Below are 57,671 nucleotides of genomic sequence, written 5' to 3' on the forward strand. Positions count from 1 at the left end.
CATTTTCTGCCTTGGATGCAAGCATGGATGATTTCCTTGTAGTTGATGCTAATGAGCTGGCCAAATATATCGACAGCTTGATCGAAGCACAGGAGCCAACCAATGACTGAATATAAAATCGCAAGCCTGAAAGACCTGCTAAACATCCCTGTGGATCGAGTTGATGATTGCTTGGATGAGTTAAAAGATGGCCTGAAGTTAATGCATGCTCAAATGGCAGCTTTTGAAATCCCTGTGGGTGACGCTGTATTTGATAGTTTCACTTGGAAAGATGATGGTGCGAAAGATATGACCAGCAATGCACATTTTTCTTGTGGTGGTGTTGTTCAAGTTAAGGTGGATCGAAATGACTGAAATTCAATTAACCAACGTGCAGTTCGCGCAGCTCCAGATCGACAACCTTGTGGCCAAGGACAAGCCATACAATGAAACATGGTCTGCCGGTGATGTTGGCTCATTCAATGCGATCTTAAACGCTGTGGATTTTGACAATGAGTTCACATACCACATGCGAGGTTGGTCACGTCAACGAGTTAAGTCTGGTACTGGTGGGATTATCACGGTTGATGAAAGCAATGCGGATAAGCTGTATCACCTATTCGCCTGCTATTTAAGCAAGTTGCCGAGTGGTGTGGTGAGGTCTTTGGGAGAGGTAAGCTAATGGATGTTGGCTCAAGCCGATGGATGCCTCAAATTTTTGAAATGTTTGAGGAGCTTAAATCTCAGAATCAATATCTGGTTGAGAAAGTCGAGCGCCTGGAAGAAATTGTAGACAAGAAACCTTTAACACTAAACACCGCTGAAGCAGCAAAAGTTTTGGGATATTCAGCGGAATATGTGAGAAAGCTTGATCGTGATGGTAAAATGCCAAAACGTGTGTCGAAAGATGGACAGCGCTCTCGATGGAATCGATCAGATATTGAAAAAATGGCTAAATCTAGAAAAACCGGAAGACCGAGAAGCAACTCTTAAAACTAAGGGTTGCACCAAATCTGCACCAAAGATTTATAAGTTATTGATTTTATATAATGTATGGTGGGGATAGAGAGACTCGAACTCTCACGCCCAGAAGGCGCTGCGACCTGAACACAGTGCGTCTACCAATTCCGCCATATCCCCATGGCTGTGTATATTATAGCGATCAGACCCGATTCACAAGCAATTCTGTAGCAGGAAAATACTTTTATATCAAAATTTAAGCAATTAATTCAGTATTGCGTAAATACTGACCTATTTGCACTGTTGTCGCCTAGTTTCATCGAGACAGATCAAATCAATACGCACCACAGGAGAATGACATATTCAAATTTAGACTTTAGCTGACTTGGATAATATCAATTATTGCATCTAATAAAACAAAGTTTCCTGAAGTTCTACCCTTTCCTGAGCATTGACCCGTTTTCTAACGTTCTTTAACAGACTAAACCTATGCGTAAAAGACAGCAAAATTTTACAGCTTAAAAAAGCTGGTATAAATTTCAGGCAATAAAAAAGCAAGGCATCAGCCTTGCTTTAATATGATGGTGGGGACGGAGAGACTCGAACTCTCACACCTCGCGGCGCTGGAACCTAAATCCAGTGCGTCTACCAATTTCGCCACGTCCCCATCAGGGTACCAACTTAGCGTTGGATTTTTCAAACTTTGGCAGAGGATCAAGGACTCGAACCTTGACGAACGGTTTTGGAGACCGTCATGCTACCATTACACCAATCCTCTACTCGGCCAGTTTACTCAATTACTCAAGTAAATTGGTGGGGACGGAGAGACTCGAACTCTCACACCTCGCGGCGCTGGAACCTAAATCCAGTGCGTCTACCAATTTCGCCACGTCCCCAATGGCTGTGTATAATATAGAGATCATTTCCAGCTGACAAGCCGTTTATAAGAAAAAAACACTCATTTGATTAAATAAGAAACAATCCCGATTTTATTGTATTTTTCTCATTCGATTTCAGTCACTAAGTAGTGTTTAACCGCTTTAAAATCTGCCAACCGATGCTGTTTTTGCTTGCCTAGCATCAGCGCTAACAACTTTTCAAAAATCTGAATTTGTTCAGGCAACTCAACTTTTAGGCGCTGACAATGTAAAAACGCCCAATCCAGATAGTCAGTTGCCTGCAAGCGCTGTCCACTCAGCCATTCATAAAAAATCACGCCCAAAGCATAAACTTCGCTCTGCAAGCTTTTGGCTTTTCCTTGGAATAATTCCGGTGCCATATAACGTGGTGTGGCATTCAGCTCATCCACTTTCTGATCCAGAGCTTGCACTTGTTCAAAATCAAGCAGACATACCCTGCCCTGAGCATCAACAAAATGCTCCCGCTTTAAATCCGCATGTAAATAGCCCAGCTGTTGCAGGCAGAGTAAAGGTTCTACCGCTTGCAGCAAATGTTGTCGAATCTGCGTTACAGAAAGTTGATCTGGCATGATCTGAAAATGTGCTGGTGCATCGACCAGAATCAAAGCCTGTTCAAATTGTTCATGTTGAATGGTGAATGGCTGTTGAATAATTTGATGGGGAAGGAAAAAGTTCAGATCACTCGAACGGCTATGCGTTTGATAAAAATTCAGCTCCTGCTGCCAGCCCAGCTCTGCATGCGGAGATGATATTGAGCTGTCAGATTTAGTCGACACTTGAGTTTTTAGCCAGAATGCGGGCTGACCCGCAGCATAATACAGGCGTCGGCCAAAACCCAGACTGCGGGTTTTGGTTCTTGGTTGAAAATCGAAAGTATCAAGATGATCTAAATTAAGTGGTTGCAATATATTCAGGCTTTGGATCAGCAGTATATTGATAATTTAGCAGTTCCAGACAATGCTGAATAGTTTTCCCCACCCGTTCCTGAGTCTCGATTAAGGAAATTTTTGGCCAAGTGGCCCGTTCGCCTTCGCGCTGCAAGATTTTAAAGAGATAGGGCCGTGGATTTTGCAGCATATAGCTATAGTGGCGCAGGCTATATTTACCGACAATATTCACATCGCCATAATAACGCTGATCGACCACCCCATAGCCGTGATCGAGTATGCGGCGTACAGGAGGCAAGCTTCCGGCATGTTCCCGGGCAAAATCCATCATTCCTTTGGTAATCACCGCACCCTGACGGCGTACAATCCGTTGTGGCCAGCTTAAGGTACCTTTGCGGAAACGTGCGACATCATCTTGCATAAATGGCACGATATGCGGATTGACCTGGCTGGCGATGGTGTAATTGATATTGTACAGCCGGGCCATTTTTTCCTGTGGAAAATCACTGCGTACACTGCCATCGACCCAACGTGTTGCTCCCATATAAGGGGTATATTCACCATCATAACGCTTACTGGTCAAACGTACTGGCGGAAACAGAATAGGGACTGCACAAGAGGCCAAGACCGCACTCCAGACCAGCACATCCGGAGAAGTATAGGCATTTAAAATACGGGCATCCTGTGCTGAATCATAAGGGGCAACAGCAATATTGATATGCAGACCTGAGGTTTTGAGTGCTTCTTCAAAGGTCAGATCGCCTAAATTTTCGACCAGAAATTTTTTCAGATATTTGACATCTGCCAGACCTCCATTGCCTTTCAGCAATTCACTCATGGTTCGGAAATGAAAAGCCTCATGAAAAAAATTATGCCCCTTCAAAAGATCGACATACTGCGAGGGTTTGGATACACCCAACATTGCCGTCATGATGGCACCTGCACTAGAACCTGACATGACCTTTGGCAATAAATCCTGCTCCATCAGAGCCTTACAAACGCCGGTATGAAACAGACCCAAGGTCGAGCCACCGGAAAACATCAGGGCCGGCTGACCATAGGCACGCTGACAGCCTTTAAAAAATTCAATTTTTTCTTCAATATTTAAACAGCTACAGTCTGTTGAAGCGATATGTGCCAGCCCCTGACTAACCTGCTCCACATAATCTTCAATAATTCTTTTGGTGCCGACATAGGCTTCGGTGAACAATAAAGGATGGGCAATATTGGCGATATCGTAACTTAGACCTTCGCGCAGAATATACATCAGGTCGTGGGTACGTTTCTGTTGTCTATAGCGTCTTAATTTACCCAAACGATGCGCAATAACTTCTGCATCAAAATAGGGAGAACTATTGTCGAATTTCCATTCTTGCGCCCCGGATTCTTCATCTATTTTTAGCGCAATATATTTCCATTCCTCATAGGACTCAGCTTGTTGCAGCTGCTGCTTGAGTTTTTTAATACGATAGGCCTGATGTGGATTAATGTCCTGAGTAAAATCTTTAAACAGCATCTGCCTTCTTCCCTATATTGTATTTTTCATTCATCTTGCACTGCGTAGAAAATATGCACCGATCTGTTCATAACAACAATAGCGAAAATTCTCTGCTTTAAGCAAATTATCACACTTTTCAGGCTTTGACTGTGAATTTTAGGGTGATAGTATCCTAGACATAATTTTAAATCTGTAATGCTGAGATCATGGCGAAAATTGAGTTACCTGACAATATCTTGAATACCCTTTCGACTGTTCTGCTGCAACTTCAGCAAAGCCTGCCCGAGCTGAAACATGCTCCTGATTTTTCTGCACATGCCTATAAATGGCAACAGGGTGAACTCAAGCCCATTCATCAGCTTAGACAGATGGAACTGGCCGATTTAAAAGGGATTGAGCGACAAAAAGAAAAAGTCATCCAGAATACTTTGCAGTTCTTAAATGGCTTGCCTGCCAATGATGTCTTGCTGACTGGTTCGCGTGGCACCGGTAAATCCTCTATCGTTCGTGCCCTGCTGACCGAATACGCAGCGCAAGGTTTACGCCTGATTGAGATTGAACGCGATGACTTGTCAGAACTTCCGGAAATTCAAAAACTGATTGCAGACCGTCCTGAAAAGTTTATTGTCTATTGTGATGATCTGGCCTTTAATGCAGAAGATGAAAATTATCGCAGTTTAAAAAGTGTATTAGATGGTTCATTGCAATCGGGTTCGAGTAATTTTGTGATTTATGCGACCAGTAACCGCCGCCATTTACTGCCAGAATTTATGCATGAAAATACGCCTGTCACCCGGGTCGATGTTCCGCAATATACTGAGCTACATCCTCAGGAAGCAATTGAAGAGAAGATTTCGCTATCTGACCGTTTCGGCTTATGGCTGTCTTTTTATCCAATGGATCAGAATTTATATCTGGAAATTGTAGAGCATTATCTTAAAAAGGCTGAGATGGAATTGACCCCGGAAACCCGAGCCGAAGCCTTGCGCTGGTGTCAGGCACGCGGTCAACGTTCGGGACGTGCCGCGTATCAGTTTTCCAAGCACTGGATTGGGTCGCAGCAGTTAAAAATCCTATAATCCCGTACAATTTCGCTATCAATTCACAACTATTGATAGCGTCTTTTCTTATTCTTAAAACAACTAAAACGATGACAACAATGTTCAATAAAATATTTATAAGCCTATTTTCTGATTTCAACTACCGCAATCTATGCGCAAACGAATGGGTCGGTTCAAAAAGCATCCGACTGTCAATCCGATCTTTTTAATGGAAACTTTTGCTCAAAAAAAAATATTGCCCAATATCGACATGCTTTAAAAACATCAAAAGCAAATTTTAATTATCAATATATTCTATTAAATGGTGGCATTAGACACTCGAACAGGTCTTGCATATCCACTCACTTATCAGTTTACTGGCTGGGACGATGATAAAGACAATATCATCAAAAAGCCTAGTTACACTTACTCATTGAAAGATTCAAAAGTATGTATCATGGGTTCACAGTACGATGGTGATGTTGGCACACATGAAACTTATAGCAATATACGTAATTGCTTCCATCTGATCAAAGAAGGCAAACACACCTCTTTCCAATCAACCTATATAAATAAAGTTCAGTATAAATATGATGTCAAAACAAAAACATGGCAGCCTGATCAACTCTGACCTCATCCGTAACTAAGCAAATAAAAAAAGAGGCCTAAGCCTCTTTCTGTCAAGCTGAATTTATACTTCCGCAGGATTGGTTAATTCCGTCATTGGCCAACGTGGTGTCGTCGTCACCGCCAAGCCATCCTGTTGGCCTGCTTTTAAACGCTGATAACCGGCAAAGGCAATCATCGCGCCATTATCAGTACAAAGTGCCGGTTCTGCATAATAAACAGTCGCTTTAATTTTGGCTAAATCTGCTTCTAAACGCTCACGTAAGCGCTTGTTGGCACTGACACCACCGGCAATCACTAAGCGCTTCAAGCCCGTCTGTTTCAATGCTTTGACTGACTTTTTCACCAAGGTATCGACAATGGCTTCCTGAAAACTTGCTGCAATATCTGCATCACGGTTTTCATCACCCAGTTTTTTCATTTGTACAGATACAGCAGTTTTTAAACCGCTAAATGAGAATTCCAGCCCTTGATGGAGCATTGGACGTGGGAAAGCAAAAGCAGCAGGATTGCCTTGTTCAGCCAGTTTGGAAATGTTTGGCCCACCTGGATAGGGCAGACCCATCATTTTCGCCACTTTATCGAATGCTTCTCCGGCTGCATCATCAATCGATTCACCCAGCAATTCATACTGGCCAATGCCATAGGCTGCCATCAGCTGTGAATGCCCACCAGAGACCAACAGCGCCACAAATGGAAATTCTGGCGCTATTTCAGACAACAATGGTGCGAGCATATGCCCCTCCATATGATGAACACCAATTGCCGGTTTGTTCAATGCAAAGGCCAAAGTTCGACCAAACAACGCACCTGTCATTAATGCGCCCATCAGACCTGGGCCACGGGTATATGCCACTGCATCAATTTCTGATTTGTTCACGCCGCTCTGCTCAAGCAGCTCATTGATGAGTGGAATCAGTTTACGCACATGATCACGTGACGCCAGCTCTGGAACTACACCGCCATATTCTGCATGCAGTTTAATCTGGCTATAAAGCACCTGTCCGCGCAAACCCAACTCGCTGTCATACAGCGCAAGTCCTGTTTCATCACACGACGTTTCCAAGCCTAAAACGATCATTAAACTGCCTATAACCTGTATCAATTCTATTGCAGCAACTATTATAGACTTGTGGTATGAGATGTAAATGAGTAAAATACTGACCTTCACTTGTGATTGAGGGCAATTCAGCCCGAGATCTTACCCTAACTGATATGAGGATTCTTCATGCCACAAGTTAAATTGAAAGAAGGCGAACCAGTAGACGTAGCTATCCGTCGTTTCAAACGTTCATGCGAAAAAGCGGGTGTTCTTGCTGACGTACGTAAGCGTGAATTCTACGAGAAACCAACTCAAGAACGTAAGCGCAAAAAAGCTGCTGCTGTTAAACGCTACCAAAAGAAATTGGCGCGTGAATCAGTACGTACGACTCGCCTTTACTAAGATTAATTTGTGATTGATTGCCTGGAATAAATAATGACGACTTTAAAAGACCAAATCACGGATGTTTTGAAAGCAACAATGCGTGCCAAAGAAATGTCCAAGCTGACGGTCATTCGTAGTCTACAGGCAGCAATTAAGCAAATCGAAGTCGATGAGCGCAAAGAACTTGACGACGCTCAGGTTCTTGCGGTCATTGAAAAACAAATTAAACAACGTAAAGAATCGGTTAAAGCCTTTGCAGGCGCTGGCCGAGATGATTTAGCTAGTAAGGAACAAGCCGAAATTGAGATTTTGTCTCAGTTTCTACCAGAAGCTATGACTGAGGAAGAACTTGATTCCATGATTGCGCAAGCTATTGCAGCGCAACAAGCTACTAGCATGAAAGATATGGGTAAGGTGATGAATTCTCTGCGTCCGCTCATAGCCGGGCGCGCCGATCCTGCACAAGTTTCCGCCAAAATCAAAGCGCAACTTGCTTAATCCCTACTTTCTAGTATTTCCTCTTTAACGTTGAACTGCCTTTAATCAAAGACAGTTCCTGACGTATTCTTATTGCAAATTACAATCGACCTGATAACGCTTAAGTAATTGCATCTCTTTAGACGATTTCACTTCTACAATTACATCCTGTTTACTCATATTTTGAAACTTACGATCCAGATAAGCACGATTCTGGTCAGCGGCTTGATATAAACGATCAACATAGCGTCCTACTATTCCACAAAATTTTGCATTCTGCTCAGGACTAAATCCCTGTTGCTGCGGATTTAAACCACTTAAAAATTGACGCGATTCCTTTTTATAATCCGCATTAATTCGTTCTACCGCTTCTACATATTCAACAGCACTCGCAGCAAAAACCCCATAATTCCACCCCAGTAGACACACGCCCAATAGTATTTTTTTCATATCATGCTTCGGATTTAATCACACTAATATTTAGAAAGATTGTAGCCTGATTGAATATATTCTTGCCATAACATCCTGATACAAAAACTTAAAACCCAGTTCAGCTTTAAATCTTATATTGATGTGCCTGCTGCATCTGTTTCAGACGTTGGCGAATGGCGGACGATAAAGATTGATTATTTTTCACGCTACGCTGTGCATGTAATAATGATTTGATCGCGGTTTCTTCATATCCGGACCAGTATTCTACTTCTGCACGATAACGCAGCACATTGGCGGCCTTGATTGCCGATGCAGGCTCTGCATTGGTCGCCAGTTGCATCAGTCGCCAGCCGCTCACATCGCGGGAATTGGCATTCAAAAACTTTTGTACAATCTGTTTAGCTTGATCAGGTTGCTGGGCACGAATCAAGACTTCTGCATATTTATAATTGAGTGCGCGGTTTTCCGGCATGATCCGCGCTGCCGAAGCCACACTTTTCAACGCTGCATTCAACTGGTTCTGACCTAAGTAAATATCAGTCTGAAACAAGACCAATAAAGGATGCATCTGGTTATGCTTTTTCGCCTGATCTAAAGCAGCCTGTGCGGCCTGAAAATCACTTTGCTGTATCTGGTAGGCAGCCAAAGCAAGCTGACCGGCAAAATTATTCTGCCGATTCATCAAACTGAGCTGCTCCTCACTGGTCTGGCGAGACAGCACCCTGCTATACCATTTGATAATCTCAAAGTCCTGACCATTCAGCTTAGGTTTGACCGCAGGCAGCTGATTGGCACGCAAACGTGCTTCACTCATACGCTCAGTCGTCAGTGGATGGGTGAACCAGAAATCCGGCAGGAAGCTTAAGCGACTGGTCGAGCGATGCATGACTTCGAAGAAGTCAGCCATACTATGCGGGTTATAGCCCGAACGATACATATATTGCATGCCAATTCGGTCTGCTTCACGCTCCTGATTACGACTATAAGTCAGCTGTTTATCCATCAACGCGGCTTGCGAACCCATCATCACCGCAGCACCCGCATCACCATCCGCCTGAGAGGCCACCAATGCCCCGACCAGAATTCCGGCCAATGCCAGCAAACCCTGCCCCTTAAAAGCATCTTGAGAGCGACTGTAATGACGTTGTGTGACATGTGCAATTTCATGCGCCATCACCCCCGCCACTTCATCCATATTTCGGGCTGAATTGATTAAACCAGCATTAAGAGCAAACAGCCCTCCCGGCACAGCAAAAGCATTAATTTGTGGATCATTAATCACCAGCAAACCAATGGGCTGTTGTAACTGAGTCTGACTGAGAATATGAGAAAATACCGACAGCAGCTGGTCTTCCAGCCATGGATTCTGCATGACTGGCATTTGCTTATGCACTTCGCGATAGACTTTTTCACCGATCATTCTTTCTTTTTGCTGATCGAGTAAACCCACGCCTGTACCAATATCAGGCACAGAAAAGTGTGCAGTCGCTTGATTAAAATCATGGCTAGAGCTATGCCCTGTCACCATGCACATCGTTAAGCCACACGCCAACGCCAATCGTTTCAATGAAAAATCTCTAAATCTATTGTTCTAAGCTGCCTTGAATATAGCATTGAAAAATGGGCATATACGCAAGAAAATGTTATTTAATATTATTGAAACTCAGGATTAACCACATAGCGTGGCACTCGCCCTTCTAAAGCATCCACCAGATTCTGATAGGCCAATTCGGCCATTTTTTTACGGGTGGCGGCGGTAGCCGAACCCACATGCGGTAAGGTAACGACATTATCCAAATGGAATAATTCTGATTCTTTTAGCGGTTCTTTCTGATAGACATCGAGACCGGCAGCAAAAATCTGCTTGGCTTTTAAAGCGTCAATTAAAGCCTGCTCATCAATGACTGAGCCACGTGAAATATTCACCAATACCGCATGTGGTTGCATTTTTTCCAACTCAGCCGCTGCAATCAGCGCTTTAGAATCAGCATTTAAGTCAACCGCAATAACGACAAAGTCGGAACGCTGTAATAGTTCATCTAAGTCAGAATACTGTGCATTCAGGCCTTGGGCCAATTCTGGTTTTTCACGGCGGTTATGGTACAAAATATTCATATTGAAACCATAAAAACCACGACGTGCAACTGCAGCTCCAATATGACCCAGACCGATAATACCTAAAGTTTTTCCAAAAATATCCAGACCAAATTGTGCTTCACCAACAGTACGCTGCCATTGTCCTTGTTTGGTCCAGTGATCCAGATAGGCCACTTTACGTGCCGCAGACATCAGCAATGTAAAAGCCAGATCTGCCGTGGTTTCAGTCAGTACATGCGGGGTATGGCTGAGATAGATATTTTTTTCATTTAAATAATCAAGTTCATAGTTGTCATAACCGACACTGACACTGGAAATGACTTTAAGCCGGGTGGCAGTCGCCAGATTGTTACGATTCAGCAATCGACCTGCTCCAATCATGCCATCGGCATCCTGAACCTGCTGCAAAAGCTGCTGGTTCACATCGCCTAACTTGGGTTGTATATAGGCGACATCATAAGTTTGTTCAAGTTTATTTTGAATATCAGCATCGATCTGACTAAATACAACCACTTTTTGTTTCATATTTTTTATTCCAAACTCATATTATTTCAAGCTGGCAGACCTATTTTGCATAAACTGCCATAAACGTTTTTTCAAAATTGGCTGATCCAGCATTTCCTGTAAAGAAGCCAACTGGATTATTTTACTATTTGAAATATAAGGTACAGTTCCCAAGAAAATAATATTTTTCTCGGCACTCATCCCATCGAGAAAACCCTGAATATAAGAGTCCACACCGCGCCCATCCTGAACATTGGCCCAAGGAAATGGCCAGTTCAGCTCACAAAACTCGCTGACCACTGCACGCTGGATATTCGTCCATAAATTCTGGGTTTCTTCAGTCATTGCAGTCGCATCAATCACAATACTGCAATAGGCCAGACTTAAAATCTGCAAACTAAATGGCGGAATTTGTATGATTTCACGCTGTTCCTGAACCAGTACTGGCGTGGGCACTGATACCACAGGCATGACTTCAGCTTCGGGTTGAATAACCGGCTCAGGAATTGATAGATCTGTAAATACCTCGGGCTGCTTGGACTGAGGCAAGACAATGTCACTGTGAAATTCTGGTGCGGCCTGATCACGCCAGATCGAGACCTGATGTGGCTGACATGCGCTGTCCCTAGGAATCCAGAGATCAATTCCTAATGTTGCCAGTATGTCACGCTGATGCCCTATCATCTTTTCATCATCACCAATTTCAGGCTGAACATTTTAGCCGGATTGCCTCTACTTTGCCGAACTTTTTCCGCTTTTCTTTTTTATCCTGATGGATTCTAATACAAAGTCGATCTGCCTGCTAAAAACTGTATTTTTAATACGCAATTAAATCACTGCCTCTGTTATAACAGATGCAGTCTCAAACTGTGAATTGTTATCTTCTTTTTTACATAATGGTTAAACTGTTTTTCTTCAACATTTGTTGAATAATCTGCTCTGCCTCAAAACCCAAGCGCCAATAAAGCAGTTCCATCACATCCAGTTCGTCCTGAGTCACAATACGGTCGCTCCACAAACAGGCTTCTGCGATCCCCAAAATCCCGAGACGTTCACGCAGTAAAAGTCCCGCAATATCATTCAGAATTTCCGCCAGATCAATCGGCTCATCAGAAATTTCATTGTATAAGTCCAATTCTCGAGCCGACAAAATCCGGTTTAAAATGCGTTCGCGAACCTCAAGCTGGTTTCCGCTATTAATCTGCTGCACATGCAACAAGGCATCAATCAGACGCACAATCTGGGGCTTAACTTCATCCAAAGCTGTTGGAATATGTGCGGGCAATAGATTCAGTTCATATTTGACACATTCCAGCAATAAGGCATCGAGCAAGCCAATTTCACCATCTTCCTGAATAATTCGTGCCAGTTTCATCAAAAACTGACGTGCAACTGTGGTGGGCATCCCGCCAATATTCTTACAAGCTTGCTGGAAAATCGAAATATGCACCCGCCCATCCAGATTCAGCAGTGAATCTACAATGGCGCGGCTCACCTCAGCCTCAGTCGGAATAAATTCACGATATTGACGAATCATCAAAATGGCAACCATGACTTCACGCGAGCCGGTCGCCGTCTGCAATGCACGTTCAAGCAACTCCGGACGCGGCATACTCAGCCGCAGCTCTGGATTCAGTGGCTTGATCGCATCTTTAATTGCAAAGCTGATTGGAGATAGACGCAACAACGGCAGAGGCTGTGGCGAACTCCAGCTCATCGCAGTCTCGGGCACCACTTCTTCCAGAGAACGAAATAAACTGAATAAAGGCTGATTCTTGAGTTTCTTCAAGTTCTCGAGCTGCAAATCCTGAATCAGGGCAGGATTTAATTCATAAATTCGTTGATTAATATTTGGGTGAATATTCAACCAGTTTTGCGGACTCAAGGAATTGGCAAAACACATATGGGAAATGGATTCGGCATATTCACTATAGATTTGCGAACCGGAATGATGCACATGAATTCTGAGTAAAGTCTGGATATTGGCATCATTTTGAATCAGGCGGCGAGTTTTCTGGTCATTCTTAAAAGTGCGTCCACCCAGTGAAATATATTTAATAAAGCGTGTGATCAATACCCCCAAACTGCCAATCAGCCAGATTACTGCGCCAATTGCGACATAAAAGGTTTCAAACTTATTTTCACGTCGAATACCAGTTCGATAGAAACCAGATTTGGCAATTTTGCTGCCCCACTGGCTAAAGGTGGTTAAACTGCTATACAAAATTTTTAAGCGGGTATTTTCCGCAGTTTCACCCGACAGAATTTTATTAAATTCGTGACTGAGTAAACCATACAGCTCGACTTTATCCAGAGTTTGTACCGCACCCCAAGTCAGAATAATCGCGGTATCTCGCGGGCTAAAACCCGCCGTCAGCGTATTAACTCCAACTTCATCGGGCAGTACATACACCGCCGGAGGTTCAATTAAAAAGGTATCGGCCAGCTGCTGGGTAATTTGCAGTGCCACACTTTCCTCAGGAATACTTTCCATCGGGCTGAGACGGCGCGCACCCATCTGTTTTGCCAGCGAATAACCGCCATTCCGGAAAAGATAAAATTCATAGATGACCGAGATCATCATGGCACATAACAGCAAAGCAATCAGATAAGGACTGAGCATATGCCAGAAAATAGACTGGGTAGAATCAACATAAAAAACGAATAGACCAACAACGGTATTGATAATAAAAATAGTTAACAGCACAGCAATCAAGCAGAAGCTTACAGGCAATACGATATTCTTGTTTTTTATAAAATCATATCCTACGTTGCGCAATGTAGAACCCTAGTTAAGATTATTTTCAATGGGTTCATCATAAAACAAAAAAGCGGGAAATTCCCGCTTTTTCATGATGATTTTAAGCGCTTAGACTTCACGTACGCCAGTTAAATCCACAGAAGCTGCATCGATATTCACATCGATGTAATTCCCTTCTTTCATGGCACTGTCACTACGTTTTTGCTGTAGATCATCCAGATACTGCGCATCAATACCACCCGCGACATAAACGCCGTCAAATACCGAACAGTCAAAATCTTTCAGATCTGGCACTTTGGTGGTTCGAACTGCATCTTTTAAATCTTCCAGATCCTGGAACACCAAACGGTCTGCACCAATAATTTCACGAATTTCTTCAACGCTACGATCTGAGGCAATTAGCTCTGATTTTGCCGGCATATCGATACCGTACACGTTTGGATATTTCACCATCGGTGCTGCGGAAGCAAAGAAGACTTTTTTCGCACCAGAATCACGTGCCATCTGGATAATTTCATTACAGGTCGTACCACGCACAATCGAGTCATCGACCAATAGTACGTTTTTACCCTTAAATTCAAGCTCAACCGGGTTCAGTTTTTGACGTACCGATTTTTTACGTAGTTGCTGACCTGGCATAATAAAAGTACGACCGATATAACGGTTTTTCATGAAACCTTCACGGAATTTCACACCCAGCATATTGGCAAGTTCCAATGCAGAAGTACGTGAAGTATCCGGAATCGGAATCACCACATCGATATCATGCTCTTCACCCCACTCGCGCAGAATTTTTTGCGCCAGCTTCTCACCCATTTTCAGACGTGCTTTATACACCGAGATTCCATCAATAATGGCATCCGGACGGGCAAAATACACATATTCAAAAATACATGGACGATATTCAGGATTGCTCGCACATTGCTTGGTAAAGAAATTACCTTGTAAATCGATAAATACCGCTTCACCTGGCTGAATATCACGCTCAACTTTGAAGCCCAGCGCAGTAATCGCAACCGATTCAGAAGCTATGATATATTCCATGCCCTGTTCAGTTTCACGTGAACCGTAAATCAGTGGACGGATACCATTCGGATCACGGAAGCCCACCAGACCTTGTCCGGTAATCATTGCTACCACACCATAAGCGCCTTTACAACGCTCATGCACACGTGTTACCGCGTGGAAAATATCTTCCGAAGTCGGCACCAATTTGCCATGTTTTTGCAATTCATGCGCCAACACATTTAGCAGTACTTCTGAATCAGAATCCGTGTTCATATGACGCAAGTCAGTTTTGAACAGATCATCATGAATTTCTTCGGCATTGGTCAGGTTACCGTTATGCGCCAAGGTAATTCCATACGGCGAGTTCACATAAAATGGCTGTGCTTCTGCACTGCTCGATGAACCGGCTGTTGGATAACGCACGTGGCCAATACCGTAATTTCCTTTCAAGGCACGCATATGACGGGTATGAAATACATCACGCACCATCCCATTGTCTTTGCGCAGGAATAAACGTCCTTCATCACATGTCACGATCCCAGCTGCATCTTGTCCACGATGTTGTAACATCGTTAATGCATCAAACAACATTTGGTTAACGGGTGATTTACCAGCTATACCAACTACTCCACACATAGCAACCTCGCAGACAAGCTAGGATTAATAAAAAGGATTATTTGTAGACTCATCTGCAGCTCCAGATTTGGAAGATGTTTCAGATGATGAAGCTGAAGGTTTCGATGTCCCTTCAGGTTTGATATGTTGTAGTGCGCCATTCGCGGCTTCTTTCGACATTTGAGTCGCCCAAGGCGCATAAGGCAATAAGGCTTGAATAAACTTGGACTGTTTCCAGTGCGGTGAGCTTTCTACCCACGGGCCAATCCCCTGCATGGTAATCAGGACAATCAGCAAACCTTTCAGGCTACCAAAGACACCACCCGCCAGACGGTTGAGAGGACCCAGTTTAAAACTCTTTAAAATACGGTTCAACAGTGCAGTAACGATCCAGGTCAGAACTACAATCAGCAGGACGATAAAGGCGAAGGCCGCAATCTTTTGTACGACTGGATCTGTACTCAGAGCAACCATAGACGGCGCAAGTAGCGTTGAATATTTTGCCGCAACAATCAGGGCAAAGATCCATCCCACTAAGTTCGCAAAGGCTTTAATAAATCCTTGACGCAAACCGTTGAGCCCTCCAATGAGCAAGATAATCAGTAGAAAGATATCAATGGCATTCATAGGATTTAAAGTGCGTCTACACAATCTTTTACAAGTTTAGGTCCGGTATAGATGAGGCCACTATAAACTTGTACAAGGCTGGCGCCTGCCTGTTTCTTGGCAGCAGCATCTACACCTGAAAGAATACCACCCACACCAATCAATGGAATTTGTCCTTTTAATACCGCAGCAAATGCAGCCAGACATGCGGTACTTTTCTCAAAGACTGGCGCGCCAGATAGACCACCTGCCTCCTCTGCATGCGCCAGACCTTCCACCCCTTCACGTGACAGTGTGGTATTAGTCACGATCAGGCCATCGATCTTGAATTGCAATAACTGTTTGGCAATAAAGGCAATATCGCTGTTATCCAGATCAGGCGCCACTTTGAGTACCAAAGGTACATAATGCTGGTATTCCTGAGCCAATTCAAGCTGACGCTTCTTCAGTGTTTCCAGCAGTTCGGTCAGTGCATCACCACTTTGCAGGCTGCGCAGGTTTTTGGTATTGGGAGAAGAAATGTTGACGGTAATATAAGAAGCATAATTATAGACTTTTTCTAAACAGATGAGGTAATCATCTACTGCTTTTTCTACCGGAGTATCAGCGTTTTTACCGATATTGATACCGAGAATGCCTTTAAATTTGGCCGCTTTGACATTTTCAACCAGCTGATCCACGCCATCATTGTTAAAGCCCATACGGTTAATAATAGCTTTGGCCTGCGGCAGACGGAACAAACGCGGATGAGGGTTGCCTGCTTGCGGTCGCGGCGTAATGGTACCAATTTCAATAAAACCAAAACCTTGACCAGCAAGGGCATCAATATAAGCACCATTTTTGTCTAAACCTGCCGCAAGCCCTACTGGATTGGGAAATTCGATTCCCATACAGGTTACAGGTTTTGCAGTAACATTTTGACGCATCAAGCCCATTTTATGGGATGATTTTAATAGTGATAGTGTCAGCTCATGTGCACGCTCTGGTGCTAAAGAAAACAACAAAGGGCGGGCTAGAGAATACAACATATCTAGAAAAGTCTACTGCTTTTTAAGTCGGCATATTATAGGCATAGGCTGACAAAAAAACCATGCTTTGCAAATCTTTATTTTTACCGTTTATTGCACGGTCGCGGTTAATTTAATCTGTCCTGCTTCATTATTTAGTTCCATTTTCTCAACACTTAGACCCATTTGTGCCAGTTGAGTCAGGAAGTTTGCCAAAACTGCATAATTTTCATGCATGACCGCCAATTGAATTTTTCCATCTATTTGCTGGGATGCAACCGAAAGACCTTGTTGCTGTGCCACCCGCTGTACTTTCTCTGCGGCATCCAGCTGCATGTCTCCAGCAGGCTTTATGGTGACTGCATTACTTTGCATCCAGACAATGGTATCTTTCAGCTGATTTAAACGTTTCTGCTGGGTGTCTGCTGCCTGATGCATATACCAGAGTGCTGAACTGACCGCAGCCACAACTACAAAAATAGTGGTAAAAATCACCAATACCCGTTCACGTGCCGAGAGACTGTCCAGATAATCCCTCAGTTTTTCAAAAGACTGATCCATGCGATTTTGTAGCGCTTCGATGGCTTTCATTATTGCACCCTCACCAGCCCAATGGCACCTGTTCCGCTGGCCTGAATATTCCCCAGCTCCACTTTAAAGCCTTGCTGACCCAATTGCTTGGTCAATGCATTTAGCGTATCTGATGAATTGGCCTTGAGCTCCATACTCAACACAGACGCATCATAATTGATCCGTTGTGCCACAATCTGGTTCTGCATCAAGACTGGTCCAATCCGACTAATCAGCTGTAATGCCTGTGTATCGGCGATCTGGCTTTGACGCAACTGCCCTTCAAACTGGCTTTTGATATTCTGCTCAGTGACCGGATAATTTTGCCCAAACCAGTACTTGAACTGATCAACGGCCTGTGCAGCGGTCTGATTTGCCACTTTTTTATATTGATACCAGCGCACCGCATCATAACTAAACTGTAAGACTAATATGCCCAGAAATACAGCTGCACATGCTTTCCAGTAACCGGAAATGGCACCTTCAGATTTAGCTTTGGGCAATACATTAAACGCATGTTGTTTGGGTTTTTTCAATACAGGAAGGACATACTGAAAAGATTCTAACTGCTCCTGTGTGACCAGTGCTTCTAGGCTACTTAACTGATCCTGATTCAGATTACTAACTTTATAATGCAAATCTTTGGGCTGATAATCCAGATACAGACTCAGATCATCCAGCGACTGGCCGATATATTCTGCCTCTCGTACCAACAAGCGCCCACCAATTTGGGTAATCACCCGCTGATTGGCTTCAGGAACTGGCAGTACCAAAAAGTCTGGCAGCAAAGCCGCCAGCTTGACGGGAATCAGGTTGAGAGAATACTGCAAGGTCTCGAGGGTCGAATTCGCAATCCCCATAATACTGACCTGATCAGGCTGCTGAAAATGATGCAGCACTTTCATGGCATCGACGGGCAGCACCACATATTCTTCAAGCAGATACTTGATGCCCTCATTGCCCATTTTTTTATATTGGCTCTTGGGCAAAGTCTGCTGCAAAATTTGCACATGACGGCTCGGGAAAAACACTACTGCTTCTTCGCCATGATGAGCCTGGATCTCCTGAATCAACTGCTCAAGTGTTTCCGCAGTATTCCAGAATTCCCCAGTTGACCATTGCCAAACCCCATTGGCCTCAGGCATCCATAAATACAACATCGATTGTGTACTACCGTTTTAATTGGTTTTATAATGTAGGAATAAAACTTTTAACTGTTGTCGACAAACCCGCGGCAATGACTGGCTGCGCATAGATACGTGCTTCTGCCAATGCATAGGGATGAAAAGACTCCGCCAGCAAAATAGAAGAAATGTGTGCCACCACATTCATATGACACACCACGGCAATCGATTCATAAGGCAGTTGCGACAACCATTCAACCGCGACCTTGGCATCATCATCGGGTTTAATCGCATTACAGATCACCACGGGTACATCTTGAAAATACTGCTGCAGATGAGCCAGGGTCTCTTGTGCACGCAATAAGGGACTGACCACAAACACTTCAGGTTTAATCATATTTTTTAAGAACTGTGCAGTTTGCTCAGCCTGCTGATGACCACGCTCCGTCAATGGACGCTTGCTATCATTGCCATTGACTGGTGGAGCAGCCTCACCATGTCGCACTAAAGTCAGTTGCATTGGATTTCCTTATTTTCTTTTGCCTGCATGATAACTGGCCAATATGACAATTCACATACAGTCCCTTTGTGTTATAGATCAGACTTGATGATGTGGCAAGACAAATTCCACATCACTGCGATGACCATTTTTCATCAATGACAAGGCAATATTGAGTGGTGGTGCACCTTCAAAAATCACATCATACAAGGCAGAAGTAATTGGCATATAGACATCCAGTTCTTCGGAACGCGCCTTGACCTGTACGATGGTATTGATCCCTTCTGCAGTTTGACCCAGTTCAGTAGTAGCCTGCTCCAAAGTCTTGCCTTTGCCCAAGGCAAAACCAACCTGATAATTACGACTCAGCGGACTGCTACAAGTCGCAAATAAATCACCCACACCGGAAAGCCCGAGGAAAGTCAGCGGATTCGCGCCCAATTTTACCGCAAAACGGCTCATTTCGGCCAGTGCACGGGTCAGGATCATACTCTTGGTATTTTCACCCACGTTATACGCGGCTGCCATCCCCATCGCGACGGCATAAATATTTTTTAAGGCACCACCGAGTTCTACACCATGTACATCATCACTGGCAAAAACACGGAACAAGGCACTATGTAAGGCTTGCTGTACGGCATAACGTACCAGCTCAGATTCGCTGGCAATCACGGTTCCTGCCGGCTGACCTGCCACAATTTCCTTGGCGAGATTCGGCCCGGACAACACTCCATAAGGCACTTCTGGCAATACTTCCCGAATAATATCACTCATGAAGCTAAAAGTTTTGGCTTCAATCCCTTTGGTGAGTGAAATCACGGCTTGTGAGGTGATAAAAGGCTTGATTTGTTGCAGGACATCCCGAAAAGAATGACTTGGAATCGCGACTAAAATAATATCACGATCACGCACAGCCAGTTCCAGATCCGACACAGCCAGTAAGTTTTCTTCCAGCTGGAAATCGGGCAAATAACGTTTATTGATATGCGTGGCATTAATATCTGCCGCAACGGCTTCGTCACGAATCCAGATCATGGTATTACAACCATTACGCACTGCAGTATTGGCCATTGCGGTACCAAAACTGCCCCCACCCAACACCGTGACTCTTAAAGCGGTCTTATGATCGACTGCAACCGGCTCGACCAGTGCTGAAAAATTTAATTCTGACATGTTATTTTTTAATACCCTGTTATACCGTGCAAATTAACCGTTCTGATTCCAATAACTTACAAAATTACTGGTCTGAATCTCTGCGCGTGCTGGAATTGCTTTTGCTGCAGTGCCAATATAAATAATACCCGAGACCAAATCATCTTTTGAAATTCCTAATGCCTGCTTAAACAGGCCAGACTCGACTACAGCACCACTGCGCCACATGGTCGAGAAACCCTGAATCTGGAGTGATAACAGAAAATTCTGTATGGCGGCGCCTGAACTGAGAATCTGTTCAAAATGTGGAACTTTAGGATGATCTTGCAAACGCGTTAAAGCCAGCACCAATAGTGGCGCACGGAATGGATGATTCTTGACCCGTTCAATCTGTGCCGTTTCAGTTTCACCCAGATCGACCAGTGCCTGAGACAACAGCTCCCCAAATGCTTCACGCTGTGCATCAGGTATCACCACAAAGGTGGTGGGTTTCAACCGATGATGATCTGGTGCTGTCAATGCCGCCTGAAAAGCCAGCTCCAGCTGTTCTGCATTCGGTGCCGGTGCCAGCAAATGTCCTATTGATTGACGTTGGTGAATATTTTGATGAACGATGTCGACCACGGATTCCGTCATTGCTTTGTAGATCTATACTTAAAAACTGTTTTCAAGATTAGCATATTCCAGCTGTAATACTCTATAAACTTCACCGCGACTTAGCCGCAAAAATTACTCAAGAACATTACAATATTTTTATTTTAATCAATGAAATACTCAGTTGAATTACTTTTTTAGCATAGAGTCACACTAAAAATTTCCAAACTTATACAACAGCTCCAAATTCTGTGCGCTTTACTATGCTCAAATAAGCTTAATTCTGTTTTCACCCGAGATTTTATCATGAAAAAAACAATTGCGATCAGCGGATTAGCAGCTTCAGTTCTACTTTTAACTGCCTGCGCTTCTAACCCAACCTCACTGGCAATTCAGAAAGAAAACAATCAGTTTGAGGTTACCGGATTAGGTAAAAATCAACTAACTGCTAAAAATAATGCCATTAATGCTGCCAGCAAAACCTGTGGTTCGAAAGCTACTGCGATTATTATCGATGAAAAGACGGGTTATAACGGGGCATTAAAAGGTGTCGTTGATGATCAGACTGGACAAATGATTCAGGCAGCAGCGACTGTTTTAGGTAATATCGCAGGCACCAATACCGGTTTAAACCAGAATGATGACTATCAAACCATTTTGACTTTCCGTTGTCAGGCCAAATAAGTCCAGATCACATGGTCATAAAAAAAACCGCTCTTCAAGAGCGGTTTTTTTAATCTGGATTAGCAATAACCTTCCAGACGGGTCAAAGGCAATTTCTGTCCAATCGCCTTCTCAATTTCTGGTAGATAGAACGCATCATCTTCGGCAAGGAAACTAATACTCACACCACGTGTTCCCGCACGGCCAGTACGTCCAATACGATGTACATAATCATCTGACTGTTCAGGTAAAGTGAAGTTCACCACATGTGAAACACCATCCACATGAATACCACGACCCGCAACATCTGTTGCAATCATAATGTTGTGCTTACCATTTTTGAACTGGTCTAGCATTTTTAGACGCTTGTCTTGAGCAATCTCACCAGACAGCATGACCACCTTATAACCATCACGTTTTAAATGATCATAAAGCTTACGCACCTGATCACGACGGTTGGCGAAAATCATCACCTTTTCAATCGGCTCATCACGCAAGATTTCTTGCAACAGTTTATATTTATCGGCCTTAGCCACCATATACACCCGTTGCTCGACATCGGCATTGGTTTTCTTTTCCGGTTCAATTTCAACTGTGACCGGTTCAAATAACCATTGCTGGGCCAAATTTAGTACATCATAGCTGAATGTTGCAGAGAACATTAAAGTCTGACGTTGCTCCTTACGCGGCGAAAAACGCACAATGCGTTTCACTGAAGGAATAAAGCCCATATCGAGTAGACGATCCGCTTCATCAATGACCAGAAATTCAATCTGATCCAGCCAGACTTCTTTTTGCTCGACAAAATCGATCAAACGACCGGGTGTCGCGACCATAATATCGACAGGTGCTTTATTTAGTTGATTCTTTTGCTTGTCAAAATCTACACCACCCAGCAAAGTCACGACATTGAGACCGGCATATTTGGCCAGATCCTGTGCATCGCTTTCAATTTGCAGTGCCAGTTCACGGGTCGGTGCCAAAATCAGGGCGCGCGGTTCACCACGATAACGCTGTTCCTGAATCGGATTATTTAATAGATCATTCATGATACTAATTAAAAAGGCCGCAGTTTTACCGGTACCTGTCTGTGCACGGCCAATGGCATCATGTCCTGCCAGCGTGAATTTTAAAACCTTCTGCTGGATAGGCGTCATGGTGGTAAAGCCTAAAGCATCAATCGCTTTTTTTAGATTGGGATGTAAATTTAAGGTTTCAAAACCAGATGACATAAAGCGGTGCTCTACTTGGGTAATCACTAAGATGGGGATAGTATAAACAAAAAACGCCCCAAGTTATATTGGAGCGTTTTCTTTTTAGCTTAATCCGAAGATTAGTCTAATGGTTGAACTTCTTCAGCTTGAAAGCCTTTTTGACCTTTAACAACACTGAATTCAACGCGTTGACCATCACGAAGTGAACGGTGGCCGTCACCTTGGATAGCACGGAAATGAACAAATACGTCATCACCGCCGTTACGTTGAATAAAGCCGAAGCCTTTAGTATCGTTAAACCACTTAACTACGCCTTGTTCGCGAGCAGCTGTCATAAGTTAATCCTCATTGAAACTAAAAGAAGGACCACCCGGTGTTGCAAACAGCAGAGCAAACAAGTTTGAAAATATTATTTTTAAGCTTGTAATCATTCTGTAAAACTATCAACAAAATCCCGGTTACATCCATTTATGTAATAGGGTGAAAAACAATCACTTTGTTTATTCAAAGTCCCAAATACGCAACGAGCTTAACATGGGTTTATCACAATTAATAGATTTTTTTTAGCATGTTCTGTTTGATTTAGTTATTTTTTTCATGAAAATTGTCAAAAGACTTTATATCTTCTTTTAGATCCTGATTTTTATTAAAGCAGTTTGGTTCTATACGCTTCTTTGTTACTATTTATTGTCATTTTTTTGCTATATGAATGAAACCCTAATGTCGCAAAATCCAGAGCAGTATTGTCTTATCGATGCCATGGGAAAACCCTGCCCGATGCCGCTTTTAATGTTAAAACGGGCACTAAAGGCCGGTAATCAGAAAACTTTCTTGCTCAAATCCTCTGATCCACATAGTCAGACGGATGTCAGCCGTTATTGCCAGATTCATCAACTCAAGCTTGAATCAAGAAAAGTTTCTGATTCAGAATTTCACTACTTGATTGAATCTTAAAAATTTTCAATTAAACTGTTTATCTTAGTTTCGTATACTTTTTTACATTTCTCTACCCAAATATCCATTATTTGCGGAGAGATTGGATTAAGATAAAACCTATGTTTAGGGTTATCCCGCACTTCAAGGAGAACACATGAGTGACAGCCGCAATCAGTTGATGCCCCTGTCATTATCGGCGCCAGGGGTCAACCTCGGTGCTTATATCAGCACTGTCAATCAGATTCCGATTTTAACGGCCGAACAAGAAAAAGAGTTGGCTGAACGCTATTACTATGACCAGGATTTAGATGCAGCAAAAATGCTGGTCATGTCACATTTGCGTTTTGTGGTGCATATTGCACGCAGTTATGCAGGTTATGGTCTGCCACAAGGCGACCTGATTCAGGAAGGCAACCTGGGTCTGATGAAAGCTGTAAAACGTTTTGACCCGAATATGGGCGTACGTTTGGTGTCATTTGCTGTGCACTGGATTAAGGCGGAAATTCATGAATATGTGATCCGTAACTGGCGTATTGTTAAAATCGCCACCACCAAAGCGCAACGTAAACTGTTTTTTAATCTGCGTAGCCTGAAAAAATCATCGAAAAAGTTGACCCTCGCAGAAGCACAGTCGATTGCCAATGATTTAAATGTCACACCAGAACAAGTTCTGGAGATGGAAGGCCGTTTGACGGCATATGATGCTGCTTTTGATGCTTCCGGCGATGACGATGATGAAGGTTCAACTTATGTTGCACCGGCTTTATATCTTGAAGATAACCGTTATGATCCGGCCCGTCTGATTGAAAATGAGGATTATGAGGAACAAAGTACTTCTGCTCTGCACGAAGCCATGGATCAGCTCGATGATCGTTCACGTAATATCTTGCAGCGCCGCTGGCTAGATGACGAGAAATCAACCCTGCATGAGCTGGCCGCCGAATATAACGTTTCCGCGGAACGTATTCGTCAGCTGGAAAAAAATGCCATGGAAAAAATTAAAGTGGCGATGTCCTCCAATTAATACCAAATTCTGTTATTGATTTAATCTGAAAAAGCCTTCTTTGATGAAGGCTTTTTTATGTCCGAATTTTGAATTTATGCTAAGGTTGAGCGCAAACTTTATCAGGAAGATCAATTCAAATGTGGATTGCGATTTCAGCACTCAACTTGGCGCTTGCCGTGATGCTCGGTGCCTTTGGTGCACATGGTTTAAAAGCGCGCGCGACTGAAGCCCAGCTCGGCTGGTGGCAAACGGCAACGGATTATTTTTTCTATCATGCCTTAGGTTTGCTTATTCTGGCCTTGCTCGCGAAAGTCATTCCGACACTCCCGATTCAATGGAGTTTTTGGCTAATTCAGGTCGGTATTTTATTATTTTCTGGTTCACTGTATATCATGGCCTTGGGGTTACCACGTGGATTAGGCGCAATTACGCCAATTGGTGGTGCTTTAATGATTGCAGGATGGTTAATTCTGGCTTGGAATGCTTTAAAATACGCCAGATAAGTCTGAAAATCACTTAATCATGGAGGGTAGCTAGAATGATGATTTATATCAATGGCGAACAACAGGAAACTCACTGCAAGAATCTGCTGGAACTGATTCAGAGTATGGCGCTTGAGGGTAAGCGTTTTGCAGTTGAAGTCAATGAAATGATTATTCCTAAAAGCAAATTAGGCGATACGCCGATTTGCGATACAGACAAAATAGAAATTATTCACGCGGTCGGTGGCGGCTAATACTCGGGACAATTATGCAAGATTTATTACAGATTGGTTCACGCCAATTCCAGTCTCGCCTTTTGGTAGGCACAGGCAAATATAAAGATTTAAATGAAACTCAGCAAGCCATTCAAACCAGTGGCGCAGAGATTGTTACTGTCGCGATTCGTCGGGTCAATATTGGACAGCATCCAGATCAGCCGAATCTGCTGTCAGTCATTCCTCCGGAAAAATATACCATTTTGCCAAATACCGCAGGTTGTTTCGATGCCAATAGTGCCGTTCGCACCTGTATGCTGGCACGCGAACTCCTTGATGGCCATAATCTGGTCAAGCTTGAAGTTTTAGGCGATGAAAAGACCTTATATCCGAATGTGACCGAAACCCTGAAAGCTGCACGTACCTTGATTGACGATGGCTTTGAGATCATGGTCTATACTTCGGATGATCCAATCGTGGCGCAAGAACTGGAAAGCATGGGCTGTGTCGCGATTATGCCTTTGGGCAGTCTGATCGGTTCAGGTCTGGGAATTCTCAATCCACATACCCTGTCGATTATTAAAGAAAATGCTAAAGTGCCTGTACTGGTCGATGCCGGTGTTGGTACTGCAAGTGATGCCGCAATTGCGATGGAACTGGGCTGTGATGGTGTACTGATGAATACGGCGATTGCGGCTGCACAGAATCCGGTACTCATGGCCTCAGCCATGAAAAAAGCAGTCGAAGCTGGCCGTGAAGCTTTTCTGGCCGGCCGTATGCCGCGTAAACGTATGGCCAATGCCAGCTCGCCGGAAACTGGTTATTTCTTTAAATAAATCTCATCGTAGTCAAAGGATTGTATGATTCTTTGACTATCATTTAGCTTTTACTCATCCTAAATTATCTATTTTTATAAATCAGCTCGACGGATTCAAGCTTTAATAAAGCATCAGGAAAAAGCAGCTCCCCCTGCAAGCCTGGCAATTCAATCTTGCTCCAGACCAGTTTATTACGTAAAGACAATGGAAGTTTCTCTGCAATAATCGTAGTGCAATAACGATGCGTCTCACCTCTTGATCCTAAAATAAATTGCTCTCCTACCTGCCTTGTCACGGCCCTAGCAATATCTTTTCTTTTATATGGCTCTAAACTGCTTTCTCTATAAACTGCCCACTTTTTTGCTCGTTTTGAGTCAATAAAATCACTGATATCTGATTGAATCACTTGATTTACATGTGAGGGATCATCATCTGTGGTCGCATGCACCACCAAAATATTCGGTTGAGTTTCTGCAATCACGCCAATATGTGAGTATTCACTCCCACTCAGTTTTTTGATTAAAAAACTTTCGTAACCCACCCCTTCCCGAACAATCCAATCACCCACTTGAAATGCGTGCTCGGGCATATAAATCTGTTTATCTTGCTTTATAGTATCTTGGGGGGGAAACCCAATAAAAAGGCAGATTAGAATAACTAATCTGCCCAAAATCAAACTAAACCGATTATAAATCAACTTTCCATTTATCTTCATTTTTGATAAGTTTTACTCGATCTGTTACAGAATTAGAGCCTTCATTTTTAAAGCTGACTCCGATAGTCACCCGTCCTTTTCCATTTGCTTCATCGATATTTTTGTCTACCACACTAATTTCTTTGACTCCGCCTTTACGTTCAGCTTGCTCTTTAGCCTTTGCCGCGCCAGCTTTTATTTTGCCTTGAATCATTTCTTCAGAACCTGCTTGGGCTTTAACATTTTCAGGTATATAAATATAAGAGAGCATTTTTTCTGAATCGCCTTTATAGGCTGCTGTAACATATTCTTGAGCTACATTTTCTGGATTTTTAACACTACTACATGCAACCAGCATTCCCGTTAAACCGAAACTTAATACTAAATTCAGTATTCTCTTCATCTTATTTATTCCAATAGCAATTATTAAATGAAAGTCAAAAAAAAAGCATAATAATTATGCTTTTTTTTAAATTTTATGGAATTAGACCTTCATCTCGCATTGCAATCTGTACAGACTGACGCTCTGCGACTTTATTGCGGATATGAATAATATTCTTATACGGACTTAAATCATGCTCAATATGATTCGACCAATTGGTCAACACAAACAGATAAGCATCGGCTGGGCCAAAGTTATCATCAACCAGATAGTCATTGTCTGATTCAGTAATCGCTTTGTCGATATAACTTAATAGACGATCGACTTCTGCATAGGCTTTTTTCTTTTCATCATCGGATAACTTGCCACCAAAGAACACCGCATAAGCATCATGCAATTCTGAATTGAGATAACCCAGCCATTCCAGAACTTTGGCACGCCCCATTCCAGATGGTGGAATCAGATCTTGTTTTGGATCGTGTTGAGCCAGAAAAGGTAAAATGGCTACGTTTTCTGTCAGGATCAGACCAGGATTAATTTCTAAGGCTGGTACATAGCCTTTAGGATTAATTTCGTAATAATCCGTACCTTTCTCTGTTTTATGTGTTTTTAAATCAACACGTTCCAAATCAAAATCGACATTAATTTCATTTAAAATAATATGAGCTGCCAGTGAGCATGCACCCGGCGAATAGTAAAGCTTCATTTCTGATCCTTGTTATACACTTCTCTATGTTTTAAATCGCTTCTATCAAACTTTCAAGTGATCAAACCTGTAAATTGCAAAAAAGCGTAACTGCCCCTCAGGACATTTACTCATTCAATATTCAGGAAATTAACGGCTTTTTCAAGCCCATCTCTGTAGATTTTTGACCGCATCTGTTTAAGATACCCAGGTTTTCCAAATTTAGATGATATTTCGTGATTAGCCTTAAAAAAGAAGAATGGTTTTCCAATGTCCGGACTGATGTACTCGCAGGTTTGGTGGTTGGACTGGCCTTAATTCCCGAGTCGATTGCCTTCTCTGCAATTGCTGGCGTCGATCCGCAGGTCGGTCTCTATGCTTCGTTTTGTATTGCTGTGACGATTGCTTTTTTTGGCGGCCGCCCTGCCATGATCTCAGCGGCTACGGGTGCGATGGCACTGCTGATGATTACGCTGGTAAAAGACCATGGACTGCAATATCTGCTGGTAGCGACTATTCTGACCGGAATTATTCAGGTCATTGCCGGTTATTTTAAAGTGGCCAAGTTGATGCGCTTTGTTTCGCAAGCTGTGGTGTATGGATTTTTGAATGCATTGGCAATTCTGATTTTTGTCGCACAGCTTCCCGAGATGCAAAAAATGGATGGGATGGGCTATCTGTTTATTGCCATGGGTCTGGCGATTATCTATCTATTTCCTTATCTGCCTAAAATTGGTAAAGCCATTCCTTCTCCGCTAATTTGTATCATCGTGCTGAGTGGACTGGCGCTGTTCTTGGGTGCAGATATGCGAACCGTGAGTGATCTGGGGCAATTTCCGGACACCTTACCAGTGTTCCTGCTGCCGGAGATTCCGCTCAACCTGGAAACCCTACAAATTGTACTGCCTTATTCATTGACGCTGGCGACTGTCGGTTTGCTGGAAAGCATGATGACCACGACTGTAATTGATGAAGTCACCGGAACTGAAGGTGACCGCCATCAGGAATGTCGTGGTCAGGGTATGGCCAATATTGTCAGTGGTTTTATGGGTGGCATGGCCGGTTGTGCCATGATCGGTCAATCGATTATTAATGTGTCTTCCGGTGCACGAACCCGTTTATCAACGCTGATTGCCGGTGTATTTTTGCTGTGCCTGGTGGTGTTTCTGAAAGACTGGCTGGCTTATATTCCGATGGCGGCTTTGGTGGCAATTATGGTGATGGTCGCCTTTACCACTTTCCAGTGGGGTTCAGTCAAACAATTCAATAAACATCCGCTGGAATTTAATGTGGTTATGATTGTGGTGGTGCTGGTGGTTTTAGCCACCCATAATCTGGCACTGGGTGTATTTGTTGGCGTGCTGCTTTCTGCCCTGTTCTTTATCAATAAACTGGAAAGAACCGTACATGTCTATACGCATTTGAATTCGGCTCATTCACGCAGCTATATTATTTCCGGACAGATTTTCTTTAGCAGTTCAGAGAAGTTCTATCAGTTCTTTGATTTTAAAGAAAAGCTTGAACATGTTGAACTAGATCTGACCCATGCGCATATTTGGGATGTGACCTCAGTGAATATGCTGAATAACGTGATTCAGAAATTTAAAGCCCAAGGTATAGATGTAACGGTGATTGGTTTAAATGAAGCCAGCAGCACCTTGATTGACCGTTTTAGTAGCTGATGAACAATGATGGATAAAAGAGCTTCAATTGGCTCTTTTATTTTATCTGGAAGATCTTGCCGATTTTTATGGAGAAATACCGAGAAAAGTTTGACTTGCTCGGCTCAGGACTTAAAATACCGCATTCTGAATTTTTAGATTTGCCAAAGTTATGTCGAACGATCAATTAGACCAGCAAGTCGTGGAGCTGGACAATTTAAGCGAGCACCGTGAAATCGTGACGTTTATGCGCCGCTCAATGCCGCTGAACACCTCTCAACGTACTGCGCTTGAACAATATGGTCACTTAATTTTGGAATATCCGGTGGGCGATTTACGTCAACACTTTGAACATCCTGAGCGTCCTTTAACGGTAGAAATCGGTTTTGGTATGGGCCGTTCTCTGGTGCTGATGGCCAAGGCCAATCCCGAGCGTAATTTTGTCGGGATTGAAGTTCATGTACCAGGCATTGCGCAGTGTGTCTATGAAGCAGGTATGGCCGGCGTAACCAACTTACGCGTACTGGATGCCGATGCGATTCAAGTGCTGCGTGAAATGCCGGACAATAGTATCAATACGGTTCAGCTTTACTTCCCTGATCCATGGCAGAAAAAACGTCATTTTAAACGCCGTTTTGTTTCACATGAACGTATGCCACTGGTTGAGCAAAAGCTGGAGCTGGGCGGCACCTTCCATGCTGCAACGGATTGGGAACCATATGCAGAATGGATGCTTGAAGTTCTGGAAGAACGTCCACGTCTGGAAAACCTCGCAGGTAAAGGCAACAGCTACCCTCGTCCTGACTGGCGTCCACAAACCAAGTTTGAGCGTCGCGGCATTGAAGCCGGTCACAAGATTAATGACTTTATCTTTAAAAAAATTTCTTAATCTAGGTCTAAAAAAGCGCTGACATCTCAGCGCTTTTTTATAAAAAAACTTTATCTTTCAATCAAAGATATACTAACGAGCACTGTACCTCTAATCGAACTTAAAAAGAAAAACAGCCCTTCATCTTTATGCCATGTCCATTTTTTATCCAGATTGAAAAATTTAGCGCATTTATTATTGATGACGTTCTAAAATTTGCTGGCTCAACAACTGATAGACATTTTGTAAATCTGCTCGCTGCCGATTCGCCAGCATCTGCTGATGCATATTCAGGATATTTTGATCACCACGCATGGCGGGACCAGTCTGCATCTGCCTTGGATTATTTTCTGTGGCTTTATGGGCAGTTTCTAGTATTAAGGGATACAGCAGACTGAAATCCACCTGCTCGGCATCTACAATCTGTTTGGCCATATCATAACAATAATTACTGAAATTACAGGCAAAGACTGCGGCCAGATGCAAACTTAAGCGTTGTTCAGAGCTATAGTGATAGACTCTATTGCTTAGGCTATTCGCTAGATCATGCAGTTTTTCTTGATCTTCAGCATTATCCGCTTCAATAAATAAAGGCGTATTCGACCAGTCGATGTCACGTTCCAGACTAAAAGTCTGTAAAGGGTAAAATACACCTGAACGTGGGTGAACATCCTGCAAAACGTTTAAGTGGGTACTGCCAGAAGTATGTACGATCAACACATCAGGAAGATAGGCATGTACCTGCTCGATGACAGATCGAATGAATTGGTCACTGACGGCAATGATTAAAAGATCAATTTCGGAATGCAGTAATTCAGGAGCGTTGATCGCCTGAGCCTTAAATTTAGATGCCAGCTGTTCTGCCTTGGCAAAACTGCGGCTATAGATTTGTACAAGCTCATGCTGTCCATTTAAGCCTTGGGCAAGATGAAAGGCAACTCGACCTGCCCCAATAATACTAATCCGCATCTGCTGATCTTCCTGAATAATTGCGCACAGCATGCCAATAAAAAAAGGACGAAGCAATTCGTCCTTTTGTGTAAATCAGATTTTAAAATTTACGTAAGGTTAAAATCTGCTCACTGCGACCAAAAGGCCCATGAAGATCATGTAAAATTCCACTGGTTAAACCAATGCCATCTTCACCATATTGCTGTAGCACTTCTAGTCCTAGCCATGTGCCTTTAGGTAAACGATGCAAATGAATCTGCAAGTCCAGATTTGGAAAGCCCCATCCCGCATTTGGATCCTGACGCGGCACCACGCCATTGGCTGTATCCACCATTCCCATCAAACGGCTAAAGTCGCTGGTCGTCTGACCTTCTACCATTTCCAGGGCATTGGATAACCAGACAATACCTTTGCCAGCACGATGATCGACATGGGCACGGGTATTAATACTTTGAATATAACCACCTGGCCAGCAGCGCATCCCTTCCCACACCGGCAGGTCTTCAGGGTGCTGAACCGGAAAATCCTCCAGACCGGCGATCGTACGGGTATCCGAAGTCATCATTTTCCAGGCACGTGCCACAATACAGGTTTTCCCGTTGGCACACATTTCTGCTTCAATGAGTTCGATGGTTTTACCCGGACGAATCATGCGCGTAGTAATGGAAAATTCACCAAAAGCAATCAGTCCAAAGATATCCAGACTCACCCGGCCAATGCGCATCTCTGCACGTGGCTGAAACTGTTCCAGTTCTGCACAAATAATACCAGTCGCGGGCGCCATATGCTGCTCATGCGGATTCCATGCACCTTGCGCATGAATATTAGATTCATAATAAGCAGTGCTGCTGCCATCGGCATGCTGTTCGCGGTTGATGAAACGATAGTAGGCTGACATTGTTTTTACACTTCCTTGAATCTTATATTTAAATTTCTAGTTAACTGTTTCAGTTAGCTATGCTTATTTCTGTATAAAAAAACCATAATAATTCATGATTTGACAGTAAATTTTGCTATGTTTAAATCCGACTTTGGTTAAAAGCGCTGCTAAATCTTGGGCAGAGATTAAATGAAAATCCTGCTGTAACCGTTCAAGCATTTTTTCGCTTTGTTGAATACTGAGTCCTGTCTGCTGTGCCATTTTTTGCAAGATTTTTAATTCAGTTTTATTTTCAGGTTGCATCAAGTCATAGGTTAACAGGATTCCATCGGTCTTAAGACTATCGGATATATCCTGAAAAAATTCAGTTTTATTTTCTGATGGAATAAAATGTGCCACCAAAATTGCTAGAGCCGCATCGAACTGATTATCTTGATTTAAGCTTTGTGTATCTGTCTGAATAAAACGAATCCGCTGCGATCCCAGGTCTAACCCAATATTTTTCTGCGCCTGTTCCAGCATAGTCGCCGATGGATCAATTGCAGTAAATGTCCAGTTTGGGTGGCGTTGCAACAGATAAGATAGCTCATAGCCTGTCCCGCAACCAACGACCAATATATGGGCAATTTCGGGTAAATGAGTGGTTAGGATGGCATCAATTTGCTGATGTACCAGTTCATAGCCGGGAATCAATTTACGGATGTGCTCATCATAATTAGCGACGACGAGTTCACTATGGAAGTTTTTTGCCATATTTTCACTTTACCTCACACCATTCAACAGACTAAAGAGCATTAGGTTTATCAGTTATTACAATATTGATAAAGATTCCATCTAAAGGTTTTAAATTTTCGACCATTATCCTAAATCTAATCACATGACAGGCGACATGAATGTCGCCATTTTGCTGAAGGGACATGGATGTCCCTTCAGCAAAATAAAGGGCTTTTGTTTACTTTTGGCCCGTCAAAAGTCAAAGCATAGCCTACACGTTAAAATTAAAATCTTCCTTCTTAAGTGAGGCTGTGCAGATCTTTCGCTTTTTCTTAATAGTTTCTCTTCAACTTTTTTTTAATGATAAAAAAGTGAAGAATTCACCAATCTCAAAAACTAAACAATACTTAAAGACTTAGGCTATTTCCTTTAAGTTCAACTCTTCACGCATAAATTCACGTAATTTAAACTTCTGCGCCTTACCGGAAGCTGTCATCGGGAACTCATGGAAGAAACGCACATAGCGCGGCACTTTATTGTGTGAGATATGCTCGGCACAATACTGGCGAATAGTTTCTTCAGTACACGGATCGTTTTCATGCAAAATGATGCAGGCACAGAGTTCTTCACCATACTTATGATCTGGCACACCAATCACCTGAACATCTGAAACCGCAGGATGGGTATAAAGGAAGTCTTCAATTTCTTTGGGGAACAGGTTTTCACCGCCACGAATGACGACATCCTTGATTCTCCCCTTGATTTTGACAAAGCCTTCATCATCCATTTCAGCAATATCACCCGTATGCATCCAGCGCGCATTATCAATTACTTCTGCAGTTTTATCCTGATCTTCCCAATAACCGAGCATCACCGAATAACCACGCACACAGAGTTCACCGAGTTGTCCGCGCGGCACCACCTTGCCATCTTCATCGACAATTTTCACTTCCAGATGCGGATGTACCCGGCCGACTGTCGTAACACGCTGTTCAATGGAGTCTGCGGTAGAGCTTTGCGCACTGACCGGTGCGGTTTCAGTCATGCCATAGCAAATGGTGATATCTGACATATGCATCCGCTCAATCACACGCTGCATGATTTCCTGTGGACATGGACTGCCGGCCATAATGCCGGTACGTAAACTGCTCAGATCAAATTCATCAAACTGTTCATGCTCAAGAATGGCAATAAACATGGTCGGCACCCCATAAGCCGCCGTACATTTTTCTTGTTGAATGGCTTTGAGGGTTTCCAGAGGATTGAAAACGGCAGATGGATAAATCATGGCTGAACCATGGGTAATACAGGCCAGATTTCCCATCACCATACCAAAGCAGTGGAACAGTGGTACCGAAATACAAACCCGATCTTCTGGACTTAAATGAATGGCTTCACCGACAAAATAGCCATTATTTAAAATATTGTTATGGGTCAACATAGTACCTTTCGGATTCCCCGTTGTACCCGAGGTGAACTGAATATTGATGGTTTCATCAAACTGCAATTCACTCGAAATTTGCTGCAATTTTTCTAAGGCGTTTGCGCTCGGTTCCACCAATAAGTCCTGAAAACGATGTAGACCCGCATGTTCCTGTTCATCAATTTTAATCACATGCTTCAAATGCGGCAGACGCTCTGCATTGAGTAATTTACTTTCAGTCTGCATTAGCTCAGGAGCAATTTTAGTCAGAATTTCCTGATAGTCAGTGGTTTTAAACTGCGCTGCAATCACCAGTCCCTTACAGGAGACCTTGTTTAAGACATATTCCAGTTCATTACTTTTATAAGCTGGATTCAAATTCACCAGAATAATCCCGGCCTTAAATGCAGCAAACTGGGTAATGGTCCATTCCACACAGTTCGGCGACCAGATGGCCAGACGGTCACCTTTTTCCAGGCCCAGTTTCTGCAAACTACAGGCAAAAGCATTCACTTGCTGCTGCAACTGCTGATAGCTCAGACGCACATTCTGGTGCAAGCTGACGATTGCATCAGAATATGCATACTGTTCGCATGCCTGATCAAATTTTTCGCCAATCGTCATGCCCAATAAGGGTTGGCTGCTTGTTCCGTAGGCATAGCTTAACCGTACTTGTGTCATTGAATCGATCTCCTTGATTCTTTGTAATTCTGATTTTCAACTCTATTAATTGTTTTTGACCACGACAACCCTGTCTTCCTGCCTGTTTTTTTGTGTTTTATGCTCCTGCTACTCCCTCCTGTCGACGTACTGCGTTGACACAAAAATCGGCAATCTGTTTGACAAAGTGATCCTTATAATTTTGATCAAACCTGATATTCCGAGATGGATTCAAAGGTTCAATTACCACAAAGGTCATGGAACCAACCACACCCAGCGCTGCGGTATTTAAATCTTCAAATTCAAACTCGCCATTGACTTTTCCTTCAGCCAAAATTTCCTTAATGCTTTGCTTGATTAGCTGTTTACTGTGAAAACGCTCATGTTCCATTTCCGGATCGACCGGTTCGAACATCAGCGAATACGCCAACTGGGGGCTGTTCATGGCTCGCTTCACAAAAGTTGTAACAGATTTTTGCAATTTCTGTTTTGGCGATAAATCCGAGGCAGCAATGTGATTTAAAATCTCAATCTCAAGCCGAATTGCTTCTGACAAAACCTGAATCAAAATCTGATTCTTGTTTTCGAAATATCGATATACCAAGCCTGTAGAAACGCCTGCACGTTCTGCAATCGCCTGAATCGACGCCTCTTTAAAGCCCCCTTGAGTAATCAGCTCACGAGCAGATTGCAAGATCGCCAAGCGATTTTGCTCCATTCGTTCCTGCATCAATGATGATCTTTTATAACTCATAAAATTAATCTCAACAAGATAAAATGAATTGTAAATCATTTTGTGAATATTGATTCACTTTTTTAAATTTTCGATGTATGTTAAATAACAAGCACAACAAAAATGCTTTTTTGGATACAACAAATAGAACCACAGGATGGATGAACAATGAATTTACAAAGCTTGGATTTCGGTTTGGACGAAACACTTATTGCACTTCGTGATTCAGTGGCTGCATTTTGCGCCAAGGAAATTGCTCCAATTGCTCAACAAGTGGACCGTGACAATGAATTCCCTGCTCACCTTTGGAAAAAATTTGGCGAGATGGGCCTGCTCGGTCTGACGGTCAGTGAGGAATATGGCGGTTCAAATTTCGGTTATCTGGCGCACATCATTGCCATGCAGGAAATTTCCCGCGCTTCAGCATCGATTGGTTTGTCCTATGGCGCACATTCTAACCTATGTGTAAACCAGATTAAGCGTAATGGCAGTGAAGAACAGAAACAGCGTTATCTGCCTAAACTGGTATCTGGTGATTATGTCGGTGCATTGGCCATGTCCGAACCCAATGCCGGATCCGATGTGGTCAGCATGAAACTCAAAGCTGAAGACAAAGGTGATCATTACCTGCTGAATGGTTCGAAAATGTGGATCACCAATGGCGGCGATGCCGATGTACTGGTGGTCTACGCAAAAACCGATTTACAGGCCGGGGCCAAAGGCATGACCGCTTTTCTGGTTGAAAAAAATATGCCGGGGTTTAGTCACGGTACGCACCTAGACAAACTCGGCATGCGTGGCTCAAACACTTATCCACTATTTTTTGACAATGTCGCAGTGCCCAAAGAAAACGTGCTCGGCGGTGTCGGCAATGGCACCAAAGTGCTGATGAGTGGTCTGGACTATGAACGTGCTGTTTTAAGTGCAGGTCCACTGGGTATTATGGATGCCTGTATGGATACCGTGATTCCGTATATTCATGACCGTAAACAGTTTGGTCAGGCGCTGGGTGAATTCCAGTTGATGCAGGGCAAAATTGCTGACATGTATTCAACCTGGCTGGCCTGTAAAGCCCTAGTCTATGCAGTTGGCGCAGAATGTGACAAGGCAGAGCATAGCCGTAGCCTTCGTAAAGATGCCGCCAGTGCGATTTTATATGCAGCTGAAAAAGCCACCTGGATGGCGGGCGAAACCATTCAAACCTTGGGTGGCAACGGTTATATCAACGAGTTTGCTGCGGGACGTCTATGGCGTGATGCCAAACTGTATGAAATTGGCGCAGGCACTTCAGAAATTCGCCGCATGCTGATTGGCCGCGAACTGTTTAATGAAACTGCCTAAAAAATAAATCACAAGAATAGACAAGGATGTTCGGCATGAATCAATTAAAGAGCAAAATTAATATTCGCAGCGACGAATTTAAAAACAACCAGGCGGCGATGCAAAATCTGGTCGGAGACCTGAAACAGAAAGTCCAAAAAATTGCCTTGGGTGGGGGTGAAACTGCCCGTCAAAAACATTTGGATCGCGGTAAATTATTGGCCAGAGAACGTATTGATCATCTGATTGATCCTGGTACGGCATTTATTGAAATTGGACAACTGGCTGCCTATCAGGTCTATCAGGACGATGTGCCTGCTGCGGGTGTGGTCGCTGGCGTTGGTCAGGTCAATGGCGTAACCTGCATGATTATTGCCAATGATGCGACTGTTAAAGGGGGCACTTATTATCCACTGACCGTAAAAAAACATTTACGTGCTCAGGAAATTGCCGAGCAGAATCATTTGACTTGTATTTATCTGGTCGATTCTGGCGGTGCCTATTTGCCGCTACAAGATGAAGTCTTCCCGGATCGTGATCACTTCGGACGTATTTTCTATAATCAGGCACGTATGTCGAGCCAAGGCATTGCCCAGATTGCTGTGGTGATGGGCAGTTGTACGGCGGGTGGTGCCTATGTGCCTGCCATGTCGGATGAAACTATTATTGTGCGCAATCAGGGAACCATTTTCCTCGGTGGCCCGCCACTGGTCAAAGCAGCAACCGGTGAAGTGGTTTCCAGTGAAGATCTTGGCGGTGGTGATGTGCATACCCGCCTCTCCGGTGTAGCCGATCATCTGGCTGAAAATGACCAGCATGCCCTGGAAATTGCCCGTAATATTGTGGCCAATTTAAATAAAAAACCAAATCCGTTGCCTGAGCAGGTGGAAGCACCTTTGTTTGATGCTTCAGAGTTGTACGGTATCGTGCCAACAGATTCGCGTAAACCTTTTGATGTCCGTGAAGTGATTGCCCGGATTGTCGATGGTTCGCGTTTTGATGAATTTAAGGCTCGATTTGGTACCACTCTGATTACCGGATTTGCCAGCCTATACGGTATGCCAGTCGGGATTATTGCCAATAACGGCATTCTGTTTTCCGAGTCAGCACAAAAAGGTGCGCATTTTATTGAGCTGTGCTGTCAGCGCAATATTCCGCTGCTGTTTATTCAGAATATCACTGGCTTTATGGTTGGCCGCCAGTATGAAAATGAAGGCATTGCCAAAAATGGCGCCAAACTGGTGATGGCTGTGGCCAATGCCAATGTGCCTAAACTGACCATGGTGATTGGCGGCTCATTTGGTGCCGGCAACTATGGTATGTGTGGCCGTGCGTATTCACCACGCTTTATGTGGACTTGGCCAAACTCACGTATTTCAGTGATGGGCGGTGAACAGGCCTCCAGCGTATTGTCGACCTTAAAACGTGATCAGATTGAAGCCAAAGGCGCTAACTGGTCTGCGGAAGAAGAAGATCAGTTTAAACAGCCAATTCGTGATCAGTACGAACGCCAAGGTCATCCCTATTATGCCTCTGCACGTTTATGGGATGACGGTGTCATTGACCCTGCCCAGTCTCGTGAAGTGTTAGGTCTTAGTTTAGCTGCAGCACTGAATGCGCCAATCCAGCCGACCAAGTTTGGCGTGTTCCGCATGTAAGAGGTGAAAAAAATGACATATCAATTTTTACAGCTCGAACAGCAAAATCAAGTGGCAACTGTCTGGATTAATCGCGCTGAACTGCACAATGCCTTTAATACTCAGGTCATTGAAGAATTGTATCGCTGCTTCCAGTCTTTAAATAGCCGTGATGATGTACGTGTGGTGATTCTGGCAGGGCGCGGCAAAAGCTTTTCGGCTGGTGCCGATCTGAACTGGATGAAACAGGCCGGTCAGGCTTCTCAAGCAGACAACGAAGCAGATGCATTAAAACTGGCGAAAATGCTGCAAAGCCTAGCGACTTTAAAGCAGCCAACCATCGCCCGGGTGCATGGCATTGCTTTTGGCGGTGGTATGGGTCTGGCATCAGCTTGTGATATTTGCGTGGCCAGTACCGATGCCAAGTTTGCCACCTCTGAAGTACGCTTGGGTCTGGCACCTTCGACCATCAGCCCGTATGTGATTCGTGCGATTGGTGCGCGTCAGGCTTCACGTTATTTCCTGACCGCCGAGCGAATTTCTGCGGAACAAGCCAAAACCATTGGACTGGCGCATGAAGTCACTCCACCGGAACAGCTCGACAGCAAAATTGATGAAATTGTGGAAGCCCTGTTACTCGGCGGCCCTGCTGCACAAAATTCCTCAAAACAACTGATTCAACTGGTTGACCAACAGGTTCTGACCGAAGATTTACTGCTCAAGACTGCACAGCATATTGCCTATATTCGCCAGGGAGATGAGGCGAAAAATGGACTGAATGCATTTTTAAACAAACAAAGCCCGGCCTGGATCAAGACCACGGCATAACAACAAGAAGGATGCTACGATGTTTGAAAAGATTTTAATTGCCAACCGTGGTGAAATTGCCTGCCGGGTGATTCGTACAGCAAAAAAACTCGGTATTGCCACCGTTGCCGTATACTCCGATGCCGATGCACAGGCACAGCATGTCAAACTGGCGGATGAAGCGATCTATATTGGTGAATCGCCAGCAGCACAAAGCTATTTACAGATCGAACGTATTATTCAGGCGGCCAAAAACACCGGTGCGCAAGCAATTCACCCAGGTTATGGCTTTTTGTCGGAAAATGACCAGTTTGCCCTGGCCTGTCAGGACAATAATATTGTCTTTATTGGCCCGCCTGTCGATGCCATTTTGGCGATGGGTCTCAAAGCCACCTCTAAAGCGTTGATGGAAAAAGCTGGTGTGCCTTTAACCCCGGGCTATCACGGTAGCAATCAGGATGCCAACTTCCTGAAACAGCAGGCTGACAGCATCGGCTATCCGGTGCTGATCAAAGCCAGTGCTGGCGGTGGTGGTAAAGGCATGCGTCTGGTCGAGCGCAGTGAAGATTTTCTGAGTTCGCTGGCTTCATGTAAAAGCGAAGCGCGTTCCAGTTTTGGCAATGAAGATGTGCTAATTGAACGCTATGTGATTCAGCCACGTCATATTGAAGTACAGGTTTTTGGCGATACCCACGGCAATTATGTGCATTTATTTGAGCGTGATTGCTCGGTACAACGTCGTCATCAAAAAGTGCTTGAAGAAGCGCCTGCACCAAAAATGCCAGAAGACAAACTTGAAGCGATGCGCCAGGCCGCGATTGATGCCGCACGTGCGGTCGATTATGTCGGTGCCGGTACAGTAGAGTTTATCGTCGAGCAAGATGGTACTGCCTATTTCATGGAAATGAATACCCGTTTGCAGGTTGAGCACCCGGTCACTGAAATGATTACAGGTCAGGATCTGGTGGAATGGCAACTGCGCGTAGCTTTTGGTGAGCCTTTACCTAAACAGCAGCATGAATTACAGATCCACGGGCATGCATTAGAAGCACGTGTCTATGCCGAAGAACCAGAGAAAGGCTTTATTCCTGCGATTGGCCAGATCAGCTATTTACACTATCCAGAGCAAAATGACTGTGTACGTGTGGATAGTGGCATTGTCGAAGGTGATGAAATCAGCACCTATTATGATCCAATGATTGCCAAACTGATTGTCTGGGGCAAAAACCGCGAAGCTGCTTTAACGCAAATGCATCATGCCCTGGGCCATTTCCATGTGGATGGCTTGGGCAATAATATTGCATTCCTCGACCGTTTGGTGCTATGTGATTCGTTTAAAAATGCCCATCTGGATACCGGCCTGATTCAACGTGAAGAAGAGTTCTTATTAAAGCCTTCTACTGAGATCAATGCTGAACTGATCGTTAGTGCTGCATTCATCGAATTATTATCACGCCAAGCTCAAAACCCAGTTGCGAATAACTCAGTCTGGCAACAGCACACTTTCTGGCGCCTGAATCAGCAAAATGCATATACAGTGCAATTACAACGCAATGGCATTATGCTTAAAGTTCAGTTCAGTACGCAAGATCAAGGTTTTATCGCCACTTATAACGGTCAGCAGATTCAGCTACAAGGTCAGTTGATTGATACACATACTTTAGCGCTACAACTGGCAGGCAAACAGCAAAAACTGGCCTTTAGCCAGACTGAACATGGCATTACCCTGTTCCAGAATGGTCAGACACATAAATTCGAGTCTATCCAGCCGGATTATGATCAGCATGATGATCAAGGGACAGAAAACAACCTCACTGCACCCATGCCAGGTGTGATCACGCAAGTACTGGTCGCTGCCAATGACAAGGTCAAAAAAGACGATGTCTTGATGACGCTGGAAGCGATGAAAATTGAATACTCGATTCGTGCACCACATGACGGCATCATCGCCAGTTCATATTTCCAGAAAGGTGATCAGGTCAAAGCCGGTGATGAACTGCTTGAGTTCCAGCCACTGACGGAGGATGTTGCATGACCGAATTTGTCAAAATTGTAGAAGTCGGGCCACGCGATGGCCTGCAAAATGAAAAAACGCCATTAACGCTGGATGATCGGAAAAATCTGATTCTGGATCTGATGAAAACCGGTTTACAGGCGATTGAAGTCGGTTCCTGTGTTTCAGCCAAATGGGTGCCACAAATGGCAGACAGCGATCAGCTGTTTGCCGGCTTGCCCAAAGACCCAAATATTCAGTTCAGTTTACTCACCCCAAACCTGAAGGGCTTTGAAGCAGCGCTGGCGGTGGGTTGCAAGGAAGTTGCGGTCTTTACCGCAGCGTCCGAAAGCTTTACCCGCAAAAATATCAATTGCTCGATTGATGAAAGCTTGGAGAAGTTTGCCGATGTGATGGCGACCGCCAAAGCCAATGATATTCGGGTACGCGGTTATGTGTCCTGTATGGTGGACTGCCCTTATGAAGGTGCGATTGATCCGAAACAGGTGGTCAAAGTCACCCAACGTTTGCTGGATATGGGCTGCTATGAAGTGTCGTTGGGTGAAACCATTGGTACAGCCACACCGGATCGGGTGCAAAAAGTCTGGGATGCTTGCCTGGCTCAGATCGATACCAAGGTTTTGGCAGGTCATTTCCATAATACCTATGGCATGGCCATCGCCAATATTTACCAGTCGCTGTTACAAGGCATCCGGGTATTTGATTCATCCATTGCCGGTCTGGGTGGCTGTCCTTATGCCAAGGGTGCTTCAGGCAATGTTTCAACTGAAGACCTGTATTACCTGCTCTCGAATATGGGCTTTGAAACCGGTATTCAACTGGATGCTCTGATGCAGGCCAGCCGTAATATCAGTGAGGTGTTGCAGCGCAATAATCCCTCCAATTATGCCAATGCCTATTGGCAAAAAGCCTGTGCCTAACAATAGCAATACCCGGACACGATACAAGTCCTCAAGGATATACATCAGTAGTTTCCTGACCAAAAAGGAATCTGCAAGACAAGAATAAATCGAGGTAAAAAATGTCAAATAAAGTTTATGACAGTGCAGAGGCCGCTTTAGACGGCGTGGTTCAGAATGGACATACACTGGCAGTCGGCGGTTTTGGTTTATGCGGTATTCCGGAAGCATTAATTGCCGCATTGAAACAGACCGGTGCCAAAAATCTGACCTGTATTTCCAACAATGCCGGAGTCGATGGTTTTGGTTTGGGCGTTTTACTGGAAACCAAACAGATTCAAAAAATGATTTCATCTTATGTCGGCGAGAATAAAGAATTCGAACGTCAATACCTGAGTGGCGAACTGGAAGTCGAACTGACCCCACAAGGCACCTTGGCGGAGAAATTACGTGCTGGCGGTGCCGGTATTCCGGCTTTTTATACCGCCACCGGTGTCGGAACCGTGATTGCTGAAGGCAAGGATGTACGTGAGTTTAATGGCAAGTCTTATATTCTGGAAGAATCCTTGACTGCCGATGTCGCCTTGGTCAAAGCCTATAAGGCCGATAAAGCCGGTAATCTGATTTTCCGTAAAACTGCACAAAACTTTAATCCAGTCTGCGCTATGGCCGGCAAAGTCACCGTGGCTGAAGTTGAAAAAATTGTCGAGATTGGTGCGCTGGATCCGGACGAAATCCATCTGCCCGGTATTTATGTGAACCGGATAGTCCTAAATACCCAACCGGAAAAACGTATTGAACAGATGACCTTAAAGGCGGAGGCTTGATCATGGCTTGGACACGTAATCAAATGGCGCAGCGCGCTGCACAAGAGCTGGAAGATGGTTTCTACGTTAACCTGGGGATTGGTTTACCAACGCTGGTTGCTAACTACATTCCAGAAAATATCAACGTCTGGCTGCAATCGGAAAATGGCTTGCTCGGTATTGGCGAATTTCCAACGGCTGAAACCGTCGATGCCGACCTGATTAATGCTGGTAAACAGACCGTGACTGCCCGTAAGGGCGCTTCTTTCTTTTCCAGTGCCGATTCCTTTGCCATGATCCGTGGCGGTCATGTCAATATCGCCATTTTAGGTGCCATGGAAGTGTCCGAAACTGGCGATCTGGCCAACTGGATGATTCCGGGCAAAAAAGTCAAAGGTATGGGCGGTGCCATGGATCTGGTCGCAGGGGTACAAAAAGTCGTGGTGTTGATGGAACACTGCGCCAAAGATGGCACGCCTAAAATTGTTGCGCAATGCAGTCTGCCCCTTACCGGACAGGCTGTGGTCAACCGGATCATTACCGATTTAGGTGTGCTGGATGTCACTCCAGATGGTATTCAACTTGTTGAGCTGGCACCAGAGGTCAGTTTTGAGGAGATTCAGAAAGTCACGGGTGTGGCTTTACAAAAAATAGCAGCTTGATTTTCCCGGCCCTTAAAATGAAAAATTTTAAGGGTTTCTTTTCGACCAAAGAAAACTCTAATTTTAAAAATGAATGCAGAATAAATGAATTTTAATCATGCAAACAGAACAAAATATCTTACAACGCTTCGCCCTGCGCGTCAGTGACTGGTCAGAAAAATGGTTTCCCGATTCTTATATTTTTGCCCTGCTCGGTGTCATCATTGTCGCAATTGCCGCTATCGGAATTGGCGCGCCGGCACAGGACGTTGCCATTTCCTTTGGTGACGGGTTCTGGAGCCTGATTCCCTTTACCTTGCAGATGTGCATGCTGATCGTGGTCGGTTATGTGGTTTCGGTTTCAAAACCAATGCAGCTTCTGATCCGAAAAATGGCATGTCTGCCCCATTCAGGGCGTGGTGCGATTGTATTGGTCGCGACAGTCAGCCTGCTCATTTCCCTGATTAACTGGGCCATGAGCACAGTTCTAACTGCATTACTCGTGATTGCACTGGCACAACGTAAAGAACTTAATATGGATTACCGCGCTGCAGCCGCAGCAGCGATTATCGGGATGGGAGCCACCTGGGCACTCGGCATCAGTTCCTCTGCTGCACAATTACAGGCCAATAAAAGCAGCCTGCCTGAACCGATTTACAATCTGACCGGTGTCATTCCATTTACCGAAACGATTTTCCTGCCGCAATCCATGATCATGACGGCGGTTCTAATTATTGCCTCGATTGCCATTGCCTACTGGTCAGCGCCGAAAGGCAGTCATATTAAAACCATTGAACATTTTCCGGTTCAGATTGAAGAAGGAAAACCGGAAGAATATTCATCAAAACGTCCGGGCGACTGGCTGGAAAACTCACCTATTTTAAGTATTCTGATTGTGGTGCTAGGTGCTGTATGGATGTTTAACGAATTTTCCGAAAGCAATCCTATTCTGGCCATCTCCAGTTTAAATACCTATAACTTTATCTTCCTGATTTTGGGTGTCGCACTACATGGCACACCACGGAATTTCCTCAATGCCGTTTCCAAGGCTGTGCCAGCAATTTCGGGTGTGCTGATCCAGTTTCCTTTATATGGCAGCATTGCCTTTATGATGACCAATGCGCTGAATTCTGCCGATCTGTCCCTATCACACTATATTGCCGAATTTTTCGTTTCGATTGCTTCACAGGAAACCTTTGCTATCGTGATGGGTCTCTATTCGGCAATCCTGGGTTTCTTCATTCCTTCCGGTGGAGGTAAATGGATTATTGAAGCCCCTTATGTAATGCAGGCTGCGCATGATCTGAAAGTTCATCTGGGCTGGTCAGTGCAGATTTATAATGCTGCCGAAGCCTTGCCTAATCTGATCAATCCTTTCTTTATGTTGCCGATGCTGGGCATCCTGAAGTTAAAGGCCAAAGATGTGATCGGTTTTACCGTGACCCAACTGGTTTTTCATATCCCGCTGGTGCTGTTTTTACTCTGGTTCCTCGGCCGAACTTTGACCTATAGTCCACCGGTCTTTTCTTAATTTAAGCCATATAAAAAGGACGAATCATTCGTCCTTTTTCATCTGGAAAATTATTTCAGCTGGCTTTCTTTTCTACAACACCCTCGCTATCCACTGCGCGTACCACGCCTGTTTCGGTATTCACCACCTCAAAGGTCACACGACGGTTCTGAAACTGGCCAACAGGTGTAGCATTCGGTTCAGCTGGCTGATCCTCGCCCATACCCACCGCCTGTAATTGTGCAGGATCAACCCCTTTTTCCACCAGATAGCTGGTAATCGCTTGAGCTCGCTGCACAGACAGTGCCTTGTTCTCTGCTTCACTGCCCTGAGCATCGGCATGGCCTTTAACTTTCAGAATCACTTGAGGTGCACGTTGCAATAAAGCAGCCGCCTGATCCAGCACCGATTTATTGACTTCTGGAACTGTGGTCGATGCCGTATCAAAATTAATAATCTGCAAATTCAGTGCGGTCGCAACATCTAAGGCCTGAACATGATCAGTTTTGATACTCGCCAATGCTTGTTCTGCCTCGCTATTGGCAGCCTGAATCGCCTCACTCCTATTGACCGGCTGTTGAGTCACAACAGTGACATTTTTGGCCAGATTACGAATTTGTGTTGCCAGACGTTCTGCTTCTGCATTACTCGCTGCACGTATAGCAACCTGATTACCAATCCAGTCTAGTGAGACATTTGGCATGCCTTGAATCAGTTTCAAAACGGAAGGAATGCTATCCTGATCAATAAATTCCGAATGATAAACCTCACTGCTGAGCGCCCCACAACCAATATTATAATTAAAGATCTGTTTAATCTCGGTTTGCAAAATTTGCATATACTGGGGATTATTCAGCTGTAACTGACAACTGATAATTTCACCATTAGTGCCGGTACTCAACTGTAAAGAAGCGGGTTGGACTGCGGCAATTTCACGGGTCGTTTGGGGGTTTGCCGAATCCTCAGCATCATCCTGCATACAGCTACGAACAAAAAACAGGATTAAAGCTGCCAGAATCAGAAAAATAATAAACGGCCATAAAAAACCGGTTTTTTTCTGCTGCTGTACCACAACAGCATGTTCTGGTTCTAGTTCAGGCGCCTGATTCAAATGCTGCCCCGCCAATGGAGAAACACCTAATGCCGCTAAAATCGATCCGGCCCAAACAGGTAATGCACGCTGGATCGAGTCGGCGTGGGTTTCCAGCAAATGACTAATCGCTTCTGGACTTGAAGCACCGGCTTCGGTCTGTAAAAAATTGAGGGTCGGTACAATGGCCCGATTCAGGGTCTGCTCTATTTGATCTTGTGGCGCGCTCTGATCAAGTTGATCCAGAAACTGCTGCTTGAGTGCCGAATTTCCATTAAACAGTTCATGGATTTTTGGATTGAGTTGCTGGCTTAAACTTTCAATCCATGCAGGACGTGCACGCAATATACTTAAGAATATGGGATAGAACTGACTCAGTGCCTGATCTTTGGCAAATAGATGTTCGGTTTCACCTTGTAGCACAATCGCTGTAACATCGCTTTTTAAGCGTTCCATCAGATCTACATTCATATTGTCACCATTCTTTTGATTTTTCTAATGTTTAATATTCAATCAGTGTAACGATGCCAGTTTTTTGAAAATGTAAATAATTGTATGAATATCATAAAGTTTCACTGTTTTTGTTGAGTACTCATTTTACTGACACAGAATTCAAAAAACAAAAAAGCCAGCCGAAGCTGACTTTTATAAAAGCTGGATCTATTAAGCGACGAAAGTTTTTAAAACTTTAGCTCGCACTTTTTGATTGATCAGCGGGGTATTTTTACCTTGAGACACGATGCTTTCTTTGTTCAGCGTCCATTCTAGCTCTGGATCTACCAGCACCCAACCCGCCTCGTCTGCCCAGCGATCTGCCATTTGTGCAACACGTGCCGGAGCTAAAGTCACTTTTTCTATCCATTCCAGTGGTGTAAACAAACCTTCATTGACCAGTTGAATCCCAAAAGGTACATAAGTATCAAAAGCGCTAAAGCCAGGCTGGGTTTCAGCAAATGGCGCCATTTTCGCAGAGCTGCTCAGCGGTTCATGATGGGTACAAATCGCATCAATCACCCCAGATTTTACTCCTTGGCGTAGCAATTCTTTGTCTTGTTCAGCACGCAGTGGCGGACGTACATGTGCCAGCGAATTAAAACCATCAATTAAGGCATCGGTCAGATGTAATTGGTGCATGGCCACATCACAGGTGACAGGCAAGCCTTTTTCCTTGGCAATCCGGATCAGCTCTACTGACGCACCACAAGATAATAAACCGAAATGCGCGCGAACTTTGGTCACTTCAATCATTAACAGGTATTTGGCAATTGCCACGGTTTCCGCAAGTGCTGGAATCATCGGCAAGCCTTGACGCGAGGCAATAAAGCCTTCATGTACACAGCCATCTTTGGCAATTTGCGGCTCTTCTGCATAGAACACCACAGTCAGATCTAAACCTGCAGCATATTCCAGGGTACGTAATACCACGTCATCATTGGCAAAAGGCGCACTGGCATTGGACACCGCAGTACATCCGCCTTTTTTCAAACCGGCCATATTGGCAGGTTGCTGGCCTTGCAAGCCTTGGGTTTGAGCACCAATCACTTCAAGATAAATACCACCGTCCAGCATGGCTTTCTCAACCAGACCATGAATCAGTGCGCCATTGTCCTGCACGATCGGCTTTGAATCTGGTGGTGTAAACACGTGCAAAATCCCATTTTCACGTGCTGCTTTACCTTCAGATTTTAAGGTGCCATGTTGTTGCTGACCCGGTTCCCGTAAACGTGCACACAGATCGACCATGGTGGGCATCAACCATTTGCCCTGACCATCAATCGTTTCAGAAACAGCAGCCGTTTCCGCAACGAACTTACCATTTTCCAGATACACGGTCTGAACAGAATCAGTGTTTTGGATCGGATCGAGCACACGAACATTTTCAATTTTTACAATAGTCATGACTTATTCCTTAACCCGCAATCGCTGCAATCAAACCCTGTTCCTGAAGCTGGCCTTGCATTGACAAAGCCAACACCGCCATACGTACCGCAATACCATTGGTCACCTGATTCAGAATCACCGACTGCGGTCCATCGGCAATACTGGAGTCAATCTCCACCCCACGGTTCATTGGACCCGGATGCATCACGATACAATCCGGTTTTGCCATCGCTAAACGTTCTTTGTTCAGGCCATACATCTTGTAGAATTCAGCTTGCGATGCCAGTGCCGGAGAATCAATCCGCTCATTTTGAATACGCAGGGTAATGATCACGTCGCAATCTTTGATGCCATCTTCCATGTTGTTAAATAGACGAATACCATCACCATATTCTTCAAAACCGTATGGCAGCAAGGTATTTGGTGCAATCACCCGAATATCTTCGCAGCCTAAGGTTTGCAAAGCCGCTACATCTGAACGCGCGACACGTGAATGTTTGATATCGCCAATAATGGCAATCGACATCTCTTCAAATTTTTTATGGGTTTCCCGGCGAATGGTGAGCATGTCCAGCATCGCCTGGGTTGGATGCGCATGACGGCCATCACCGGCATTAATAATCGCCACTGTTGGGCAGACATCTTTGGCAATAAAATGCGCCGCACCTGAAGATGAATGACGCACCACGAAAATATCGGCGGCCATCGCTTCAAGGTTCCATAAGGTGTCACGCAAGGTTTCACCTTTAGAGGTACTCGAACGAGCAATATCGATATTCAGAACGTTGGCAGAAAGGCGCTTGGCAGCGGCTTCAAAAGTAGTGCGGGTACGGGTAGAGTTCTCGAAAAACAGGTTCATCACCGTTTTGCCTTCCAGCAAATTATTGGTAATGAGCTGATTTTGGTCATTAAAAAAGGACTGCGCAGTGTCCAATATTTTTGTCAGGGTTTCTTTGGAAAGACCTTCGATGGTCAAGAAGTGTTTTAGATTACCTTCTTTATTGAGTTGAATCTGGCTCGGTGTATGCAATGCCGCCAAGTGCATGAGAGATTCCTTATGCGTTAAGTCAACATATTATACAGAGATTGGCCAGTCTGAGTAGTTGGCAATGTGACTACTTGTACAAAAACCACCTCGATAATAAAAATAGAAATTGAAATTCCTATGTATTTTTTCAATAAGATAATTTAACCATTTTCCATCCTGCTGACTTTCAGTACAAAATTATGGGTGCTTCAGTCTGGCACATTCACACCCATCGTTTTATCGCAGCGCACCGATATAATGATGTGCAACCTGTGCACGGTAAATATCGTCCTGATCGGGTTCAACCGAGACCAATTTCTCCTGCTGTGGCAGATGTGCAGATTTTTCAAACTGTTGCTGCCGAACCACAGGCAGATCCCAAACCTGTTTTAAACGCTCGATTAAACGCTGCAACTCTGGATCTTGGGTCTGTTCTACCAGCTCAATCACATGCCGCGCATAGTCCAGATTTTCTGCCAGATAAAGCGCATCCACGACCCGGCCTGACACACGTCTCAAACGTGTATAAATTAAAGTGGCCACTGAAAAAGCGTCATGGTTGCGTAACTGATTCTCTAACATTTTAACCCCCATTATAAAATTGAAAAATCAGGCAGCCATCGCTCTCCTCCGACTGACTGCCTGATTTGCTGTGTATAGAGCAAAATGCGTACCAGTTCATCAATTTATCATGTGAATATTATTTTTCACTCGTACACGGCAAGGCCTTTCAGAGAATTTAAAAAGCTTTCAATATAAAAATACGGTAAACTTGGCGCAGTTTTTTATTTATCTTTTTTGGTCTCTCTATTATATGAATACCTCTCCACGTTTAAGCAATTATTGGGTCACCTGTGCCGATGGTCTGGAAACCTTATTAGAAGAAGAACTACAAGGCTTAGGTGTTCAGAATATTGAGCGTTTTCCCGGTCGTTTAATCTTTAAAGGCAGTCTGGAAAATGCTTATCGGATTTGTATGTGGTCACGTCTGGCTTCACGTGTGCTCATGCCAATTCATACCCATGAAATTGAATTTTCTCACGATGCCCGTGATGTGGCAGAAGAGCTATATGAAGGTGCAATCAGCTTTGACTGGTCGCTCATTTTTGCACCACAAAGTACCTTTGCGATTCGCTTGCATGTCGAGCGTGACATCAAGGTCAATACCCAGTTCGCAACTTTGCGTGCCAAAGATGGTGTCGTAGATTCCTTCATGGAAGCTGTGGGTAAACGCCCAAGTATCGATACCAAACAGCCAGAAATTACCATGTATATTCTGGCTGGGAAGAAAGAACATACCTATTGTCTGGACTTGTCCGGCGACTCATTACATAAACGTGGTTATCGCCACTTTATGACCGATGCACCAATCAAGGAAAATCTGGCTGCTGCAATTTTGCAAAAAGGTCAGCTTAAACAGATTAATCCGGACATCATTGTCGATCCAATGTGTGGTTCAGGTACCTTTATCATTGAATCACTGATGATCCTGACCGACCGTGCGCCGGGTCTGGTGCGTCGTTTCGGTTTTAATGGCTGGAATGGCCATGACCATGAACTCTGGATGGGCATTAAAGCTGAAGCAGCTGAACGCCACCAAGCGGCAATGGAAAATCCATTACCGCAATTCTATGCCTTCGATGCAGACTGGGAAGCTGTAAAAGCGACACGTCAAAATATCATCGCGGCAGGTTTTGAAGCTGCTCTCGACAATATCATGATCGAAGAGCGTACTTTAAATGACTGGCCGGATTTTCAGGCTGAAGGCAAGAAAGTCTTCTTCGTAACCAACCCGCCTTATGGTGAGCGTCTCGGTGATAAAGCGCAGAACCGTTCTTTATATCTTGGTTTATCGGCTTTACTGCAAAAGAATTTCCCGAATCAAAAAGCGGCGGTGATTGCCTCTCAAGTCGAACAGGCTGACGTGCTGGCCTTTAATGATCCGCAAATCCTGCGTTTGATGAATGGTAAATTGCCGATCTATATCCGCTTTGGTACGGTTAAACCTGCGGCTGTGGTGCGTCCGTTTCTGGAAGGTTGGCAGCCGCAACAATTCGAACCAATCGAAGGTGCGATGGAGTTTGCCAACCGTCTGACCAAAAATATGCAAGCCCTGAAAAAATGGGCAGTCAAAGAAGGCGTACACTGTTTACGTCTGTATGATGCCGATTTACCAGACTTTAATGTCGCGGTGGATCTGTATGGTGAGCGCCTGCATGTGCAAGAATATGCTCCACCTAAAACGATTGACCCTGAAAAAGCCAAGAAACGCTTTAACCTGGCACTGCAAGCCATTCGCGCTGTGACCGGTCTGGGCCGTGATGCGATCTTTATCAAGACCCGCGCACGTCAGGAAGGTAAAAACCAGTACACCAAACAAAGTACCGCATCGAAGCGTTTTATCGTACAGGAAGGTAAGGCCAAGATTCTGGTTAACCTGACCGATTATCTGGATACCGGTCTGTTCCTGGATCATCGTCAAATGCGTTTGCGTATTGCCCGTGAGGCCAAAGGCAAACACTTCCTGAACCTCTACAGCTATACCTCTACGGCGAGCCTACATGCTGCCTTGGGTGGTGCTGCAAGTACCACCAGTGTCGATCTTTCCAATACCTATTTGAACTGGTCGAAGGAAAACTTCGTGCTGAACGGTTTAACCGTAGATCACGCCGATGAACAACATCAGTTCTTTGCATCTGACTGTTTTGAATGGCTCAAAGAAGGTCATGAGCAATATGAGCTGATCTTTATTGATCCACCCACTTTCTCAAACTCGAAAAAATTCTACGGGACGTTTGACGTACAGCGCGACCATCTATCCTTGCTTAAACGCGCCATGAACCGTTTAACCAGCGATGGTACCCTGTACTTCTCGAACAACTATCGTGGTTTCGAGATGGATGAAGAAATTCTGGCGTTCTATGATGTCGAAGAAATTACTCAAGAAACCATTGGGCCTGATTTCAAGCGTAACCAGAAGATTCACCGTGCCTGGAAAATCGGCCATCCTAAAGTGTAATCACTGGTATTAGATTGTGATAAAACAAAAGCCTGTTCAGTTGAACAGGCTTTTTCTTCTTAGATTCGCTGTTAAAAAGCGACTTACAACTTATTGTGCAGTTAAGAACTTCTTTTCACCATACAGATAATGCATGGATAGTTTAAACACATCACCATCTCGCTGAATTTGCTGATTAGCTTGCATCGCACTCAGCATTTGCTCCAGCTCTTGATCGGACATATTTTTACCTGCGGCACGCATATAATGATGAGTGAAGGTTTTTACTACCTGTTTATTGAAACTGATATTGGTTTGCACTTCTAACAGATTTGGGAACATTTTTGCCAAGCTTTCCAAGGTGGTTTGATGGCCTGGCATTACTTTTCCGACTAAATCTGCCTGAATACTGCCTGTGCCTAACTTTAACTGATTCTGCTTCGATTCAAACTTGAAGCCATCATTAATCACCGCCAGCATGGCTTGTATCGCATCTTTTTCAAAATTTCCTGCTTCCAGACAAGAGTTATTTTGCTTTTGCAGAATATCAAATAATATCTGCATTTTTTGACGCTGTAAGTCTTTGAGCTCCCAATTGAGTTCTAAGTCTTGCATCGCAGGGACATTATTTAAGCCCATTTCGGCAATTTTAAATTTTGATTGAACATCTACTGTACGCTCATGCAGTTGGGTATCCATACGCCAGCTCAGGTCTTTCAGTTGTCCTGAGCCTTCTGCCTTAGCATCCTGGCGCTGCATTTTGACAATATTGAACTCGAAATAACCCGGTTCTAAATACTGCGCATTCAGAGCCTGATTGGTTTTAAAATGCACACCCTTGAGTTGTGTATTTCCAGACTGATCACGAATAGACAATTCTGGCACATCAAAACTCATATTTAAAATTTTATGTTGTCCCTGACTCTGTTTTGCCTGAAACTTGATCTGTATAGGGTCAATTCTGGTATATAAACCTGCTTCTTTTTTTTCGATGACAGGGGTTTGTAATTGTGTGGTCGATACACCCAACCAGTTGACTTGCGTCGTCACTTTTAAAGGTTGCTGAAAAAATTCAGCATATGCGCCCTGTCCTTGTGCTAAATCGAGTTGAGAATGAATGGTATAGCCTTTCCAGGTACGCTGAATTTGGTCTTGACCATTAAATACTAATTTTTCTTTGGCATTACACGCGTCTGGCACAATGCTCATGCTCCACTTGGCCGTGCCTTGTAGAGCCCCCATAGCGTAGTCAGTATATTGCACACTAATGTTCGGCGCTGGTTTTAAATTTTGTTGATAATGCGCTTTCAAGCTCTTATCTGCATATAAATTACCCGTGCTCACAGCCCCCGCCAACACCACGACACCAATTCCACCCCATACTATTTTCGACATAGTTTTTGCTCAGAATTTATCTATTTTTATTGAACATAAATTATAGTTAATCTTAAAAAATAAAGATAATTGTTTTGCAAATAAATCACTTAAACATAATATTCATCACAAAATATTAAAAATAGCTGTCACTTTTAAGCAATTTTTTTACTGATATGACCTGAATTGTCAGCCATCAAAAAACCTAGCCGAAGCTAGGTTTTCTGAAAATTAAAAGGACAGGCAATATTAGCTAACTTTCATTTTCTCGAAGATTAAATCACCCGCTTCGGCCTGGACCAGAATCGTATCACCCGGCTGGAATTCCCCTGCAAGGATTTTTTGAGCCAGGCCATTTTCAATACGTTGCTGGATCGCACGTTTTAACGGACGCGCACCATACAGCGGATCGAAACCGGCATCAATTAACTGATCGAAAGCACTGTCATCTACCGACAGACGCATATCACGCTCTGCCAGGCGCTGACGCAAGCGATTCAACTGGATATCGGCAATACCGCGAATCTGGTCTTTTTCCAGCGCATGGAAGACCACCAGTTCATCAATACGGTTAATAAACTCCGGACGGAAATGTTCCGAGACCGCATTCATCACTACTGTACGAACTTCATCACGTGTTGCATTAACGCCCAGTTCACGCACATCCTGCGAACCCAGGTTCGACGTCATAACGATCACGCTGTTTTTAAAGTCCACTACCCGGCCTTGCGAGTCAGTTAAACGACCATCATCCAGCACCTGTAGTAAAATATTAAACACATCCGGATGCGCTTTTTCGACTTCATCGAACAAGATCACGCTATAGGGTTTACGACGTACCGCTTCCGTCAGCACCCCGCCTTCTTCATAACCCACATAGCCCGGAGGCGCACCGACCAAACGGCTCACCGAATGTTTTTCCATGAATTCAGACATATCAATACGAATCATGGCATCGTCACTATCAAACAAGAAGTTGGCTAATGCTTTGGTCAATTCTGTTTTACCCACACCCGTTGGACCCAGGAACAGGAACGAGCCACTTGGACGGTTCGGGTCTGACAGACCTGCACGTGAACGGCGTACCGCATTCGATACTGCCACCACGGCTTCTTCTTGCCCCACCACACGGTTATGCAGGAACTCTTCCATATGCAGCAGTTTGTCACGTTCACCTTGCAACATTTTCGCCACAGGAATACCGGTGGCCGCACTGACCACCTCGGCAATTTCATTGTCGGTGACTTTGTCACGCAGCAGTTTCGGTGCTTCACTTTCTTCAGCTGCTTCAATACGTTCCAGCTGTTTTTGTAACTCTGGAATGACGCCATATTGATACCGTGCTGCTTCAGCCAGATCACCTTCACGTTGCGCCTTGTCCAGTGCAATACGGGCCTGATCCAGTTTGACTTGAATGTCTTTATTACCAGCAACCAAGGCTTTGTCGGCACGCCAGATTTCTTCTAGGTCCTGATACTCTTTTTCAACCGTGGCGATCTGGTCAGACAGATATTGAATCTCAGCTTTGGCACCTGAGTCTTCATCTTTTTTCACCGCTTCCAGCTGCATTTTTAACTGAATCAGACGGCGCTCCAGTTTATCCAAAGCTTCTGGTTTGGAATCGAGTTCCATTTTGATACGTGATGCTGCTTCATCAATCAGGTCGATGGCTTTATCCGGCAACTGGCGATCGGTGATATAACGATGTGACATTTTCGCTGCAGCAATAATCGCAGAGTCCAGAATCTGTACCCCGTGATGCGTTGCATAGCGGTCTTTCAGACCACGCAGAATCGCAATGGTGTCTTCCACACTCGGTTCATCCACCAAGACTTTCTGGAAACGACGCTCGAGCGCTGCATCTTTTTCAATATACTGACGATATTCATCCAGCGTAGTCGCACCGACACAGCGCAGCTCGCCACGTGCCAGCGCCGGTTTCAGCATGTTACCGGCGTCCATCGCACCATCACCCTTACCGGCACCCACCAAGGTATGCAGCTCATCGATGAATAAGATGATTTCGCCTTCGTGTTTGGCAATATCTTTCAGAACGGCTTTTAAGCGTTCTTCAAACTCACCACGGTATTTGGCACCGGCCAGTAAAGATCCCAGGTCCAGCGATAAAACACGTTTACCTTTCAGTCCTTCAGGTACTTCACCATTAATAATCCGCTGTGCCAGACCTTCGACGATTGCCGTTTTACCCACACCCGGCTCACCAATCAGTACCGGGTTATTTTTGGTGCGGCGTGACAGAACCTGAATGGTACGGCGGATTTCATCATCACGGCCAATCACAGGATCAAGCTTGCCTGCCAAAGCACGTTCAGTTAAATCAATGGTGTACTTATTCAGTGAATCACGCTGATCTTCATGATTATTGCTCATGACTTTTTCATCGCCTCGAAATTGATTAATGATCTGGCCTAAGGTTTCTGCCTTTAGGCCAACACTGTTTAATAAGGTTTTTGTGTTACCTGTTTCTGCCAGCGCCAACAGTACCCAATCTGTAGATAGAAACTCATCTCCGGCTTTTTGCGCGAAGCTGTCTGCCAAATGTAATACTTTTGCCGCTTCAGGGCTGAGATTGATATCCGCGGAGGGATTGCTCAGGGTTGCTGCATTACTTAGGGCCGTTTGCAGCTTGGTTTGCAATTCACGCAGATTGGCGCCGGCCTGCTGCAGCAAGCTGACATTGGATGCTTCATCCATCAAGGTGGCCAGAATATGAATCCCATCAATCGAGCTATGGTCTTTAGTCATGGCCAATGATTGTGCATCGGAAAGGGTTTGCTGCAGGCGATTGGTAAATTTCTCAAAACGCATTTTTGTTATTCCTCCCAACAAATTTTCTACTTGATGGATATATGGGTGCGATTAATCAGATTTCAAATTATTTTTGCATATTTTTCAAAAACTTATTATCTAAAAATATACAGATTTCAATTATAATATTGGTGTAGTCAAATCATATTTCAAGTAAGCGAAAGAGAATTTTTAATGAGACCCCAAGACTAGCGCTAACTCATCATCTTGATTAAGCTATTTAGTTGTATCGGGATAATTTAAAACAAAATTGGCTTACATATTCTGTCCTAACCCTTCTACCAAATGAAGAACTTCAGAGAGTTTCTGTTCAGTTTGAATCAATACTCGAGGTGATTAATGGCCTTATCACTGATAAAGAAAAATTAGTTCAGCAACTTCCGTATGGCTTTCGCTCATACTTTTGTTTGGGACAAAGTAGTTTCATGATTCATTTTTATAAGAGCATCTTTTATGGATGATGTTTTAATTATGCGGATTTGACGATCCTTTCCCATACTCTTTTTCATTAAAATAAGCGTGTAATCAACAATAAAAAACACCCTCAATCAAGGGTGCGTCTAAATAACGATAAAAATTATGGAGCCGGATTTGGCTGCTGACAGTGAATCGCTTCAATACCTTTCAGTACGTCTTCAGATAAATCGATTTCAAAGGCCTGAATATTTTCTTTTAACTGATCCAGATTGGTGGCCCCAATAATAGTACTGGTTACAAAGAACTGCTGTTTGATAAAGGCCAAAGCCAATTGCGTCAAAGTCAGACCATGCTGCTCGGCCAGTTGTGCATATTGTTCGGTCGCCCATTCACTTTCCGGATTGCTATAGCGGCTAAAGCGCGAATATAAAGTAACCCGAGCATTGGCAGGACGCGCACCATGACGGAATTTACCGGTCAGATAACCGAATGCCAAAGGTGAATAAGCCAACAGGCCTACACCTTCGTATTTGGCAATTTCTGACATGCCCATTTCATAAGTACGATTCAATAAGCTATAGGGATTTTGCACACTGACAAACTTAGATAAACCAAGTTTTTCAGCCAGATGTAAAAATTTCATGGTGCCCCAT

General features: G+C 44.1%; 57 protein-coding genes and 4 tRNA genes (2 of these 61 running past the window's edge). 24 read left to right on the forward strand and 37 right to left on the reverse strand.

Features of this window, described 5'->3' with window-relative positions:
- The 4 genes in view from FTU40_RS00375 to FTU40_RS00390 are tightly spaced (each overlapping or abutting the next) and all read left to right on the forward strand, a layout consistent with a single transcriptional unit that may run on beyond the window.
- Window positions 1-110, forward strand: the end of a protein-coding gene (locus tag FTU40_RS00375; RefSeq protein WP_180039362.1) for a hypothetical protein. The gene continues 319 nt to the left of window position 1, outside the view; only the last 110 of its 429 coding nucleotides appear in the window; its start codon lies off the left edge, out of view; its stop codon occupies window positions 108-110.
- Complete coding sequence (locus tag FTU40_RS00380; protein WP_180039364.1) at window positions 103-354, forward strand: hypothetical protein; 252 nt, start codon at window positions 103-105, stop codon at window positions 352-354. Before FTU40_RS00375 ends, FTU40_RS00380 begins: the two co-directional genes overlap by 8 nt.
- Window positions 347-661 (forward strand): hypothetical protein, encoded by a 315-nt coding sequence (locus FTU40_RS00385; protein WP_180039365.1) that lies wholly within the window; start codon window positions 347-349, stop codon window positions 659-661. The genes FTU40_RS00380 and FTU40_RS00385 overlap by 8 nt, the downstream gene beginning before the upstream one ends.
- Window positions 661-972 carry an AlpA family transcriptional regulator gene (locus FTU40_RS00390; protein WP_180039367.1) on the forward strand — a complete coding sequence of 104 codons (312 nt, stop codon included), beginning with the start codon at window positions 661-663 and terminating at the stop codon, window positions 970-972. The genes FTU40_RS00385 and FTU40_RS00390 overlap by 1 nt, the downstream gene beginning before the upstream one ends.
- A gap of 61 nt (window positions 973-1,033) precedes the next feature.
- On the opposite strand, the gene FTU40_RS00395 is transcribed toward FTU40_RS00390, so the two are convergent.
- The 6 genes from FTU40_RS00395 to FTU40_RS00420 form a co-directional block, all read right to left on the reverse strand.
- Window positions 1,034-1,119, reverse strand: a tRNA-Leu gene (locus FTU40_RS00395).
- A 402-nt stretch (window positions 1,120-1,521) separates the two neighbouring features.
- Window positions 1,522-1,606: transfer RNA gene (locus FTU40_RS00400), tRNA-Leu, on the reverse strand.
- A 37-nt stretch (window positions 1,607-1,643) separates the two neighbouring features.
- Window positions 1,644-1,717: transfer RNA gene (locus FTU40_RS00405), tRNA-Trp, on the reverse strand.
- Between the two features lie 33 nt (window positions 1,718-1,750).
- Window positions 1,751-1,835, reverse strand: a tRNA-Leu gene (locus FTU40_RS00410).
- A gap of 107 nt (window positions 1,836-1,942) precedes the next feature.
- Window positions 1,943-2,764, reverse strand: coding sequence for a protein kinase (locus tag FTU40_RS00415; protein ID WP_159515899.1), 822 nt, complete (start codon window positions 2,762-2,764; stop codon window positions 1,943-1,945).
- Window positions 2,751-4,262: a DUF3336 domain-containing protein gene (locus FTU40_RS00420; RefSeq protein ID WP_159137924.1), complete on the reverse strand. Its 1,512-nt coding sequence runs from the start codon at window positions 4,260-4,262 to the stop codon at window positions 2,751-2,753. Before FTU40_RS00420 ends, FTU40_RS00415 begins: the two co-directional genes overlap by 14 nt.
- Before the next feature lie 188 nt (window positions 4,263-4,450).
- On the opposite strand from FTU40_RS00420, the gene FTU40_RS00425 reads away from it, so the two are divergent.
- Entirely contained in the window at window positions 4,451-5,323 is an 873-nt protein-coding gene (locus FTU40_RS00425) for an ATP-binding protein (protein WP_159515900.1), read from the forward strand.
- A gap of 652 nt (window positions 5,324-5,975) precedes the next feature.
- Here FTU40_RS00425 and tsaD read toward each other — a convergent pair.
- Entirely contained in the window at window positions 5,976-6,992 is a 1,017-nt protein-coding gene (tsaD, locus tag FTU40_RS00430; protein WP_180039369.1) for a tRNA (adenosine(37)-N6)-threonylcarbamoyltransferase complex transferase subunit TsaD, read from the reverse strand.
- 147 nt (window positions 6,993-7,139) lie between these two features.
- On the opposite strand from tsaD, the gene rpsU reads away from it, so the two are divergent.
- Together rpsU and FTU40_RS00440 are read left to right on the forward strand one after the other, a co-directional pair.
- Complete coding sequence (gene rpsU, locus FTU40_RS00435) at window positions 7,140-7,355, forward strand: 30S ribosomal protein S21 (protein ID WP_001136722.1); 216 nt, start codon at window positions 7,140-7,142, stop codon at window positions 7,353-7,355.
- A 33-nt stretch (window positions 7,356-7,388) separates the two neighbouring features.
- Entirely contained in the window at window positions 7,389-7,835 is a 447-nt protein-coding gene (locus FTU40_RS00440) for a GatB/YqeY domain-containing protein (protein WP_004280076.1), read from the forward strand.
- A gap of 69 nt (window positions 7,836-7,904) precedes the next feature.
- On the opposite strand, the gene FTU40_RS00445 is transcribed toward FTU40_RS00440, so the two are convergent.
- The 13 genes from FTU40_RS00445 to FTU40_RS00505 all read right to left on the reverse strand — a co-directional run bounded on the left by FTU40_RS00445 (window position 7,905) and on the right by FTU40_RS00505 (window position 20,825).
- Window positions 7,905-8,264 (reverse strand): hypothetical protein, encoded by a 360-nt coding sequence (locus FTU40_RS00445; protein ID WP_180039371.1) that lies wholly within the window; start codon window positions 8,262-8,264, stop codon window positions 7,905-7,907.
- Window positions 8,265-8,370: 106 nt separating this feature from the next.
- Entirely contained in the window at window positions 8,371-9,813 is a 1,443-nt protein-coding gene (locus tag FTU40_RS00450) for a M48 family metalloprotease (RefSeq protein WP_218951616.1), read from the reverse strand.
- A gap of 86 nt (window positions 9,814-9,899) precedes the next feature.
- Window positions 9,900-10,868 (reverse strand): D-glycerate dehydrogenase, encoded by a 969-nt coding sequence (locus FTU40_RS00455; RefSeq protein ID WP_180039373.1) that lies wholly within the window; start codon window positions 10,866-10,868, stop codon window positions 9,900-9,902.
- Between the two features lie 21 nt (window positions 10,869-10,889).
- Window positions 10,890-11,531, reverse strand: a complete 642-nt coding sequence (locus tag FTU40_RS00460; protein WP_005096584.1) for a hypothetical protein — start codon at window positions 11,529-11,531, stop codon at window positions 10,890-10,892.
- A gap of 205 nt (window positions 11,532-11,736) precedes the next feature.
- Window positions 11,737-13,626 (reverse strand): M48 family metalloprotease, encoded by a 1,890-nt coding sequence (locus FTU40_RS00465; protein WP_100329782.1) that lies wholly within the window; start codon window positions 13,624-13,626, stop codon window positions 11,737-11,739.
- 90 nt (window positions 13,627-13,716) lie between these two features.
- Window positions 13,717-15,252, reverse strand: coding sequence for an amidophosphoribosyltransferase (gene purF, locus FTU40_RS00470; RefSeq protein ID WP_005096582.1), 1,536 nt, complete (start codon window positions 15,250-15,252; stop codon window positions 13,717-13,719).
- 24 nt (window positions 15,253-15,276) lie between these two features.
- Window positions 15,277-15,858: a CvpA family protein gene (locus FTU40_RS00475; RefSeq protein ID WP_100329783.1), complete on the reverse strand. Its 582-nt coding sequence runs from the start codon at window positions 15,856-15,858 to the stop codon at window positions 15,277-15,279.
- 5 nt (window positions 15,859-15,863) lie between these two features.
- Window positions 15,864-16,865 carry a quinone-dependent dihydroorotate dehydrogenase gene (locus tag FTU40_RS00480; protein ID WP_180039375.1) on the reverse strand — a complete coding sequence of 334 codons (1,002 nt, stop codon included), beginning with the start codon at window positions 16,863-16,865 and terminating at the stop codon, window positions 15,864-15,866.
- Window positions 16,866-16,955: 90 nt separating this feature from the next.
- The gene (gspM, locus tag FTU40_RS00485) at window positions 16,956-17,435 is read right to left on the reverse strand and encodes a type II secretion system protein GspM (protein WP_100355082.1); all 480 of its coding nucleotides are present in this window, start codon (window positions 17,433-17,435) and stop codon (window positions 16,956-16,958) included.
- The gene (gene gspL / locus FTU40_RS00490) at window positions 17,435-18,574 is read right to left on the reverse strand and encodes a type II secretion system protein GspL (protein WP_100329786.1); all 1,140 of its coding nucleotides are present in this window, start codon (window positions 18,572-18,574) and stop codon (window positions 17,435-17,437) included. Before gspL ends, gspM begins: the two co-directional genes overlap by 1 nt.
- A 28-nt stretch (window positions 18,575-18,602) precedes the next feature.
- The gene (gene sixA, locus FTU40_RS00495; protein WP_005096577.1) at window positions 18,603-19,058 is read right to left on the reverse strand and encodes a phosphohistidine phosphatase SixA; all 456 of its coding nucleotides are present in this window, start codon (window positions 19,056-19,058) and stop codon (window positions 18,603-18,605) included.
- 78 nt (window positions 19,059-19,136) lie between these two features.
- A complete protein-coding gene (locus FTU40_RS00500; protein WP_005096576.1) occupies window positions 19,137-20,210 on the reverse strand; it encodes an NAD(P)H-dependent glycerol-3-phosphate dehydrogenase in 1,074 nt (357 codons plus the stop codon).
- Window positions 20,211-20,243: 33 nt separating this feature from the next.
- The gene (locus tag FTU40_RS00505; RefSeq protein WP_005096574.1) at window positions 20,244-20,825 is read right to left on the reverse strand and encodes a nitroreductase family protein; all 582 of its coding nucleotides are present in this window, start codon (window positions 20,823-20,825) and stop codon (window positions 20,244-20,246) included.
- A gap of 264 nt (window positions 20,826-21,089) precedes the next feature.
- On the opposite strand from FTU40_RS00505, the gene FTU40_RS00510 reads away from it, so the two are divergent.
- A complete protein-coding gene (locus tag FTU40_RS00510) occupies window positions 21,090-21,467 on the forward strand; it encodes a hypothetical protein (protein WP_005096572.1) in 378 nt (125 codons plus the stop codon).
- A gap of 59 nt (window positions 21,468-21,526) precedes the next feature.
- On the opposite strand, the gene rhlB is transcribed toward FTU40_RS00510, so the two are convergent.
- Both rhlB and FTU40_RS00520 read right to left on the reverse strand, forming a co-directional pair.
- On the reverse strand, window positions 21,527-22,678 hold the full coding sequence (gene rhlB / locus FTU40_RS00515) for an ATP-dependent RNA helicase RhlB (RefSeq protein WP_005096570.1): 1,152 nt from the start codon (window positions 22,676-22,678) through the stop codon (window positions 21,527-21,529).
- Between the two features lie 101 nt (window positions 22,679-22,779).
- On the reverse strand, window positions 22,780-22,995 hold the full coding sequence (locus FTU40_RS00520) for a cold-shock protein (protein WP_004280099.1): 216 nt from the start codon (window positions 22,993-22,995) through the stop codon (window positions 22,780-22,782).
- A gap of 385 nt (window positions 22,996-23,380) precedes the next feature.
- On the opposite strand from FTU40_RS00520, the gene FTU40_RS00525 reads away from it, so the two are divergent.
- From FTU40_RS00525 to FTU40_RS00545, 5 genes are all read left to right on the forward strand, one after another.
- A complete protein-coding gene (locus tag FTU40_RS00525) occupies window positions 23,381-23,614 on the forward strand; it encodes a sulfurtransferase TusA family protein (protein WP_227523618.1) in 234 nt (77 codons plus the stop codon).
- A 136-nt stretch (window positions 23,615-23,750) separates the two neighbouring features.
- On the forward strand, window positions 23,751-24,620 hold the full coding sequence (gene rpoH / locus FTU40_RS00530) for an RNA polymerase sigma factor RpoH (protein ID WP_005096567.1): 870 nt from the start codon (window positions 23,751-23,753) through the stop codon (window positions 24,618-24,620).
- Window positions 24,621-24,739: 119 nt separating this feature from the next.
- Entirely contained in the window at window positions 24,740-25,105 is a 366-nt protein-coding gene (locus FTU40_RS00535) for a DUF423 domain-containing protein (protein WP_005096565.1), read from the forward strand.
- Window positions 25,106-25,140: 35 nt separating this feature from the next.
- Window positions 25,141-25,338, forward strand: a complete 198-nt coding sequence (gene thiS / locus FTU40_RS00540) for a sulfur carrier protein ThiS (protein WP_100329788.1) — start codon at window positions 25,141-25,143, stop codon at window positions 25,336-25,338.
- Between the two features lie 14 nt (window positions 25,339-25,352).
- A complete protein-coding gene (locus FTU40_RS00545; RefSeq protein ID WP_100329789.1) occupies window positions 25,353-26,135 on the forward strand; it encodes a thiazole synthase in 783 nt (260 codons plus the stop codon).
- A 64-nt stretch (window positions 26,136-26,199) separates the two neighbouring features.
- Here the strand turns inward: FTU40_RS00545 and FTU40_RS00550 are convergent, their stop codons facing one another.
- The 3 genes from FTU40_RS00550 to FTU40_RS00560 all read right to left on the reverse strand — a co-directional run bounded on the left by FTU40_RS00550 (window position 26,200) and on the right by FTU40_RS00560 (window position 27,899).
- Window positions 26,200-26,706 carry a YiiX/YebB-like N1pC/P60 family cysteine hydrolase gene (locus FTU40_RS00550; protein ID WP_157797502.1) on the reverse strand — a complete coding sequence of 169 codons (507 nt, stop codon included), beginning with the start codon at window positions 26,704-26,706 and terminating at the stop codon, window positions 26,200-26,202.
- 97 nt (window positions 26,707-26,803) lie between these two features.
- Complete coding sequence (locus tag FTU40_RS00555) at window positions 26,804-27,214, reverse strand: DUF4878 domain-containing protein (RefSeq protein ID WP_100329791.1); 411 nt, start codon at window positions 27,212-27,214, stop codon at window positions 26,804-26,806.
- A 73-nt stretch (window positions 27,215-27,287) separates the two neighbouring features.
- Window positions 27,288-27,899 (reverse strand): glutathione binding-like protein, encoded by a 612-nt coding sequence (locus FTU40_RS00560; protein WP_005096560.1) that lies wholly within the window; start codon window positions 27,897-27,899, stop codon window positions 27,288-27,290.
- 215 nt (window positions 27,900-28,114) lie between these two features.
- On the opposite strand from FTU40_RS00560, the gene FTU40_RS00565 reads away from it, so the two are divergent.
- A complete protein-coding gene (locus tag FTU40_RS00565; RefSeq protein ID WP_180039379.1) occupies window positions 28,115-29,560 on the forward strand; it encodes a SulP family inorganic anion transporter in 1,446 nt (481 codons plus the stop codon).
- Between the two features lie 151 nt (window positions 29,561-29,711).
- Window positions 29,712-30,428: a tRNA (guanosine(46)-N7)-methyltransferase TrmB gene (gene trmB, locus FTU40_RS00570; RefSeq protein ID WP_100355085.1), complete on the forward strand. Its 717-nt coding sequence runs from the start codon at window positions 29,712-29,714 to the stop codon at window positions 30,426-30,428.
- Between the two features lie 174 nt (window positions 30,429-30,602).
- Here trmB and FTU40_RS00575 read toward each other — a convergent pair whose 3' ends face one another.
- From FTU40_RS00575 to FTU40_RS00595, 5 genes are all read right to left on the reverse strand, one after another.
- A complete protein-coding gene (locus FTU40_RS00575) occupies window positions 30,603-31,376 on the reverse strand; it encodes a Rossmann-like and DUF2520 domain-containing protein (RefSeq protein WP_180039550.1) in 774 nt (257 codons plus the stop codon).
- A gap of 82 nt (window positions 31,377-31,458) precedes the next feature.
- Window positions 31,459-32,256 carry a thioesterase family protein gene (locus tag FTU40_RS00580; protein ID WP_100329793.1) on the reverse strand — a complete coding sequence of 266 codons (798 nt, stop codon included), beginning with the start codon at window positions 32,254-32,256 and terminating at the stop codon, window positions 31,459-31,461.
- Between the two features lie 63 nt (window positions 32,257-32,319).
- Window positions 32,320-32,991: a class I SAM-dependent methyltransferase gene (locus FTU40_RS00585; RefSeq protein WP_100329794.1), complete on the reverse strand. Its 672-nt coding sequence runs from the start codon at window positions 32,989-32,991 to the stop codon at window positions 32,320-32,322.
- Between the two features lie 376 nt (window positions 32,992-33,367).
- Window positions 33,368-35,056, reverse strand: a complete 1,689-nt coding sequence (locus tag FTU40_RS00590; protein ID WP_180039381.1) for an AMP-binding protein — start codon at window positions 35,054-35,056, stop codon at window positions 33,368-33,370.
- A gap of 97 nt (window positions 35,057-35,153) precedes the next feature.
- Window positions 35,154-35,789: a TetR/AcrR family transcriptional regulator gene (locus tag FTU40_RS00595; protein WP_035337915.1), complete on the reverse strand. Its 636-nt coding sequence runs from the start codon at window positions 35,787-35,789 to the stop codon at window positions 35,154-35,156.
- A gap of 147 nt (window positions 35,790-35,936) precedes the next feature.
- On the opposite strand from FTU40_RS00595, the gene FTU40_RS00600 reads away from it, so the two are divergent.
- The 8 genes from FTU40_RS00600 to FTU40_RS00635 all read left to right on the forward strand — a co-directional run bounded on the left by FTU40_RS00600 (window position 35,937) and on the right by FTU40_RS00635 (window position 45,423).
- Window positions 35,937-37,109: an isovaleryl-CoA dehydrogenase gene (locus tag FTU40_RS00600; RefSeq protein WP_005096545.1), complete on the forward strand. Its 1,173-nt coding sequence runs from the start codon at window positions 35,937-35,939 to the stop codon at window positions 37,107-37,109.
- 35 nt (window positions 37,110-37,144) lie between these two features.
- On the forward strand, window positions 37,145-38,746 hold the full coding sequence (locus FTU40_RS00605) for a carboxyl transferase domain-containing protein (protein ID WP_180039383.1): 1,602 nt from the start codon (window positions 37,145-37,147) through the stop codon (window positions 38,744-38,746).
- A gap of 12 nt (window positions 38,747-38,758) precedes the next feature.
- On the forward strand, window positions 38,759-39,553 hold the full coding sequence (locus FTU40_RS00610; protein WP_005096542.1) for an enoyl-CoA hydratase/isomerase family protein: 795 nt from the start codon (window positions 38,759-38,761) through the stop codon (window positions 39,551-39,553).
- 19 nt (window positions 39,554-39,572) lie between these two features.
- Complete coding sequence (locus FTU40_RS00615) at window positions 39,573-41,567, forward strand: acetyl/propionyl/methylcrotonyl-CoA carboxylase subunit alpha (protein WP_180039384.1); 1,995 nt, start codon at window positions 39,573-39,575, stop codon at window positions 41,565-41,567.
- Window positions 41,564-42,466: a hydroxymethylglutaryl-CoA lyase gene (locus FTU40_RS00620; RefSeq protein ID WP_180039386.1), complete on the forward strand. Its 903-nt coding sequence runs from the start codon at window positions 41,564-41,566 to the stop codon at window positions 42,464-42,466. The genes FTU40_RS00615 and FTU40_RS00620 overlap by 4 nt, the downstream gene beginning before the upstream one ends.
- Before the next feature lie 101 nt (window positions 42,467-42,567).
- Window positions 42,568-43,272, forward strand: coding sequence for a CoA transferase subunit A (locus FTU40_RS00625; RefSeq protein WP_180039388.1), 705 nt, complete (start codon window positions 42,568-42,570; stop codon window positions 43,270-43,272).
- Window positions 43,273-43,274: 2 nt separating this feature from the next.
- Window positions 43,275-43,913: a CoA transferase subunit B gene (locus FTU40_RS00630; RefSeq protein ID WP_005096536.1), complete on the forward strand. Its 639-nt coding sequence runs from the start codon at window positions 43,275-43,277 to the stop codon at window positions 43,911-43,913.
- Window positions 43,914-44,010: 97 nt separating this feature from the next.
- Entirely contained in the window at window positions 44,011-45,423 is a 1,413-nt protein-coding gene (locus FTU40_RS00635; protein WP_180039390.1) for a short-chain fatty acid transporter, read from the forward strand.
- A gap of 55 nt (window positions 45,424-45,478) precedes the next feature.
- On the opposite strand, the gene FTU40_RS00640 is transcribed toward FTU40_RS00635, so the two are convergent.
- The 4 genes from FTU40_RS00640 to FTU40_RS00655 all read right to left on the reverse strand — a co-directional run bounded on the left by FTU40_RS00640 (window position 45,479) and on the right by FTU40_RS00655 (window position 49,982).
- Window positions 45,479-46,963: an OmpA family protein gene (locus FTU40_RS00640; RefSeq protein ID WP_180039392.1), complete on the reverse strand. Its 1,485-nt coding sequence runs from the start codon at window positions 46,961-46,963 to the stop codon at window positions 45,479-45,481.
- Between the two features lie 192 nt (window positions 46,964-47,155).
- Window positions 47,156-48,391, reverse strand: a complete 1,236-nt coding sequence (locus tag FTU40_RS00645; protein WP_180039394.1) for a dihydroorotase — start codon at window positions 48,389-48,391, stop codon at window positions 47,156-47,158.
- 10 nt (window positions 48,392-48,401) lie between these two features.
- Entirely contained in the window at window positions 48,402-49,418 is a 1,017-nt protein-coding gene (locus tag FTU40_RS00650) for an aspartate carbamoyltransferase catalytic subunit (RefSeq protein ID WP_005171612.1), read from the reverse strand.
- Window positions 49,419-49,637: 219 nt separating this feature from the next.
- The gene (locus FTU40_RS00655) at window positions 49,638-49,982 is read right to left on the reverse strand and encodes a hypothetical protein (protein ID WP_005096530.1); all 345 of its coding nucleotides are present in this window, start codon (window positions 49,980-49,982) and stop codon (window positions 49,638-49,640) included.
- 232 nt (window positions 49,983-50,214) lie between these two features.
- On the opposite strand from FTU40_RS00655, the gene rlmKL reads away from it, so the two are divergent.
- Complete coding sequence (rlmKL, locus tag FTU40_RS00660) at window positions 50,215-52,419, forward strand: bifunctional 23S rRNA (guanine(2069)-N(7))-methyltransferase RlmK/23S rRNA (guanine(2445)-N(2))-methyltransferase RlmL (RefSeq protein ID WP_005096529.1); 2,205 nt, start codon at window positions 50,215-50,217, stop codon at window positions 52,417-52,419.
- 90 nt (window positions 52,420-52,509) lie between these two features.
- Here the strand turns inward: rlmKL and FTU40_RS00665 are convergent, their stop codons facing one another.
- The 3 genes from FTU40_RS00665 to FTU40_RS00675 form a co-directional block, all read right to left on the reverse strand.
- The gene (locus tag FTU40_RS00665; RefSeq protein ID WP_074382984.1) at window positions 52,510-53,793 is read right to left on the reverse strand and encodes a DUF945 family protein; all 1,284 of its coding nucleotides are present in this window, start codon (window positions 53,791-53,793) and stop codon (window positions 52,510-52,512) included.
- 228 nt (window positions 53,794-54,021) lie between these two features.
- On the reverse strand, window positions 54,022-56,601 hold the full coding sequence (gene clpB, locus FTU40_RS00670) for an ATP-dependent chaperone ClpB (RefSeq protein ID WP_005096526.1): 2,580 nt from the start codon (window positions 56,599-56,601) through the stop codon (window positions 54,022-54,024).
- A 577-nt stretch (window positions 56,602-57,178) separates the two neighbouring features.
- Window positions 57,179-57,671, reverse strand: the 3' end of a protein-coding gene (locus FTU40_RS00675; protein ID WP_100355096.1) for an NADP(H)-dependent aldo-keto reductase. It continues 557 nt past the right edge of the window; the window shows 493 of its 1,050 coding nt (coding positions 558-1,050); its start codon lies beyond the right edge, outside the window; it ends in the stop codon at window positions 57,179-57,181.

The sequence above is a fragment of the Acinetobacter sp. YH12100 genome (genome assembly GCF_013419135.1).
GTDB classification, from domain to species: Bacteria; Pseudomonadota; Gammaproteobacteria; order Pseudomonadales; family Moraxellaceae; genus Acinetobacter; species Acinetobacter pseudolwoffii.

Bases quoted from the DNA above. Each gene is read 5' to 3' on its own strand.
- FTU40_RS00380 (WP_180039364.1), top strand. From the start codon at position 103: ATGACTGAATATAAAATCGCAAGCCTGAAAGACCTGCTAAACATCCCT.
- FTU40_RS00385 (WP_180039365.1), top strand. From the start codon at position 347: ATGACTGAAATTCAATTAACCAACGTGCAGTTCGCGCAGCTCCAGATC.
- FTU40_RS00390 (WP_180039367.1), top strand. From the start codon at position 661: ATGGATGTTGGCTCAAGCCGATGGATGCCTCAAATTTTTGAAATGTTT.
- FTU40_RS00420 (WP_159137924.1), bottom strand. From the start codon at position 4,262: ATGCTGTTTAAAGATTTTACTCAGGACATTAATCCACATCAGGCCTAT.
- FTU40_RS00425 (WP_159515900.1), top strand. From the start codon at position 4,451: ATGGCGAAAATTGAGTTACCTGACAATATCTTGAATACCCTTTCGACT.
- tsaD (WP_180039369.1), bottom strand. From the start codon at position 6,992: ATGATCGTTTTAGGCTTGGAAACGTCGTGTGATGAAACAGGACTTGCG.
- rpsU (WP_001136722.1), top strand. From the start codon at position 7,140: ATGCCACAAGTTAAATTGAAAGAAGGCGAACCAGTAGACGTAGCTATC.
- FTU40_RS00440 (WP_004280076.1), top strand. From the start codon at position 7,389: ATGACGACTTTAAAAGACCAAATCACGGATGTTTTGAAAGCAACAATG.
- FTU40_RS00445 (WP_180039371.1), bottom strand. From the start codon at position 8,264: ATGAAAAAAATACTATTGGGCGTGTGTCTACTGGGGTGGAATTATGGG.
- FTU40_RS00455 (WP_180039373.1), bottom strand. From the start codon at position 10,868: ATGAAACAAAAAGTGGTTGTATTTAGTCAGATCGATGCTGATATTCAA.
- FTU40_RS00460 (WP_005096584.1), bottom strand. From the start codon at position 11,531: ATGATAGGGCATCAGCGTGACATACTGGCAACATTAGGAATTGATCTC.
- purF (WP_005096582.1), bottom strand. From the start codon at position 15,252: ATGTGTGGAGTAGTTGGTATAGCTGGTAAATCACCCGTTAACCAAATG.
- FTU40_RS00475 (WP_100329783.1), bottom strand. From the start codon at position 15,858: ATGAATGCCATTGATATCTTTCTACTGATTATCTTGCTCATTGGAGGG.
- FTU40_RS00480 (WP_180039375.1), bottom strand. From the start codon at position 16,865: ATGTTGTATTCTCTAGCCCGCCCTTTGTTGTTTTCTTTAGCACCAGAG.
- gspM (WP_100355082.1), bottom strand. From the start codon at position 17,435: ATGAAAGCCATCGAAGCGCTACAAAATCGCATGGATCAGTCTTTTGAA.
- gspL (WP_100329786.1), bottom strand. From the start codon at position 18,574: ATGTTGTATTTATGGATGCCTGAGGCCAATGGGGTTTGGCAATGGTCA.
- sixA (WP_005096577.1), bottom strand. From the start codon at position 19,058: ATGCAACTGACTTTAGTGCGACATGGTGAGGCTGCTCCACCAGTCAAT.
- FTU40_RS00500 (WP_005096576.1), bottom strand. From the start codon at position 20,210: ATGTCAGAATTAAATTTTTCAGCACTGGTCGAGCCGGTTGCAGTCGAT.
- FTU40_RS00505 (WP_005096574.1), bottom strand. From the start codon at position 20,825: ATGACGGAATCCGTGGTCGACATCGTTCATCAAAATATTCACCAACGT.
- FTU40_RS00510 (WP_005096572.1), top strand. From the start codon at position 21,090: ATGAAAAAAACAATTGCGATCAGCGGATTAGCAGCTTCAGTTCTACTT.
- rhlB (WP_005096570.1), bottom strand. From the start codon at position 22,678: ATGTCATCTGGTTTTGAAACCTTAAATTTACATCCCAATCTAAAAAAA.
- FTU40_RS00520 (WP_004280099.1), bottom strand. From the start codon at position 22,995: ATGACAGCTGCTCGCGAACAAGGCGTAGTTAAGTGGTTTAACGATACT.
- FTU40_RS00525 (WP_227523618.1), top strand. From the start codon at position 23,381: ATGTCGCAAAATCCAGAGCAGTATTGTCTTATCGATGCCATGGGAAAA.
- rpoH (WP_005096567.1), top strand. From the start codon at position 23,751: ATGAGTGACAGCCGCAATCAGTTGATGCCCCTGTCATTATCGGCGCCA.
- FTU40_RS00535 (WP_005096565.1), top strand. From the start codon at position 24,740: ATGTGGATTGCGATTTCAGCACTCAACTTGGCGCTTGCCGTGATGCTC.
- thiS (WP_100329788.1), top strand. From the start codon at position 25,141: ATGATGATTTATATCAATGGCGAACAACAGGAAACTCACTGCAAGAAT.
- FTU40_RS00545 (WP_100329789.1), top strand. From the start codon at position 25,353: ATGCAAGATTTATTACAGATTGGTTCACGCCAATTCCAGTCTCGCCTT.
- FTU40_RS00550 (WP_157797502.1), bottom strand. From the start codon at position 26,706: ATGCCCGAGCACGCATTTCAAGTGGGTGATTGGATTGTTCGGGAAGGG.
- FTU40_RS00555 (WP_100329791.1), bottom strand. From the start codon at position 27,214: ATGAAGAGAATACTGAATTTAGTATTAAGTTTCGGTTTAACGGGAATG.
- FTU40_RS00560 (WP_005096560.1), bottom strand. From the start codon at position 27,899: ATGAAGCTTTACTATTCGCCGGGTGCATGCTCACTGGCAGCTCATATT.
- trmB (WP_100355085.1), top strand. From the start codon at position 29,712: ATGTCGAACGATCAATTAGACCAGCAAGTCGTGGAGCTGGACAATTTA.
- FTU40_RS00575 (WP_180039550.1), bottom strand. From the start codon at position 31,376: ATGCGGATTAGTATTATTGGGGCAGGTCGAGTTGCCTTTCATCTTGCC.
- FTU40_RS00580 (WP_100329793.1), bottom strand. From the start codon at position 32,256: ATGTCAGCCTACTATCGTTTCATCAACCGCGAACAGCATGCCGATGGC.
- FTU40_RS00585 (WP_100329794.1), bottom strand. From the start codon at position 32,991: ATGGCAAAAAACTTCCATAGTGAACTCGTCGTCGCTAATTATGATGAG.
- FTU40_RS00590 (WP_180039381.1), bottom strand. From the start codon at position 35,056: ATGACACAAGTACGGTTAAGCTATGCCTACGGAACAAGCAGCCAACCC.
- FTU40_RS00595 (WP_035337915.1), bottom strand. From the start codon at position 35,789: ATGAGTTATAAAAGATCATCATTGATGCAGGAACGAATGGAGCAAAAT.
- FTU40_RS00600 (WP_005096545.1), top strand. From the start codon at position 35,937: ATGAATTTACAAAGCTTGGATTTCGGTTTGGACGAAACACTTATTGCA.
- FTU40_RS00605 (WP_180039383.1), top strand. From the start codon at position 37,145: ATGAATCAATTAAAGAGCAAAATTAATATTCGCAGCGACGAATTTAAA.
- FTU40_RS00610 (WP_005096542.1), top strand. From the start codon at position 38,759: ATGACATATCAATTTTTACAGCTCGAACAGCAAAATCAAGTGGCAACT.
- FTU40_RS00615 (WP_180039384.1), top strand. From the start codon at position 39,573: ATGTTTGAAAAGATTTTAATTGCCAACCGTGGTGAAATTGCCTGCCGG.
- FTU40_RS00620 (WP_180039386.1), top strand. From the start codon at position 41,564: ATGACCGAATTTGTCAAAATTGTAGAAGTCGGGCCACGCGATGGCCTG.
- FTU40_RS00625 (WP_180039388.1), top strand. From the start codon at position 42,568: ATGTCAAATAAAGTTTATGACAGTGCAGAGGCCGCTTTAGACGGCGTG.
- FTU40_RS00630 (WP_005096536.1), top strand. From the start codon at position 43,275: ATGGCTTGGACACGTAATCAAATGGCGCAGCGCGCTGCACAAGAGCTG.
- FTU40_RS00635 (WP_180039390.1), top strand. From the start codon at position 44,011: ATGCAAACAGAACAAAATATCTTACAACGCTTCGCCCTGCGCGTCAGT.
- FTU40_RS00640 (WP_180039392.1), bottom strand. From the start codon at position 46,963: ATGAATGTAGATCTGATGGAACGCTTAAAAAGCGATGTTACAGCGATT.
- FTU40_RS00645 (WP_180039394.1), bottom strand. From the start codon at position 48,391: ATGACTATTGTAAAAATTGAAAATGTTCGTGTGCTCGATCCGATCCAA.
- FTU40_RS00650 (WP_005171612.1), bottom strand. From the start codon at position 49,418: ATGCACTTGGCGGCATTGCATACACCGAGCCAGATTCAACTCAATAAA.
- FTU40_RS00655 (WP_005096530.1), bottom strand. From the start codon at position 49,982: ATGTTAGAGAATCAGTTACGCAACCATGACGCTTTTTCAGTGGCCACT.
- rlmKL (WP_005096529.1), top strand. From the start codon at position 50,215: ATGAATACCTCTCCACGTTTAAGCAATTATTGGGTCACCTGTGCCGAT.
- FTU40_RS00665 (WP_074382984.1), bottom strand. From the start codon at position 53,793: ATGTCGAAAATAGTATGGGGTGGAATTGGTGTCGTGGTGTTGGCGGGG.
- clpB (WP_005096526.1), bottom strand. From the start codon at position 56,601: ATGCGTTTTGAGAAATTTACCAATCGCCTGCAGCAAACCCTTTCCGAT.